Below are 56,620 nucleotides of genomic sequence, written 5' to 3'. Positions count from 1 at the left end.
TGCCGTCGATGCGGATGGTCGTCAACCTCGCCGACCTCGACAAGTCCAAGTGGATCAACCTGGCCGGCGCCTCCGGGCACGCCTTCAGCGCGCACTACACCGACCAGACCGGCAAGTGGGCCAAGGGCGAACTGCTGCCCTGGTCGTTCTCGGCCAAGTCGGTGGACAAGAACACGAGCGACACCCTCGTGCTGAAGCCGTGACCCGTACGGCACCGCACTGAGAACGGCCCTCCACGCGCGCGTGGAGGGCCGTTCTCCTTCCCGGCGGCCGGTCCGCCCTCGCGGGCGCGGCGGCGGGGAAGCCGGTCAGGGGGCGGTGAAGCGGCGCGCACCCGAGGGCGTCACCACCGCGTGCACCGGCTTGTCGTGCGCCTCGGCCGGGACGCGCGCGACGACCTCCGTGTCGTACAGCAGCACCACGAGCCACGGGTGCGCGCCCGCGCGCTCCAGCCGGGCCAGCACCCGGTCGTACGACCCTCCGCCGCGCCCCAGGCGCATCCCGCGCGCGTCCACCGCGAGCCCGGGCAGCAGGACGGCGTCCGCGGCCGTCACGGCGTCCGGGCCGAGCCGCGCGCCGGAGGGTTCGAAAAGAGCCATCTTCCCGCCGTGCCGGACCGGCGTCAGGGAGTCCGGGCCGGCGTACTCGCCCCAGTCCAGGTCGTCGTCGGGCAGCAGCGCCGGCAGCAGCACCCGCACGCCCCGCGCGCGCAGCGCGTCCAGCAGCGGCCGGGTGTCCGGTTCGCCGCCCACCGCGGCATACGCGGCCACCGTCCGCGCCCGGGCCAGCTCGGGCAGTTCCAGCGCGCGCTCGGCCAGCACACGGCCCGTCTCGCGGACGTCGTCCGCCGGCAACCTGTTCCTCACCCGGAGGAATTCCCGCCGCAACATCCGTTTGTCAGGGTGGCCCTTGGGTCCGCCGTCTTCCACTGCTCGTCCTCGTCTCCTTCTTAATGCGGGTCATATGAGGGTCAAGCCGCCGGGAGCCACAGATTCCCAGCAAAGGCACCGGATATTGTGGCGGGCATGACTCAGTCCCCCAGGATCAGCAAAGCTGTCATCCCGGCCGCCGGGCTCGGCACCCGCTTCCTGCCGGCTACCAAGGCCACTCCCAAGGAGATGCTGCCCGTCGTCGACAAGCCTGCGATCCAGTACGTGGTCGAAGAGGCCGTGTCGGCGGGGCTCGACGACGTCCTCATGGTCACCGGACGCAACAAGCGCCCCCTCGAGGACCACTTCGACCGCAACTACGAGCTGGAATCGGCGCTGCAGAAGAAGGGCGACGCCGAACGGCTGGCGAAGGTCCAGGAGTCCAGCGACCTGGCGACCATGCACTACGTGCGCCAGGGCGACCCGAAGGGACTCGGTCACGCCGTGCTGTGCGCGGCCCCGCACGTCGGCCGCGAGCCCTTCGCCGTCCTCCTCGGCGACGACCTGATCGACCCGCGCGACCCGCTGCTGCGGCGCATGATCGACGTCCAGGAGCGGCACGGCGGCAGCGTGGTCGCCCTCATGGAGGTCGCCCCCGAGCAGATCCACCTCTACGGCTGCGCCGCCGTGGAGGCCACCGCCGACGGCGACGTGGTGAAGGTCACGGGACTGGTCGAGAAGCCCGATCCGGCGGACGCCCCGTCGCGGTACGCCATCATCGGCCGCTACGTCCTCGACCCGCACGTCTTCGACATATTGCGCCAGACCGAGCCGGGCCGCGGCGGCGAGATCCAGCTCACCGACGCCCTCCAGCAGCTCGCGCAGGACGAGAAGGTGGGCGGCCCGGTGCACGGCGTCGTCTTCACCGGCCGCCGCTACGACACCGGCGACCGCGGCGACTACCTGCGTGCCATTGTCAGACTCGCGTGCGAACGTGAGGATCTGGGACCGGACTTCCGGACCTGGCTCCGCAGTTACGTAGCCGAGGAGATGCAGCGACCTTGACCAGCCCCGCGACCCGCCCCGCCGGCCCGGACGACCTGTGGTCGGTGGACGAGCACCTGGAGGACATCCTCTCGACCGTCCGGCCGCTCGAACCCATCGAGCTGCAACTGCTCGACGCCCAGGGCTGCGTCCTGGTCGACGAGGTCACGGTGACGGTGTCGCTGCCGCCGTTCGACAACAGCTCCATGGACGGGTACGCGGTGCGGGTGGCGGACGTCGCGGGCGCGAGCGAGGAGTTCCCGGCGGCCCTGGAGGTCGTCGGGGACGTGGCGGCCGGCGCGGGCGACCCGGTGCGGGTCGGCCCCGGGCAGGCCGCGCGGATCATGACCGGGGCGCCGCTGCCGCCCGGCGCCGAGGCCGTCGTCCCGGTCGAGTGGACCGACGGCGGGCTCGGCGAGGGCCCGGCGAGCGGCATGCGGGCGCGCAGCCTGGCCCCGGAGGGCGCCGAGGGCCAGGTGCACGTGTACCGGCCCGTCGAGGCACGCGCGCACGTGCGGGACCGGGGCAGCGACGTACGGGCCGGCGACCGGGCCCTGGCGGCCGGGACGATCCTCGGCCCGCCGCAGATCGCGCTGCTCGCCGCGATCGGCCGCGGCACCGTGCGGGTGCGCCCGCGCCCGCGCGTGGTCGTGCTCTCCACGGGCAGCGAACTCGTCCAGCCCGGCGAGGAACTGGCCACCGGTCAGATCTACGACTCCAACAGCTTCGCCCTCACCGCCGCCGCGCGGGACGCGGGCGCCATCGCCTACCGGGTGGGCGCCGTCGCCGACGACGCCGAGACCCTGCGCACGACCATCGAGGACCAGCTCATCCGCGCGGACCTGCTGGTGACCACCGGCGGGGTGAGCGTGGGCGCGTACGACGTGGTCAAGGAGGCGCTGGCGTACGTCGGCGACGAGGACGAGGCGGGCGCCGGCGTGGAGTTCCGCAAGCTGGCCATGCAGCCCGGCAAGCCCCAGGGCTTCGGGTCCATCGGCCCCGACCACATCCCGCTGCTGGCGCTGCCCGGCAACCCGGTGTCGTCGTACGTCTCCTTCGAGCTGTTCGTCCGCCCCGCCATCCGCGCGCTGATGGGCCTCACCGATCTGCACCGGCCCCGCGTCCGGGCCGTCCTGGCGGCGGACGCGGCGCTGCGCTCGCCCGGGGGACGCCGCCAGTTCCTGCGCGGGACGTACGCCGACGGCAAGGTGACGCCGGTGGGCGGAGCCGGTTCCCACCTGGTCGCGGCGCTCGCCCAGGCGGACGCGCTGATCGTCGTGCCGGAGGACGTGGAGAGCGTCGAGCCCGGCACCGAGGTGGAGGTCGTGCCGCTCGGCTGAGGCAGGCGCGGGTCCCTCCGTCCGCAGGCCGGTCCTGGTCCGCTGTCCGGGCCGGCTTGGCGGTACCGTGTCGCGCACAGCAGGCCCGCGCCGCGCACCGCGCCGGGCCCGGACCGGGAGCGCCGCAGCCATGAGTACGCACGACCGACTGACGCACATCGACGAGGCGGGCGCGGCCCGCATGGTCGACGTATCCGGGAAGGACGTGACCGCGCGCACCGCCCGTGCCAGCGGCCGGGTCCTCGTCTCACCGCGCGTGGTCGAGCTGCTGCGCGGCGAGGGGGTGCCCAAGGGCGACGCCCTCGCGACCGCGCGCATCGCCGGGATCATGGGAGCCAAGCGGACCCCGGAGCTGATCCCCTTGTGCCACCCGCTGTCGGTGTCCGGTGTGAAACTGGATGTGTCGGTCGCGGACGACGCCGTGGAGATCCTGGCCACCGTGAAGACCACGGACCGCACGGGCGTGGAGATGGAGGCCCTCACCGCGGTGACGGTCGCCGCGCTCACCGTGATCGACATGGTCAAGGCGGTCGACAAGGGAGCGGTCATCACGGACGTACGGGTGGAGGAGAAGACGGGCGGCGCGTCGGGCGACTGGAGCCGGGCATGACCCGTCGCGCTCTGGTGGTCACGGCCTCCAACAGGGCCTCGGCGGGCGTGTACGCGGACCGGGGCGGCCCGCTGATCGCCGACGCCCTCGCCGGCCTCGGGTTCGCCGTGGACGGCCCCCGCGTGGTCCCCGACGGCGCTCCCGTGGAGGCGGCCCTGCGCGAGGGCGTGGCGGCCGGCTACGACGTCGTCGTCACCACCGGGGGCACCGGCCTGTCGCCCACCGACCGCACCCCGGAGGCGACCCGCGCGGTGATCGACCACGAGGTGCCGGGCATCGCGGAGGCCATCCGCGCCCACGGGCGGGAGAAGGTGCCGGCCGCGGCACTCTCCCGGGGCCTGGCGGGCGTGGCCGGACGGACGCTGATCGTCAACCTGCCCGGGTCGACCGGCGGGGTGCGGGACGGTCTCGCCGTGCTGGAGCCGCTGCTGGTGCACGCCGTCGACCAGCTCCGCGGCGGCGACCACCCCGGACCGGGCAGCGGGGGTGCGAGCTGAACAGCCCTTCCTGGCCCGTCGAGCTGGTGGACGGCGATGTCGTCCTCCGGCCGATAAAGCTGCGCGACCAGCGGGTCTGGCGCGAGGTGAACCGGCGCAACCGCGACTGGCTGCGCCCGTGGGAGGCGACGATCCCGCCGCCCACGCCGAGCGGACCGGTCGCGCACCGGCCGACCTACCGCCAGATGGTCCGGCACCTGCGCTCCGAGGCCGGCGCGGGCCGGATGCTGCCGTTCGTCATCGAATACCAGGGGCGGCTGGTCGGGCAGCTCACGGTCGCCGGGATCACCTGGGGCTCGATGTGCTCCGGGCACGTCGGCTACTGGGTGGACGAGGCGGTGGCCGGGCGCGGAGTGATGCCGACGGCGGTCGCGCTCGTGGTGGACCACTGTTTCGGCACGGTCGGTCTGCACCGCGTCGAGGTCTGCATTCGCCCCGAGAACCGGCCGAGCCGGCGCGTGGTGGAGAAACTCGGGTTCCGCGAGGAGGGGCTGCGCCCGCGCTATCTGCACATCGACGGCGCCTGGCGCGACCATCTCGTCTACGCGCTCACCGCGGAAGAGGTGCCCGACGGGCTGCTCGCGCGCTGGCGCCGGAACCGCTCCCAGGGCGCCCAGCGCACCGAGAGCCAGTGAATTGAAAATACGTTCGAATTCCTCGGTCGCAAAAATGCTGGAAATATGAGCCGGATCGTGCGACACACCGGCCCAATTGGCGGATGGCCTCACGCAAACCCCTCTACCGTGTGAGGCGTGAGCAGCAGCGGCCTCATCTACGCAGTCATTGTCGGGGCCTGGGCCGCCTACTTGGTGCCGATGTGGCTCCGTAGGCAGGACGAGCTGAACGAGGCCCGTCCGACGGAACGCTTCAGCACCGCCATCCGGCTGCTTTCCGGACGGGCGGGCATGGAGCGCCGGTACGCCAGGGACCTGCGGGCGCGCTCCGCCCAGGAGGGGGAGCCGGACGCCGTCGATCCGGACGCCGTCACCGATTCGGTGGACGTCCGGGCCTTCGCCATGCCTCCGACGCGCCGTCAGCCCTCCCCGGAGGCCGAGCCCGAGCCGTCCGGCAGCCCCGGACCGGCGCCCGAGCAGACCGCCGCGCCGGAACCCCGGGCGGCCGCCGAACCGGAGCCCGCGTCCGTCGCCGTACCCGCGCAGCAGCGGGACCGGGAAGCGGCGGCACGGCAGGCGCTCTCGGCGCAGACGGCCGCGGCCCGCGCCCAGCGCTCGAAGGTGCTCGCACGCCGGCGGCGCACCACCGTGATGCTCTTCCTCGCCTTCACGTTCGGCACGGTCATCGCCGCCGTCGGCGGACTCGCTTTCCTGTGGGCGCCCGCCGCCCCGGCCGTGCTGCTCAGCACCTACATCGCCTACCTGCGCGCGCAGGAACGCCGCCGCTTCGCCTACCAGATGGACCGCCGGCGCGCCGAGGCCGCCGCCCAGCGCCTGCGGGAACGCCAGCCGCGCCGGCGCCCGCCGCTGGAGGAGGGCATGGACGGGCAGGCGCCGCAGGAGAGCCAGGACACCGGCACCGAGACCGGGCTGTCCGCGCTCGCCGCCGACCGGCGTGCCCTCGTCGAGCAGACCGACCACGCCGAGTGGGTCGACCAGCAGCGCGAGCGGCAGCGCCGGCCCGGGCAAGGCGAGAGCTGGGACCCGGTGCCGGTGCCGCTGCCGACGTACGTCACCGCGCCCGTCGCCCCGCGCGCCGCCTCCGGCGTGGACCTCGGGGCGCCCGACACCTGGAGTTCGGCCCGGTCCAGCACGGTCGTGCCGGAGCAGGACGCGGCCCGGGCGCCGGACGGCGCGCCGGGCGGGCGGCCCGGGCAGGAGCCGGCGGACGGCCGGGCCGACGGCGTCCCGCACGCCCGCTCCCGCTCGCGCGGCGGCCCCGGCGCGGCCTCGGCACGCCGGACGCGCGAGCGCGGACGCACGCCGCTGTTCGACCAGTACGAGGACGGCGAGCGGCCCCGCGCGGCCAACGAGTGACCCTGGTCACTCCCCGGGCATCGGGGCCCTGACCAGTCAGGGAGCGGATTTCCGAGCACCCGGATCGGGATGCTAGAGTTTCACTCGTTGCAAGGGCCTGTGGCGCAGTCCGGTAGCGCACCTCGTTCGCATCGAGGGGGCCAGGGGTTCGAATCCCCTCAGGTCCACTGCACGATGAGATCCCGTCGGTCGTCAGACCGGCGGGATCTTCGTCGTTTCCGGGGCGGCTCAGAGCCGCTTGGCGTAGCAGAGGCTCTCCTCGTGGTGGCGGTAGTAGCCGAACTTCGCGCACGGCTCGTAGCCGCTGGAGGTGTACAGGGCGACGGCCTCCGGCTGCTTGGTGCCCGTCTCCAGGACCATGCGGACGCGGCCGGCCGCGCGGGCGTCCTCCTCCAGCGCCGCGAGCATCCGGCGGGCCAGGCCCAGGCCGCGCATCTCCGCGATGACGAACATGCGCTTGAGTTCCGCGTCGCCGTCCTCGTTGCCCTCCGGGTTGCGGTCCTGGCTGCGCCAGCCGCCGGTCGCCACCGGGCGGCCCAGCTCGTCGTAGGCGATCAGGTACACGCCCCGGGGCGGGTCGAAGTCGGCGGGCTCCAGGACCGTGGCGTCGCCCCCGTCGCCGTAGCGCTGGTGGTATTCGGCCTGGACCTCGTCGTTGAGCTTCACGGCGTCGGGGTGGTCGAAGGGGACACGGCGAATATTCATACTGAGTATCGTACTTCTATGCAGTCGGCGGTGGTCCCGGGTTTTTCGGACCTGGTCCAGTGTGCCGGTATCGTGCCCGCGTGCTGACTGTGACCTCGGTGAACGTGAACGGGCTGCGAGCCGCCGCGAAGAAGGGCTTCGTGGAGTGGCTGGCCGGGACGGACGCGGACGTCGTCTGCCTCCAGGAGGTGCGCGCCGAGCCGCACCAGCTTCCCGAGGAGGTCCGCCGGCCCGAGGGCTGGCACGTGCTGCACGCCCCGGCCGCCGCCAAGGGCCGCGCGGGCGTCTCCCTCTACACCCGGCGCGAGCCCGACCGGGTCCGGACCGGCTTCGGCTCGGCCGAGTTCGACGGCAGCGGCCGGTACGCCGAGGCCGAACTGCCCGGCCTGACCGTCGCCTCGCTCTATCTGCCCTCCGGTGAGGTCGGCACGGAGCGCCAGGACGAGAAGGTCCGCTTCATGGACGCGTTCCTCGCCCACCTGAAGGAGCTGCGCGCACGCGCCGCCGCCGACGGGCGCGAGGTCCTCGTCTGCGGCGACTGGAACATCGCCCACCGCGAGGCCGACCTGAAGAACTGGCGCGGCAACGCGAAGAAGGCCGGTTTCCTGCCGGAGGAGCGCGACTGGCTCGGCCGGGTCCTCGCCGCGGAGGAGGGCGGGTACGTCGACGTCGTGCGCGCCCTGCACCCGGACGCCGAAGGGCCCTACACCTGGTGGTCGTACCGCGGGCGGGCGTTCGACAACGACTCCGGCTGGCGCATCGACTACCACATGGCCACGCCCGGGCTCGCCGGCCGGGCGGTCAAGGGCTTCGTGGAGCGCGCGGCCACCCACGCCGAGCGCTGGTCGGACCACGCGCCGGTGACCGTCGTCTACGACCTCTGAGCGCTCAGTCCCGCTTGTCCAGGACGCGGTCCAGCGCCAGCGACAGCTCCGCCTCCACGACGCTGCGGGCCAGTGGACGCAGGCGCCGCAGGTCCTCCTCGGGCCCGTGCCGCAGGATCACGTCGGCGAACAGGCCGGCCAGGGCCTCGGCGTGCGCGCGCACCCGGGCGGCGGCCGTCAGCACCTCCGCGAGCGGGATGCCCTCGCGCACCAGCGCCGAGGAGACGTCCAGCAGGCGCCGGCTGATGTGGACGATCTCGTCGCCGTCGGTGCCGAGGTAGCCCAGCTCCATGGCGGCGGCCAGGTTCTCCGGGGTCACCTCGCCCTCGAAGCGGGCGGCGAGTTCCTCGGGCGTGAGGCGGACCGGCTCCTCCTCGGTGGGCGTGCCGACGCCGAGCAGGTCGGCGACGTCGCGGCCCTGGTCGAGCGCCTCGGCCAGTTCGGCTATGCCGTTCAGGGTGTGGCCGCGTTCCAGCAGGGCCGCGATGGTGCGCAGCCGGGCCAGGTGGTGGTCGTCGTACCAGGCGATGCGGCCCTCCCGGCGGGGTGCCGGCAGCAGCCCCCGCTCGCGGTAGAAGCGCAGGGTGCGCACGGTGATGCCGGCCAGCCGGGCCAGTTCCTCCATGCGGTACTCGCGCGTGCCGTCGCTGTGCTCTGCGTCCTGTGCCACGCCCGCAGCCTATGGTGTACCGCCGGTAACTTCCTTCTCCCGACCCCTACCGCTCGGTAGGTAGCTGCTCTACAGTCCCATTGCGCCAGTGTTCACTGGCAGAGTTCCTAGGTGATGCGTGGAGGCTTCGGGATGGCCGAGCACGAGCATGTACGGGTGGCGGTGATCGGGTCCGGGTTCGGCGGGCTGGGGGCCGCCGTGCGGCTGCGCCGCGAGGGAGTCACCGACTTCGTCGTCCTGGAGCGGGCGGGCAGCGTCGGCGGCACCTGGCGGGACAACAGTTACCCCGGGTGCGCCTGCGACGTGCCCTCGCACCTGTACTCCTTCTCCTTCGCGCCCAACCCGGACTGGCCGCGCACCTTCTCCGGGCAGCGGCACATCCGTGCCTACCTGGAGCACGTCACCGACCTGTTCGGACTGCGCCCGCACCTCCGCCTCGACTCCGAGGTCACGCTGATGACCTGGGACACCGACAACCTGTGGTGGACCATCGAGACCACCCGCGGCACCCTGCGCGCCGACGTCGTCGTCTCCGCCACCGGACCGCTGTCCGACCCGAAGATCCCCGGCATCCCGGGCCTGGAGTCCTTCCCGGGCAAGGTGTTCCACTCCGCCCGCTGGGACCACGACTACGACCTGCGCGGCAAGCGGGTCGCCATGGTCGGCACCGGCGCCTCCGCGATCCAGATCGTGCCCGCCATCCAGCCCCAGGCCGGCCGGCTCACCCTCTTCCAGCGCACCCCGCCGTGGGTGATGCCCCGCGTGGACCGCGCCATCAGCGGCGCCGAGCGCTGGCTGCACCGGCGGCTGCCCGTCACCGCCCAGGCCCGGCGCGGACTGCTGTGGGGCCTGCGGGAACTCCAGGTGCAGGCGTTCACCAAGCACCCGGAGGAACTCGGCCTCGTCGAACAGCTCGCCCGGCGGAACATGGCCCGCGCCGTCAAGGACCCGGCGCTGCGCGCCAAACTGACCCCGGACTACCGCATCGGCTGCAAGCGGATCCTGCTGTCCAACGCGTACTACCCGGCGCTGGCCCGGCCCAACGTGGACGTCGTCGCGAGCGGCCTCGGCGAGGTCCGCGGCTCGACGCTGGTGGCGGCCGACGGCACCGAGGCCGAGGCCGACGTGATCGTCTTCGGCACCGGCTTCCACGTCACGGACATGCCGATCGCCGAGCGCGTGGTCGGCGCGGAGGGCGTCACGCTCGCGGAGTCCTGGAAGGACGGCATGCGGGCGCTGCGCGGCGCCTCGGCGGCCGGCTTCCCGAACTTCCTGACCATCATCGGGCCCAACACCGGCCTCGGGAACTCCTCCATGATCCTCATGATCGAGTCCCAGCTGAACTACCTGGCCGACTATCTGCGCCAGCTCCGCGTCCTCGGCGGCCGGGCCGCCCTCGACGCCCGGCCCGGCGCCGTGGACTCCTGGAACGACCGGGTCCAGGAGCGGATGAAGCGCACCGTGTGGAACACCGGCGGCTGCACCAGCTGGTACCTGGACCCGAGCGGCCGCAACACCACCATCTGGCCCGGTACGACGACCGAGTTCCGGCGCGCCACCCGGCGGGTGGACCTCGCGGAGTACGAGGTCGTCCGCGGGCCGGCGGCACGGCGGACCGCGGCGGCCGGCGAGCCGGGGCGGGCCACCGCATGAGCCGGTCCCGCTCCGTCCGCACCGGCGCCTGGACCCCGCCCGTTCCCGACCGCACCCTCACCGCCGTCTCCGCCGACGGCGCCCGGCTGCACGTCGAGGTGCACGGCCCCGAGGGCGCGCCCGCCGTCGTCCTCTCCCACGGCTGGACCTGCTCCACGGCGTTCTGGGCGGCCCAGATACGGGACCTGGCGGCCGACCACCGGGTGATCGCCTACGACCAGAGGGGGCACGGGCGCAGTCCCGCGAGCCCCGCGTGCACGACCCGGGCGCTGGCGGACGATCTCGAAGCGGTGCTCGCCGAGACGCTCGCACCCGGCGAGAAGGCGCTGATAGCCGGCCACTCCATGGGCGGCATGACGGTCATGGCCGCCGCCGGGCGCCCCCGCTTCCGGGAGCACGCCGCCGCCGTCCTGCTGTGCAGCACGGGCAGTTCACGGCTGGTCGCCGAGGCACGCGTGGTGCCGCTGCGCGCCGGGCGCGTGCGCAACTGGATCACCGCTCGCGTGCTCGGCTCGCGCGCCCCGCTCGGGCCCGTCACACCGGTGGCCAAGAGCATCCTCAAGTACGCCACCATGGGCGCCGGTTCCGCCCCGCACCGGGTGGAGGCGTGCGCGCGGATCGTGCACGCCTGTCCGCGCGCGGTGCGCCACGCCTGGTCGGTCGTCCTGGACACGCTCGATCTCGACGACGGCGTACGGCGGTTGGGCGTGCCCACCGCGGTGCTGCACGGCGCGTCCGACCGGCTCACGCCACCCGTGCACGCCCGCGCGCTGGCCGCCGCGCTGCCGCACTGCGCCGGCGTCACCGAACTGCCCGGCATCGGCCACATGACCCCCATCGAGGCGCCGGAGCCGGTGACCGGCCGCATCCGTGAACTCGTCGGCACGTACGTCACGGGGGCCGGCCCCGTGCGGATGAAGGAGAGCGCATGAGCAGGGTCAGCCTCGAAGGGCAGGTCGCGGTCGTCACGGGAGCGGCGCGCGGCGTCGGCGAACTGCTGGCGCGCAAGCTGTCCGTACGCGGGGCCAAGGTCGCGCTGGTCGGACTGGAGGAGGAGGCGCTCAAGGAGGTCTCCGGGCGGCTGCACAGCGACAGCGCCCACTGGTACGCCGACGTCACCGACCACGAGACCATGAGCCGGGTCGCGCGGGAGGTGAAGGAACGCTTCGGGAAGGTCGACATCGTGGTCGCCAACGCCGGGGTGGCGACGGGCGGTCCGTTCGCGGACTCCGACCCGGTGGCCTGGCGGCGCGTGATCGAGGTCAACCTGATCGGCTCGGCGGTGACCGCGCGCGCGTTCCTGCCGGTGCTCGTGGAGAGCCGGGGCTATCTGCTCCAGGTCGCCTCGCTCGCCGCGCTCACGCCCGCGCCGATGATGACGGCGTACTGCGCCTCCAAGTCGGGCGTGGAGGCGTACGCGCACAGCCTGCGGGCCGAGGTCGGCTACCAGGGCGTGCGCGTCGGCGTCGCCTATCTGTCCTGGACCGACACCGACATGGTGCGCGGCGCCGACCAGGACGACGTGATGCGGGAGTTGCGGCAGCGGCTGCCCTGGCCGTCGAACAAGACCTACCCGCTGGGTCCCGCGGCGGACCGGATCGTCGCCGGGATCGAGCGGCGCTCGGCGCACGTCTACGGGCAGTGGTGGCTGCGCGGCATGCAGGGCGTGCGCGGCTCGCTGCCGGCGCTCATCGGGACGGTCGGCCAGCGCGAGATGCGGCGGTTCGCGCCCCGGCTGCAGGGGATGCGCTCCGGGCTCGTCGGCGCGGGCGGGGCGGCCGACGAGGCGGCCCGCGCCACGCAGCGTAACTGATCGACATGCGCAGCGTGTTGGCCCGTGTGAATCTGGTCGAGGCCCCAGCGAGGGGCCGCTTCCCCCCCCACTACGGGAGTGAACCCACATGGGTATGAAGGACCAGTTCCAGGACAAGTCCCGCCAGGCCAAGGAGAAGGTGGACCAGGCCCGTGACAAGGCCGGCCAGGGCGGTCGGCAGGGCCGTCCGGGCCAGCCGCAGCGCGAGCGCGGCGGCCAGAACCACCGTGACATCGAGGACACGGAGCAGCAGGTGCGGGACCGCTTCGACCAGGACTACGAGGGTTGACGCGCGCTGACGAGGGCTGAGGCGGGCTGACGCGCCCGCTCACGGCCGAAGCGGTCCGGGGTGCCCTCCCGCGTGGAGGGCACCCTGCGGCACGACCGCCGCCGGGCCGCTCATCCGGTCGCCCGCGGCGGCAGCTTCGGCCGGGTCCGGTCGGGTACGTCGCTGTGGTCCGGCGGGACGGCCGCGGGACGGGACTCCAGCAGTTCCAGGGCCCGCCGGACCGCCTCGCCCAGCACGGGGTAGCGGCCCTCGGCCCAGTCCAGCGGGGTGCGCAGGACCTCCACGTCGGGGGTGACGCCGTGGTTCTCCACGGACCAGCCGTAGGCGTCGAACCAGGCCGCGTTCATCGGGACCGTGATGACCGTGCCGTCGCCGAGCCGGTGCCGCCCGGTCATGCCGACGACTCCGCCCCAGGTGCGCTGGCCGACCACCGGGCCGAGGCACAGCAGCTTGAAAGCGGCGGTGATCATGTCGCCGTCGGAGGAGGTCGCCTCGTCGGCCACGGCCACCACCGGTCCGCGCGGCGCGTTCGAGGCGTACGACACCGGCTGCGCGTCCCGGGTCAGGTCCCAGCCGAGGATCGTCCGCGTCAGCTTCTCGATCACGAGCTCGCTGATGTGGCCGCCCGCGTTGCCGCGCACGTCCACGATGAGCGCGGGCCGGGACACCTCCATGCGCAGGTCGCGGTTGAACTGGGCCCAGCCGGACCCGCCCATGTCGGGGATGTGCAGATAGCCGCATGTGCCGTCGCTCAACTCCCGGACCACCTGCCGGCGTTTGGCCACCCAGTCCTGGTAGCGCAGCGGCCGTTCGTCGACGAGCGGGACGACGGCGACCCGCCGGGGCCGCCCGGCGCCGCCCGCCGCGGAGACGAAGGTCAGCTCCACGGTGGTGCCGCCCGAGCCGGCCAGCAGCGGGTACGGCCCGGCGACCGGGTCGACCGGGCGGCCGTCGACGTGGGTGAGGACGGCGCCCTCCCGGATGCCCGTGCCGGCCAGCGGCGACCGGGCCCGGGAGTCGGAGGAGTCGCCGGACAGGATGCGCCTGACTTCCCAGCGGCCGTCCCGGCGCACGAAGTTGGCGCCGAGCAGGCCCTGCGGGCGCTGGTAGTGCGGCGGGCCCTCGTTGCGGCGGGCGGCGCTGACGTAGGCGTGGGAGGTGCCGAGTTCGCCGAGCACCTCGCGCAGCAGATCGGCGAACTCGTCGGGCGAGGAGACCCGTTCGACCAGCGGGCGGTACTGGGCGAGGACCGCCTCCCAGTCGATGCCGCACATGCCCGGGTCCCAGAAGTAGGCGCGGATCAGGCGCCCCGCCTCGTCGTACGCCTGCCGCCACTCGGCGGGCGGGTCGGCCTCGTGCAGGATGCGGCGTACGTCGATCCAGACGGTGGTGTCGCCGTCGCCCGGCTCGGTCGACGGCACCGCCCGCAGGTCGCCCTCGTCCACCACGACCAGCCGGGTGCCGTCGCCGCTCACCGTGAACCAGTCCAGGTGGTCGACCAGTTCGGACTTCTTCGCCTTGCTGATGTGGAAGTACTCCAGCGTCGGGCGGCCGCTGACGTCGGCCGGGTTGACGAAGGTCTCGCCGAGCGCGCCGGAGATCGGCCAGCGCAGCCAGACCAGGCCGCCGCCCGCGACCGGGTGCAGCGCGGAGTACTTGGAGGCGATGACCGGGAACGGCGTGACCCGGTCCGCCAGCCCTTCCACCTCGACCGTCACCGTGCCGGCCTCGCCGCTCTCCTCGTCCTCCAGCGGATCGAGACCGCCGGCGGCCGGACGGCCCTCCGGGCTGAGGGCGAAGGGCGACGGGGTCGCCGAGGAGAGCGGGACGAGGTACGGGCGGCAGCCGAGCGGGAAGGACAGGTCGCCGGTGTGCACGTCGTAGACCGGGTCGAAGCCGCGCCAGGAGAGGAAGGCGAGGTAGCGGCCGTCGCGGGTGAACACCGGGTTCTCGTCCTCGAAGCGGCCGTTGGTCACGTCCACGGTCAGCCCGTCCGTGATGCGGGCCAGCTTGATCTGGCGCAGGGAGCGGCCGATGCCGGGATGCGACCAGGTGAGCCAGCAGCCGTCGGGGGAGAAGGCGAGGTCGCGGACGGGACCGTTCACGGAACGGACCAGCTCGGTCACACCGCTCGGCCCGGCGGACTCCCGCGGCCCGGCACCGGCACCGGCCGCGGTGTCCTCCGGTCCGTCCTGCGCGTCGCCCGTGGTCGCGGTGGCGTCCGGTCCGTCCTGTGCGTCGTCGCCCGCGCTCGCGGTGGTGTCCGGTCCGTCCTGCGCCGCCGTCTCCTGTCCCACGTCGATCAGCAGCAGGCGGCCGTCGTGCGAGGCGACCGCCAGCCGTTCGCCCAGCGGGTCGGCGGCCAGCTCCAGGACCCGGCCCAGGGCGCCGCAGGCCAGCCGGCGCGGCGCGCGGTCGCCGCTGGCGCGCGGGAGGTGGGCGATCTCGATCGCGTCCGCGCCCGGCGCGTCGGTGACGTAGGCGACCTGACCGGTGGAGCCCAGCATCTCCGGGAGCCGCACCCGTACGCCGGGCGGGTCGGTGATCGTCCGGGCCGGGCCGTCCCGGTGGGTCAGCCAGTACAGGCTGCCGCGCACGACGACCGCGCTGGCCCGGCCGGTCTCGTCCACGGAGACGCCGTCGATGTTCTGCGCGGCCGGCACCTGGTAGCGGCGGCGGCCGGTGCGCGGCCCGGCGAGCCGGATGTCCAGCCGGCGCGGTTCGCCGTCCGGGGAGAAGTCGTCCACCAGCCACAGGTCGCCCCCGCACTGGTACACCACCCGGCTGCCGTCGCCGGCCGCGTGCCGGGCGTAGAAGGCGTCGTGGTCGGTGTGGCGGCGCAGGTCGGTGCCGTCGCGGGCGCAGGAGTAGAGGTTGCCGACGCCTTCGTGGTCGGAGAGGAAGGCGATCCGGCCGGCGACGAACACCGGGCAGGCCAGATGGCCGCCGAGGTCCGGCAGGAGGCGCTGCCCGTGCAGCCACAGCCGGCCCGTGGCGCCGCCGCGGTACCGCTTCCAGGAGGCCGGTTCGTGCGGCGGGGTGCCGGTGAGCAGCAGGGTCTTGTGCTCGCCGGCGAGATCGGCCACCTGGATGTCGGCGACCGGGCCCCAGGGCAGCCGGCCGCCCGGGTCGCCGTCGGGCGGGACCTTGTAGGCCCAGGTGAAGTAGGAGAAGGGCTGGCCGTGGGAGGCCACCGCCAGGATGTCGGTGTGGCCCTGCTCGTCGGGCGGGGTCCAGCCGCACACCTGGGTGTCGACGCTGCCCCAGTACGTCAGCCGGCGGGCCGGGCCGCCGCCCGCGACGTCGACGAGGTGGATCTCGGGGACGAGGCTGCGCCAGGACGTGTAGGCGATCCGGCGGCCGTCCGGCGAGAAGCGGGGATGGCCCGCCTTGGTGCGGTCCGCGGTGAGCCGCCAGGCGCGGTCCGGGGCGTCGAGGCGGGCCAGCCACAGGTCGTCCTCGGCCACGAAGCACAACAGGTCGCCGCTGAGGTGGGGGAAGCGCAGATAGCTCACCCTCCCCATGCTTTTCCGGTCGACCGGCGCCAGCAACTCGTGGCCGGGCGGCCGCGCCGCTTTATGGCGTCTTCACCTTCGTGACCCAACACACGTACGAAACCGTTTCGTTTCGAAAAGGGGGCGGGGTATCTTCTCAGGTGTACGAGGAAGAAGCCTCCGGAGGGGGAAGGTGACGGGCATGACCGACGCCGTCGCGGCCGCGCGCCGCAGCCGGATCACGCCCGAGCGCGAGGCCGAGCTGTACGAGGCCGTGCTCGACCTGCTCCGGGAGGTCGGCTACGACGCCCTGACCATGGACGCCGTCGCCGCCCGCACCCGGTCCAGCAAGGCCACGCTCTACCGCCAGTGGGGCGGCAAGGCCGAGCTGGTGGCGAAAGCCGTCCGGCACACCAAGCCCGGCCGGACCGCGGAGATCGACACCGGGTCGCTCAAGGGTGACCTGCACGCCCTCACCCTGCGCGCGGACGACTGCGAGATGGAGCAGAACTCCGCGCTGATGCGGGCCCTGGCCATGGCGGTGCACGGCAACCCGGACCTGCTCCAGGCGTTCCGGGAGCATCTCGTCGAGCCGGAGCTGGGCGAGTTCCGCCGGGTGCTGCGGCGGGCGGTCGAGCGGGGCGAGGTCCGTGCGGACAACCCGGCGACCGGGTTCGTGATGCACATGCTGATCGGCGCCTTCGCCGCCCGCACCCTGATCGACGAACAGCCGCCGACGCAGGCGTTCCTCCTGTCGTACATCGACGCCGTGGTCCTCCCCGCCCTCGGCGCCCCCACCGACTGACAGCCCTTCCCCGGCAAGCCCACCACCTGACGTCACCGCTCACGTCGTCGGGCTGATCACCCCTGCCCAGCTGAACCCACGACTGACCGGGAGTACGCCTCCGTGGCCACGTTCCTCTACAAACTCGGCCGGCTCGCCTTCCGGCGACGGCACTTCGTCGCCCTGATATGGGTCGCGCTGCTCACCCTCGCCGGGGTGGGCGCCGCCTCCGCGCCCGCCGCCGGCAACACCTCCTTCTCCATCCCCGGCACCGAGGCCCAGAAGGCCTTCGACCTGCTGGAGGCGCGCTTCCCCGGGATGAGCGCCGACGGCGCCACCGCCCGGGTCGTCTTCAAGGCCCCCGGCGGCGGGAAGATGACCGACGCCGGCCACAAGCGGGCCGTCGAGAAGACCGTCGAGGAGCTGGCCGACGGCTCCGAGGTCGCCTCCGTCGCCGACCCCTACACCGGGCACGCCGTCAGCAAGGACGGCACCGTCGCCTACGCCTCGGTGAAGTACAAGGTCTCCGGCATGGAGCTTCAGGACTCCACCCGGGACGCCCTGAAGGAGGCCGCGCAGCACGCGCGGGACGCCGGGCTGACCGTCGAGGTCGGCGGTGACGCGCTGAACGCGACGCCCGAGACCGGCTCCAGCGAGATCATCGGCATCGCGATCGCCGCCGTCGTCCTCGTCATCACCTTCGGCTCCCTGCTGGCCGCCGGGCTGCCGCTGCTCACCGCGATCATCGGCGTCGGCATCGGCGTCTCCTCGATCACCGCGCTGGCCAGCGCCCTGGACCTGGGCTCCACCACCTCCACCCTGGCCACGATGATCGGCCTCGCCGTCGGCATCGACTACGCCCTGTTCATCGTCTCCCGCTACCGCGCCGAACTCGCCGAGGGCCGCGAGCGCGAGGAGGCCGCGGGACGCGCCGTCGGCACGGCGGGCTCGGCGGTGGTCTTCGCCGGCCTCACCGTCGTCATCGCCCTGGTCGGCCTGTCCGTGGTCAACATCCCGATGCTGACCAAGATGGGCGTCGCCGCGGCGGGCACCGTCGCCATCGCCGTCCTCATCGCCCTGACGATGATCCCGGCGCTGCTCGGCTACGCCGGCCGCAAGGTCAAGCCGGCGGGCCAGAAGAGCAGGCTGCTCGGCGGCGGCCGGACGCCCAAGCGGCCCGGCCGGCCGAACATGGGCACCCGCTGGGCCAGCTTCGTCGTCCGCCGCCCGGTCGCCGTCCTGCTGCTCGGCGTGGTCGGCCTCGGCGCGGCGGCGGTCCCGGCCGCCTCTCTGGAGCTGGGCCTGCCCGACGACGGCTCGCAGCCCGTCTCCACCACCCAGCGCCGCGCCTACGACCTGCTCTCCGAGGGCTTCGGACCCGGGTTCAACGGCCCGCTGATGGTCGTCGTCGACGCCAAGGACAGCTCCGCGCCCAAGGCCGCCTTCGCCGAGGTCCGCGCCCGGATCAAGGGCTTGGACGACGTCGTCACGGTCACCCCGGCCGCGCCCAACAAGGCCGGCGACACCGCGACCATCACGGTCGTACCGCGGTCCAAGCCGTCCTCGGCGACCACCGAGGACCTGGTGCACGCCATCCGCGACAAGGGCGCGGACATCGCCCGGGAGACCGACGCCACCGTGCTGGTCACCGGCTCCACGGCGATGAACATCGACGTCTCGCAGAAGCTGAACGACGCCCTGCTGCCGTATCTGGCGCTCGTGGTCGGCCTGGCGTTCCTGCTGCTGATCGTGGTCTTCCGCTCGGTGCTGGTGCCGCTGAAGGCGGCCCTCGGCTTCCTGCTGTCGGTGCTCGCCGCGCTCGGCGCCGTCGTCGCGGTCTTCCAGTGGGGCTGGCTGTCGGGCCTGATGAACGTCGAGCAGACCGGCCCGGTGATGTCGATGATGCCGATCTTCATGGTGGGTGTCGTCTTCGGTCTCGCGATGGACTACGAGGTGTTCCTCGTGACCCGGATGCGCGAGGCGTACGTCCACGGCGAGACGCCCGGCCAGGCCGTGGTGACCGGCTTCCGGCACGGCGCGCGGGTCGTGACCGCCGCCGCCGTCATCATGATCGCCGTCTTCTCCGGCTTCATCGGCTCCAGCGAGTCCATGGTCAAGATGATCGGCTTCGGCCTCGCCATCGCCGTCTTCTTCGACGCGTTCCTGGTCCGCATGGCCATCGTCCCGGCGGTCCTCGCGCTGCTCGGCAAGCGGGCCTGGTGGCTGCCGCGGTGGCTGGACCGGGCGCTGCCCAACGTGGACGTCGAGGGTGAGGGCCTGCGCACCGCCGCCGGCCACGGCAACACCGACCCCGACGGTGAGAAGGAACTGGTACGCGCCTGACGTACCGCGTCCGGCACTCCCGCGTCCTGCGGGACACGGCCGGTGAGGGCGGGACCCGGGGGCGGGACCGCGCCCTCACCGGCCTTCCGCGTGCCGGTCGAGGTAAATCGCTCCGGCGGCCACGGGGGAAAAAACCGCGTGAGCGCGGTCCGGGCCGTGCCGTACCGTGCCCCCATGACGACGACCACCCCCACCGATGCCGAAGGGTCCGGGGCCCATCCCCGGTTCGCCGAAGCGCTGCGGACGCTCGGTCTGGAGGAGGTGCTCGCGCGTACCCGGCGCTTCCCGGAGGGGACCCGGACCGCCGCCGAGGCCGCCGCCGCGATCGGGTGCGAGCTGAGCCAGATCTGCAAGTCCCTGGTCTTCGCCGCCGACGACGAGCCGGTGCTGGTGCTCATGGACGGGGCCGGGCGCGTGGATGTGGAGCGGGTGCGGGCGGAGCTGGGAGCCGGGGAGGTCGGCAGGGCCGACGCCCGGGTGGTCCGGGAGGCCACGGGGTACGCCATCGGCGGCGTACCGCCCTTCGGGCACCGCACGCGCACCCGTGTCCTCGCCGACCGCTCGCTGCTCGCGCACGACGTGGTGTGGGCGGCGGCCGGCACCCCGCACGCCGTCTTCCCGATCGGGCCGCAGGACCTCCTCGTCCACGCGGGCGCGACAGCGGTGCACGTGCGCGAGCGGACCGCCTGACCCCGCTCGCCGCGGCGGCGCCGGTGACGGCCGGGACCCGGACGGTGCACGCGCGGAACGCGGCCCGCCGACATGACGGTCCGGGTGCCGTGGCGCACCCTGGAAGCACGGATTCTCGGAGGTGGTCGTCATGATGCACACCGCTGTCGGATGGCACGTCGAGCTGGAGTTCAGGGAGGAGGACGACCAGCACACGCGCGCGGCGGCCCTGGTGCGCCTGCCCGACGGTACCGAGGTGCGGGCGCACGGCCGGGCCAGCAGGCACCAGGTCGACGCGAACCAGCCCCGGGTCGGCGAGGAGATCGCCGGCGCCCGCGCCCTGAACGAACTGGCCATGCGGCTGCTGACCAAGGCCCACGAGGAGATCGACGCGGAGTCCGGACGGACCTCGCACCCGATCCACGTGTGAGCCCCGCCGGCGCCCGCGGTGTCGCCCGGGGTCAGGCGAGCGCCGCGCGGACGGCCCGTACCAGCGCCTGCGCCCTCGGGTCGGCGGTCACGCCCGGCCGGAAGCCGTTGGTCACATAGCCGAAGGCGATGCCGTGCTCCGGGTCGGCGAAACCGAGGGCGCCGCCGCGGCCGGGATGGCCGAAGGAGCCGGGCGCGAGCAGCGGCGACGCGGTGCCGTGCAGCATGTAGCCGAGGCCGAAGCGGGTGCCGGTCACGAGCACCCGGTCCGGCCCGGCGGACTGCTCGGCGCGCGCCAGCTCCATGGTCTCGGGCGTGAACAGCCGGGTGCCGCCGTCCACCTCGCCGATCAGCGCGGCGTAGAAGCGGGCCAGCCCGTCGGCCGTGGCGATGCCGTTGGAGGCGGGCAGGACGGCGGCGCGGTAGCCGGGGTCGTTCTCGTCGGCCACCGGGGTGATCGCGGCGAACGCGCGGCGGGTGAGGGAGTCCGGGTCGGCGTAGGCCTCGGCCACCGCGCGCTTGGGCCGTATCCGCAGACCGCCCGCGGACTCGGGCACGTCCGCCGGGCCGACCCGGCCGGCCCGCCCGCGCTCCGCCTCCGGCAGACCGAGCCACAGCTCCGCGCCGGCCGGCCCGGCGATCTCCTCCGCCACCCACTCGCCCACCGGGCGGCCGGTGACCCGGCGGAGCAGCTCGCCGGTGAGCCAGCCGTAGGTGTGGGCGTGGTAGCCGTGGTCGGTGCCCGGCTCCCACACCGGTGCCTGGGCGGCGACCGCGGCGGCGCCGAGTTCGGGGTCGGCGGCCTCGGCCGGGGTGAGCGGGCGGTCCAGCACGGGCACGCCCGCGCGGTGCGCGAGGAGGTGCCGTACCCGCGTGCGCTCCTTGCCGGCCGCCTTGAACTCGGGCCAGTAGACGCCGGCCGGGGCGTCCAGGTCGAGGGCGCCGCGCTGGTGCAGGAGCAGCAGCGCGGCGGCGGCGATCCCCTTGGTCGCCGAGCGCACGATCTGCGCGGTGCCGCGCTCCCAGGGCGCCGCCCCGGCCGCCCCGTCGATGTCCCGGACGCCGGCCCACAGGTCCACGACCCGGTGCCCGTCGCGGTAGACGGCGACGGCCGCGCCGCGCTCGCCGAGCAGCGTGAAGTTCGCTGCGAACGCCTCCCTGACCGGCTCGAAGCCCTCGGCCACAGTGCCGTTCACGTCCACGGTCCGCCGTCCCCTCGTTCCCTTGCCTGCGACAGCGGGTGCAACAGCGGACGTACGCCTGCGATTCCTCGGCGGGAGCGGCCTGGCGGAATCGTTATGCCGTCGTGCCGCGCGCGCCCGTGGGCACGGACTTCGGGTCGAAGCCGAACGGCAGCTCCAGCCGGTGCGCCCGCATCAGCTCCTCGTCGGAGAGCAGCGTGCCGGTCGGGCCGTCCGCCACGATCACGCCGTCGCTGAGGACGAGCGCGCGCGGGCACAGCTCCAGGGCGTACGGCAGGTCGTGCGTGACCATGAGGACGGTGACGTCCAGCGAGCGCAGGATATCGGCGAGTTCGCGGCGGGAGGCCGGGTCGAGGTTGGACGACGGCTCGTCCAGGACCAGGATCTCCGGCTCCATGGCGAGCACGGTGGCCACCGCGACGCGCCGGCGCTGCCCGAAGGACAGGTGGTGCGGCGGCCGGTCGGCGAAGTCCCGCATGCCGACCCGCTCCAGCGCGCCGCGCACCCGCTCCTCCAGCTCCGCGCCCCTGACCCCGGCGGCGGCCGGCCCGAACGCCACGTCCTCCCGCACGGTCGGCATGAACAACTGGTCGTCCGGGTCCTGGAAGACGATGCCGACCTTCTGCCGGATCGCGGCCATGTGCCGCTTGCCGACCGGCAGCCCGGCCACGGTCACCGTGCCGGTGCCGCCGCTCAGGATGCCGTTCAGGTGCAGCACCAGGGTCGTCTTGCCGGCGCCGTTCGGGCCGAGCAGGGCGACCCGTTCACCGCGGGCGAGGGAGAAGTCCACACCGAACAGGGCCTGGTGCCCGTCGGGGTAGGCGAAGGCGAGGCCGGAGACCTCCAGAGAAGCTGTCACAGCGTCCATCACAGCACCCATCCCAGCAGACAGACGACGAGGGCGGCACCGGGGAGGGCGAGGGCGTGCCGCCACTGGGCGCCGGAGGCGGTCACCTCGTCGATGACCGGCATGGCACCGGCGTAGCCCCGGCTCACCATGGCCAGGTGCACCCGCTCCCCGCGTTCGTAGGAGCGGATGAACAGCGCGCCGGCGGACTTGGCGAGCACGCCCCAGTGCCGCACGCCCCGCGCCTCGAAGCCGCGCGACTCACGGGCGATCCGCATCCGCCGCATCTCGTCGGTGATGACGTCGCCGTAGCGGATCATGAAGGACGCGATCTGCACGAGCAGCGGCGGCAGCTTCAGCCGCTGGAGCCCGAGCAGCAGCTCCCGCAGCTCGGTGGTGGCGGCCAGCAGCACCGACGCGGCGACGCCGAGCGTGCCCTTGGCGAGCACGTTCCAGGCGCCCCACAGGCCGTTCACGCTGAGCGAGAGCCCCAGCACGTGCACCCGCTCGCCCTCCGCCACGAACGGCATGAGCACGGCGAACGCGACGAACGGCACCTCGATCAGCAGCCGCCGCAGCAGGAAACCGGCGGGCACGCGCGCGTGCCGGGCGACGGCCGCGAGCAGCACGGCGTACACCGCGAACGCCCCCATGGCCTCGCGCGGTGTCGACACGACGACCACCACGAACAGGAACGCCGCGGCCAGCTTGGTGTGCGGGGGCAGACCGTGCACGGGCGAGTGCCCGTGCCGGTAGAGCCTGTGCGCGTGTCCGGCGCCCACCTCACAGACCCGTGTTCGCGGGGGACACGTCGTCGGCGCGCCGCCTGCGCAGCGTCCAGAACACGGCACTGCCCGCGACGACGGTGACGCCGACGCCGATCACGCCCGCGAGCCCGCCGGACAGCCGCGCGTCGGAGATGTCCCGGACGCCGTAGTCGGCCAGCGGCGAGTCGGCGGCCGCGTGCTGCTCCGCCTTCTTGTCGATCCCCTTGTCGTGCGCGACCTTCTCCAGGCCGTCCGGGTCGGCGGAGGCGTAGAAGCTGACGAAGCCGGCGAGGACGAGGGAGGTGACGAGGCCGGTCACCCACAGGGTCCGGCGCGAGGTGCGCGCCACCGCGGGCGCCGCGGGCGCCGCGGCCGGGGCGTCGACCAGCTCGCCGTTCACCCGCAGCCTCAGCCGCTGCCGCAGCCCGCGCGCGCCGTGCACCAGGTCCGGGCGGACGGCGATGACGGCGCCGACCGTCAGCGCGGTGATGACGGCCTCGCCGATGCCGATGAGCACGTGCACGCCGATCATCGCGGTGGCGACCTTGCCGAGGGAGACATCGGTGGTGCCGCCGACGGCGTAGATCAGCGTGAAGGCGACGGCGGCGGCGGGCACGGACACCAGCGCGGCGACGAACGAGGCGACCGTCACCGAGCGCCGCTTGCGGGGCAGCACGGCGAGCAGGCCGCGGAAGAGGGCGTAGGACACCACGGTGGTGACGATCGCCATGTCGGTGATGTTCACGCCCAGCGCGGTCAGCCCGCCGTCGGCGAACAGCACGCCCTGCATGAGCAGCACCACCGACACGCACAGCACCGCCGTGTACGGGCCGACGAGGATCGCGGCGAGCGCTCCGCCCAGCAGATGTCCGCTGGTCCCGGCGGCCACCGGGAAGTTCAGCATCTGCACGGCGAAGATGAACGCCGCGACCAGACCGGCCAGCGGCGCGGTGCGTTCGTCCAGCTCACGGCGGGCACCGCGCAGGCTCACCGCCACGGCGCCGGCGGCGAGCACTCCGGTGACCGCGGAGGTCGGGGCGTCTATGAATCCGTCAGGTACATGCACCCGACGATTTTAGGCCCTTGTTGCGAAGCACTTGCAAGAGAGACGCCGTCTCGTCTCCCGCCGGGGCAGACGGGGTGAAGTGTGCGACTCTTGAGGGAAAGCGGAGGAATGGCTTTCACTCGGGTCACGGTGCGTGAGAGGGCGGTCCGATGTCTGTGGTCGAACAGTACGCGCGCGCTCATATCGTCACGGACGAGGACGACCCGGGGGCCGTACCCGTCCTGCTCCGGTACGACCCCGACAGCGACCCCCGGTCGGTCCGGGTCGGCCTGCCCGGCCCGCACGAGTGGACCTTCTCCCGCGCGCTGCTCGAACGGGGACTGCGGGCGCCGGCCGGGAGCGGCGCCGTCCGGGTGTGGCCCTGCGGCCGGGTCCAGGCCGTCGTGGAGTTCCACACCGACCAGGGCGTGGAAGTGGTGCAGTTCGAGTCCAAGACCCTGCTGCGGTTCCTGCGGCGGACGTACACCGCCGAGCCGGTGCGCGGCTGATCAGCTCCCGCGCTTCAGCAGTGCCGCCACGATCGGCCCGGCCGTGTCGCCGCCGTGCCCGCCCGCCTGGACGACACCCGCGGCGGCGAGGTCGCCGCGGTAGGCGGTGAACCAGCCGTTCGGCTTCTTCTGGCCGTCGACCTCCGCCGAGCCGGTCTTCGCGCCGTAGTCCGGGCCGAGCCCCGACATCGCCTCGGCCGCCGTGCCGGACGCGGCGGTGTACCGCATCAGCTCGCGCAGTTGGGACAGCGTCCTGGCCGGCAGGGTCCGCGAGGCGGTGGCCAGCGTCCGGTGGTCCACCGAGGGCGGGACCAGGTACGGCTGGTGGAAGGAGCCCGACTGCACGGTGGCCGCGACCGAGGCCATGTTCAGCGGGTTCATCCGCACCCCGCCCTGCCCGATCAGCTCGGCCGCCATCTGCGCCGCCGACTGCACCGGCACCGAGCCGTCGAAGCTGGGCACGCCGATCGCCCAGTCGTTCCTCGACAGCCCGAAGACCTGCTGGGCCTGCCGGCTCAGGTCGTCGTCGGCCAGCTTCTTCGCCTGGCTGATGAAGGCCGTGTTGCAGGACCGGGCGAAGCTGGCCTTGAAGGTGCCGCCCTTGATCTCGAAGTCGTCGTCGTTGTGGAACTTCCAGCCGCCGAAGGTGACCGTCTTCGGGCACGGGTGCGGCTTGTCCGCCGCGGCCAGACCCTTGTCGAGCAGCAGCGACGAGGTGATGATCTTCATGGTGGAGCCGGGCGCGAGGGCGCCCTGGAACGCGGTGTTGAAGCCGTGCCCGCTGTTGGCGGCCGCCAGGATCTCCCCGGTCGAGGGCCGCAGGACCACCACGGAGGCCCGCGCCCGCTTGTCCACCTGCTGCTCGGCCGCCGCCTGGAACTCCGGGCTGAGCGTCGTGCGCACCGTGCCCGGCGTGCCCCGGCTCAGCTCCGCCAGCGTCTTGTCGGACAGCTTGGCGTCCCTGGCCGCCTTGCCGCGCACCACGCGCAGCTCGATGCCCGCCGTGCCGCCGGCCGTCTTGCCGTACTTCTCCCGCAGCCCGTCCAGCACCGTGCCCAGGGACGGGTAGCGGGCGGCCGTGATCTCGCCGCCCTCGCGGTCCAGCGCCTTGACCGGCGGGGTGCCGGAGGCGCCGGTCACCAGCCGGTCGCCGTCCGTCAGGTCCGGGTGGACGACGGCCGGGCGCCAGTCGACCAGCGGCCGGCCGTCGCTCGCGCGGCGCACCACGGTGAGCGAGCTGTCGTAGGCCAGCGGCTTGCTCAGGCCGCGGTAGGCGATCGTCGCCCGCACGGCGAACGGCACCCGGGCGCCCTTGGGCGGCCGGGCGGTGACCGTGACGTCCGTCAGATGCGCGTCCTTGGTGTAACCGGTCAGCAGCCGGTCCGCGGCGGCCGGATCGTCGGTGGCGGCCGCCGCCGCGGAGACCTTGCCGTGCTGCCAGGCGGTGAGGAAGCGGGCCGCGGTCGTGCGGATCTCGGCCGCGGTGGGCGGCCCGGTCCGCACGGTCTTGTGGCCGGCCGCGGCGCGCTCGTCGGCCGCGGCTCCGCCGTACAGCGCGTACAGCCCGGCCCCGGCGCCTACGGCCACGGCGAGCGCCCCGCCGAGCAGGGCCGGCCGGGTCCTGCGCCGCTCGGCGACGCGCCTTCTCTTGCCCACAGCCCTCAGTTCCTCCGCGCCTCGCCCAGGCTCTCCACAGCCCTCACACTCCCAACGACGGCACTCACCTTAAGGTCCCCGTCTCCACGGGTGATCTCAACCCGCGTTCCGTAGCACGCTTGCGACAATCGGACCGGCCGCGTCGACGCCGTGCCCACCGTCCTGGACCATGGCCGCCGCCGCCACATCGCCCCGGTACCCGGTGAACCAGCTATCCGACCTGGCCTCCCCGTCGGCCTCCGCCGAACCGGTCTTGGCGCCGACGTCCCCGCCGAGCCCCGCCATCACAGTGGCCGCGGTGCCGCTGCGCGCGGTGCGGTTCATCATCGCGCGCAACTGCGCCACCGTGCCCGGCGCCAGCCCCCGCGCGCGGGCCGGTTCCCGGCCGTCCAGGCGCAGCGGCACGATCACCGGCTGACGGAAGGCGCCGGTCGTGGCGGTCGCCGTCACCGAGGCCATGTTCAGCGGGCTCAGCTGGACCTGGCCCTGGCCGATCAGCGCGGCCGCGGTGTCCGGGCCGCCGGCGGCGGGCACCCGCCCGTCGAAGGAGGGCACCCCGATCCGCCAGTCGTCCCGCCCGAGCCCGAACCGGTCCTCGGCCTCCCGGGTGAGGGAGTCGGTCTTCACCTCGTCGGCGAACTTCACGAACGCCGTGTTGCAGGAGCGGGCGAAGCTGTCGGCGAGGGTGGCGTGCTCGTCCGGTGCCAGGCCCTGGAGGTTGTGGAAGGTCTGGCTCTGCCAGACGGCCGACGGCGGGCAGGGCGCCGGGCCGCCCGCCGTGGCCAGGCCGTTGTCGATGAGGGTCGCCGCGCTGATGATCTTCATGGTGGAGCCGGGCGCGCGTTCGCCGAGGAGGGCCGCGTCGAAGCCGTCCCGGCGGTTGTTGGCGACGGCGAGGATCTCACCGGTGCTCGGCTTGACCACCGCCACGGAGGACTCGGGGTACTTCAGCACGGCCGTCTCGGCCGCCGCCTGGACGCTCGCGCTGAGCGTCGTCGGGAGTCTGCCGGGCCGGCCCTCGGCCAGGGTGAGCAGCGGGGTGTCCGCGGCCTGGCCGCCGTCCGCCGCGGCCTGGTGCCGGATGACCAGTTCCACCCCGGGCCGGCCGCCGGCCTTGGCGCCGTACCGCCGGCGCAGCTCGTCCAGGAGCGGACCGAGCGAGGGGTACCGCCGTCGGGTCAGCACCTTGCCGTCGCGGTCCACGGGCTCGATCTCCGGGGCGGCGGAGGCGCCGGTGGCCAGGGTGTCGCCCGTGCGCAGCCGCGGGTGGACGACGGAGGGCCGCCAGTCGACCAGCGCCCGGTGCGAGGTCTCGCCGCGGACGACGGTGAGGCTGCCGCGGTAGGACAGCGGCTTGGCCGCGCCCTCGTAGGACACCGTCGCCCGTACCGTGAAGGGCACCGTGGCGCCGGTGGCCTCGCCGGGGGTGATCCGCACCTTGCCGATGTGCGCGTCCGTGCCGTAGGCCGCCAGCAGTTCCCGGGCGGCCTGCGGGTAGTTCGTGTACGCCGCCGCGGTGGCCGCGTCGCCCTTCTCCCAAGCGGCGAGGAACGCGCGGGACGCCTGCCGCACCTCGGCGCCGTCGGGCGGACCGGTCCGCGCGGGCGCCGGGCCCGCCGTGGTGCCGTCGCCGTTCAGCGCGGACGCGATGTTGTAGACCCCGTAGCCGGCCCCGCCCAGCAGTGTGACGCACACGCCGCCGATGACGGCCGCTTTGACCCCGTTGCGCATCGCGGGTATCCCCTCCCGTTCGGCCTGTTGAACGTGTTCAACAGTTGTGCCGGGGAGCACTGTAAGCGGTTGCGGTGCCCGCCACAGGGGAGTTGTGGAACCGTGATCAGACCCAGGTGTCCAGCCACATCCGCGACCGCCAGGAGTCGATCGGGATCGCGGTGCCCGTGTAGATGGGCCAGAAGTAGATGAAGTTCCAGGCGATCAGCAGCACCAGGACGCCCGCCCCCGTCGCGCCGATCACCCGGCGGGTGTCCCCGGAGCCCGGCGGGCCGACGATCGCGCCGATCATCATGGCCACCGCCAGGCACAGGAACGGCAGGAAGACGACCGCGTAGAAGAGGAAGATGGTCCGCTCCTGGTACAGGAACCACGGCAGATAGCCCGCCGCGATCCCGCAGGCGATGGCGCCGGCCCGCCAGTCGCGGCGCAGCGCCCAGCGCCACAGCACGTAGACGAGCGCGAAGCAGGCCGCCCACCACAGCAGCGGCGTGCCGATCGCCAGCACCTCCCGGGCGCACTTCTGGCCCGCGTCCGCCGGGCAGCCGTCGGTGCCCGGGGCCGGCGACTCGTAGAAGTACGACACCGGGCGGCCCAGCACCAGCCAGCTCCACGGGTTGGACTGGTAGGTGTGCGGCTGGTCGAGGTGGACGTGGAACTTGTAGACCTCGTGCTCGTAGTGCCACAGGCTGCGCAGCCAGTCCGGCAGGAACGCCCAGGTGCCGCCCTTGCCGTCGGTGGCCGCCCAGTTGCGGTAGTAGCCGCCCGTGCCGTCGGCCGCGGAGAGGATCCAGCCGGTCCAGGAGGCCACGTACACCACCAGCGCCACCGGCACCGTCGCGACGAAGGCGAGACCGGTGTCGTACTTCAGGGCGGCGGTGTACGGGCGGGACGCGCCGGCCACCTTGCGGGTGCCGACGTCCCACAGGACCGTCATGACGCAGAACGCCGCCAGCACGTACAGCCCGTTCCACTTCGTGCCGGCGGCCAGGCCCAGCAGCACCCCGGCCGTCCAGCGCCACGGCCGCCACCCGAACCGGAAGGCGTCCGCGACGGACGCGTCCGGCCGGGCCCGGCCGTCCGGGCCCACCGGCAGCGCGGCGGCCAGCCTCTCCCGCGCCCGGTCCCGGTCGACCACCAGGGCGCCGAACGCGGCCACCACGAAGAACATCAGCACGCCGTCCAGCAGCGACGTGCGGCTCATCACGAAGTGCAGCCCGTCCACCGCCATCAGCGCGCCCGCCAGACAGCCCAGGAACGTCGAGCGGAACAGCCGGCGCCCGATCCGGCACAGCAGCAGCACGCTCAGCGTCCCGAGCAGCGCCGTCATGAACCGCCAGCCGAACGGGTCGAACCCGAAGACCAGCTCGCCCAGCCCGATCACGTACTTGCCGACCGGCGGGTGCACCACGTACGCCGGGTCCGTCGGCACCGCGAGGTGGCCGTGCTGCCGCAGCACCAGGTCGTTGGCGTTCTTCCCGTACTGGTCCCAGCTCACCTCGAAGCCGCGGTGGACCAGCGCCCAGGCGTCCTTCGCGTAGTACGTCTCGTCGAATATCACCGCGTGCGGGCTGCCCAGGTGCCAGAACCGCATCAGGCCCGCCAGCAGCGTCACCAGCAGCGGCCCGCCCCAGCCCGACCAGCGCGTGATCCGCTCGGCGAGGACCGGCGAGGCGCCGAGCACCCGCCACAGCCGGTCGCCCGGCCGCGCGTACGGCGGCACCAGCCGGTCGCGCACGTCGGCCGCGGGCGCGTCCCGGTCCGGCGCGTACCCGAATCGGCGCAGCCGCTGCTGCCACGACGGCTGCCGGTCGTGCGGCGGCCGGTCCTGCCGGAGGTCCATGGAGGACGCGGTATCGGTCACCGCGCCATCGTAGGGAACCGTGCTGTGCGAGTCCCGCGCACGGACCGCTCGGGCCGCACGGGTCGCCGGGGCGCGGGCGTCTTCCCGGGCCGCGGGCGGTCCCTGCGAGGATGGGGGCGTGACTGGAACCCTTGTCCTCGCAGGAACCCCCATCGGCGACGTCGCGGACGCGCCGCCCCGGCTGGCCGAGGAGCTGGCCGGCGCCGACGTGGTCGCCGCGGAGGACACCCGGCGGCTGCGCCGGCTCACCCAGGCGCTCGGTGTCACCCCCAAGGGCCGCGTGGTCTCCTACTTCGAGGGCAACGAGGCCGCCCGCACCCCCGAACTCGTCGCGGAGCTGCTCGGCGGCGCGCGCGTGCTGCTGGTGACCGACGCCGGCATGCCGTCCGTCTCCGACCCCGGCTACCGGCTGGTCGCCGCCGCCGTGGAGCAGGACGTCCGGGTCACCGCCGTACCCGGGCCGTCCGCCGTGCTCACCGCGCTCGCCCTGTCCGGGCTGCCCGTCGACCGGTTCTGCTTCGAGGGCTTCCTGCCGCGCAAGGCCGGCGAGCGGCTGTCCCGGCTGCGCGAGGTCGCGGCCGAACGGCGCACGCTCGTCTACTTCGAGGCCCCGCACCGGCTCGACGACACCCTCGCCGCCATGGCCGAGGTCTTCGGCGCGGACCGGCGGGCCGCCGTCTGCCGCGAGCTGACCAAGACCTACGAGGAGGTACGGCGCGGTCCGCTGGCCGAGCTGGCGCGGTGGGCCGCGGACGGTGTGCGCGGCGAGATCACCGTCGTGGTCGAGGGCGCGCCCGAGGCCGGACCGGAGGACCTGGACGCCGGGGAACTGGTGCGCAGGGTCCAGGTGCGCGAGGAGGCCGGCGAGCGCCGCAAGGAGGCGATCGCGGCGGTGGCGGCGGAGGCGGGCCTGCCCAAGCGGGTCGTGTTCGACGCCGTCGTCGCGGCCAAGCGCTCGGCCGGCTGAGGCGGTCGCCGCCGGCCCGGTAAGCAGCTCCGGCCGGGCGGCCGGGCGGCCGGCCGGCCACCCGGCGCCGGTCGCGCGGGGCCCTTCCCCGCGCCCCCGTGAGGCGCCCCCGCGCGCCCCATGGACGGGCAAAAGGCTGTCACCGATGGCAAAGCCCAACTGTCTCATTCGCGCCCCCGGGGCAAGCGATGACCAAATCGGCTCCAACACTCGACAGGACGGATGCGTTCCCGCCGGGCGGGGCGTCCACTGGGTGACGGGACGCACCCGCCCCGACCGGGACGCAACCGTCCAACAGGGAGCTGGCATGAGTGACATAGCAGGGCAGACCGGTCTCCGTCGTACGGCCGCGGCCGTCGTTCACGAGTCGTACGCGTTCGCCTGCATGCGCTGCGGGCACGGCTGGGAACAGTCGTACGCGATAGAGCACCACACGGACGCCCAGGGGGAGGAGTTCGTGCTCTACGTGGCGGACGGCCGGATCGTGCCGTCGCCGCTGAGCCGGCCGCGCTGCCAGAACTGCGAGGGCCGCGTGCTGCGGATCATGCGCGCCGGCCAGGTCTCCTCGGCGCGCGCCGGGACCGGCCGGCACCAGGTGCCGCAGACGGGCCCGGCCGAGGCGCCGGTGCCGGGGCAGGCGGCCGGGGAGCCGCACCACTGGCACCTGTCCGATCTGCTGCACCCCTTCCACCGCAAGGCGGGCTGACCCGGCCGGCCGCGTCACCGGGGGCCACCGGTCTGCAGAGACCGGTCCCCGGGCCACCGGCCGGCGGCGTTCGACGGCGGGTCTCTTTCGTAGGATCGGGGCATGCCTTCGAACGCCGGCCAGAGCCCCAAGGGCGACGACAAGAACGCGGCGCCGCCGCTCCCGGCACCCCTGCGGGTGCCCGTCGCCGACTCCCACACCCACCTCGACATGCAGTCCGGCACGGTCGAAGAGGGCCTGGCGAAGGCGGCCGCGGTGGGCGTCACCACGGTCGTCCAGGTCGGCTGCGACCTCCAGGGCTCGCGGTGGGCCGCCGAGACGGCCGCCGCGCACGCCGCCGTCCACGCCGCCGTCGCCCTCCACCCCAACGAGGCCCCGCGCATCGTGCACGGCGATCCCGACAACTGGTCCCGGCAGGGCGCCCGGACGGCGGGCGGCGACGCGGCCCTGGACGAGGCGCTGGCCGAGATCGACCGGCTGGCCGCGCTGGAGCAGGTCAAGGGCGTCGGCGAGACGGGCCTGGACTACTTCCGCACCGGCCCCGAGGGCAAGGACGCCCAGGAACGCTCCTTCCGCGCCCACATCGAGATCGCCAAACGGCACGGCAAGGCGCTCGTCATCCACGACCGCGACGCCCACGCCGACGTGCTGCGGGTACTGAAGGAGGAGGGCGCCCCGGAGCGCACCGTCTTCCACTGCTACTCCGGTGACGCGGAGATGGCCCGGGTCTGCGCCCGCGAGGGCTACTTCCTGTCCTTCGCCGGCAACGTCACCTTCAAGAACGCCCAGCACCTGCGGGACGCCCTCGCCGTCGCCCCGCTGGAGCTGGTGCTGGTGGAGACGGACGCGCCGTTCCTGACCCCGGCGCCGTACCGCGGACGGCCGAACGCCCCGTATCTCGTTCCGGTGACGGTCCGTGCGATGGCCGCGGTGCGCGGCATCGACGAGGACGCGCTGGCGACGGCCCTGGCCGCCAACACGGCCCGCGCCTTCGCCTACTGAGCGTGCACGGAAAGTAACCATCGCCTGACGCCGATCGTCCGTCCGACACGCTGCGTAGCCGCGCCGCTTTGGCGGGTGCCCGGCGCTCCGCTAGGTTCTGGGGCCCGATCCGGACCCCCTGGCCCTCTGGAGCGTATCGGCGTGAGCGAGTCGCAGTACGAGACGTGGGAGGCGTACGGCCCCGGCGCCGCGCCACCCGGCGGCCCCGGGCCCGGCGGCCCGCGCGACGGGCGGACGGTGGCTTACGGCACCCCGGCCGACGCGCCGTACGCCGGCATCCCGTACGCCGAGGCCCCGTACGCCGACACGCCGTACGCCGACACTCCGTACCGGCCCCGGCACGGGAGGAGCACGCGGCCGGAGATCCCGGCGCCCGCACCCGCCCCCGCGCCGGTGCCCGCCCCCGCGCCGGTGCTGCCGCGCCAGGCCGGGGACGGCCCCGAGGCGATGAGCGGGCGGTCCGCGCGCCGGCGCAGGGCCCGCCACCCCGAGCGCCCGGAGTCCGCCGTGCGCCGGCTGCTGCCGCAGGCGCTGGTCGTGGCCTTCCTCGCCGGCGGCACCACCGCCTTCGTCGCCGAGGACAAGGCGGTCGAGCTGAGCGTCGACGGCCGGCCCCGCACGCTGCACACCTTCGCCGACGACGTGCGCGAGCTGCTCGCCGAGGAAGGCGTACGCGTCGGGGCGCACGACATGGTCGCGCCCGCCCCCGGCGCGGCGCTCACCAGCGGCGACGAGGTCGCGGTGCGCTACGGCCGCCCGGTGCGGCTCACCCTGGACGGCCGGCGCCAGGAGGTGTGGACGACGGCGCACACCGTGGCGGGCGCGCTGGAACAGCTGGGCGTCCGCGCCGAGGGCGCCCGGCTGTCCGCCTCGCGCTCCCAGCGCATCGGACGCGCCGGGCTCGCGCTCGACGTGCGCACCGAACGCGCGGTCACGGTCATGGCGGACGGCCGGGCCCGCACCGTCCGCACCAACGCGGCCACCGTCCGGGAGGTGGTCGCGGAGGCCGGGATCACCCTGCGCGGCGAGGACACCCTCTCCGTCCCGGCGGACAGCTTCCCGCGCGACGGACAGACGGTGACCGTGCTGCGGGTGAGCGGCCGGCGGGAGGTGTACGACGAGCCCATCCCGTACGCCGTCGAGCGGACCGCCGATCCCACGCTCCTGCGGGGCATCGAGGTCGTCGCCCGGCCCGGCCGGCCCGGAGTGCGCCGCACCGTCTCCTACGTGCGCATCGTCAACGGGGTCCGGCAGCGGCCGCGCCCGGTGGGCACCGAGGTGGTGCAGGCGCCGCTCAGCCAGGTGGTGCGGGTGGGCACGAAGCCGCGGCCCGCGTCCGTGCACGGCGCCGACGACCTGGACTGGCACGCCCTCGCGCTGTGCGAGTCCGGCGGCCGGCCCGACGCGGTCGACCCGTCCGGGACGTACGGCGGGCTCTACCAGTTCGACACCCGCACCTGGCACAGCCTCGGCGGCACGGGCCGGCCCCAGGACGCCTCCGCGCAGGAGCAGACCTACCGCGCGAAGAAGCTGTACGTACGGCGCGGGGCGAGCCCCTGGCCGCACTGCGGGGCACGACTGCGCGGTTAGGGCTTCTCGTCCGGATCGTGCCGGGCCGATCCGGATGAAAGACCGTAGGGGTGCCGTCCCGGGCCCCCGGGTGCCGCCCGGCGGCGGCTTCCGGTGCGCCGCGGGGACGGCGGGAACCGGGGCCGTCGCCTCCCCGTACCCTTGTCCCGTGAGCAGCCCCACCCCCGACGCCCTCCTCGGCCCCGCCGACATCCGTGAGCTGGCAGCAGCGCTCGGTGTCCGTCCGACCAAGCAGCGCGGCCAGAACTTCGTGATCGACGCCAACACGGTCCGCCGTATCGTCCGTACCGCCGGGGTCCGCCCCGACGACGTGGTGGTGGAGGTGGGCCCGGGGCTCGGCTCGCTCACCCTGGCGCTGCTGGAGGCCGCCGACCGGGTCACCGCCGTGGAGATCGACGACGTGCTGGCCGCCGCGCTGCCCGCGACCATCGGCGCGCGCATGCCGGAGCGCGCCGACCGGTTCGCGCTGGTCCACTCCGACGCGATGCACGTCGCCGGGCTGCCCGGCCCCGCGCCGACGGCCCTGGTGGCGAACCTGCCGTACAACGTCGCCGTGCCCGTGCTGCTGCACATGCTCGACACCTTCCCGAGCATCGAACGGACGCTGGTGATGGTGCAGTCCGAGGTCGCCGACCGGCTCGCCGCCCCGCCCGGCTCGAAGGTGTACGGCGTGCCGTCCGTGAAGGCCAACTGGTACGCGGAGGTGAAGCGGGCCGGGGCCATCGGCCGCAACGTCTTCTGGCCCGCGCCGAACGTGGACAGCGGGCTCGTCTCCCTGGTCCGGCGCACCGAGCCGGTGAAGACGACCGCGTCCAAGCGCGAGGTCTTCGCGGTGGTCGACGCGGCCTTCGCGCAGCGCCGCAAGACGCTGCGGGCCGCGCTCGCCGGCTGGGCCGGATCGGCCGCCGCCGCGGAGGCGGCCCTGGTCGCGGCCGGGGTCTCGCCGCAGGCGCGCGGGGAGTCGCTGACGGTCGGGGAGTTCGCGCGGATCGCGGAACACAAGGGGAGCGGCGAGTGAGCGTCACGGTCCGGGTGCCGGCGAAGGTCAACGTCCAGCTCGCGGTGGGCGCCGCCCGCCCCGACGGGTTCCACGACCTGGCCAACGTCTTCCTCGCGGTCGGCCTGTACGACGAGGTGACCGTGACCCCCGCGGATGAGCTGCGGATCACCTGCGCCGGCCCGGACGCCGGCCAGGTCCCGCTGGACCGCAGCAACCTCGCCGCCCGTGCGGCCCTCGCGCTGGCCGGCCGGGCGGGCGTCGAGCCGAACGTGCACATCCACATCGCCAAGGACATCCCGGTCGCCGGCGGCATGGCGGGCGGCAGCGCGGACGGCGCGGGCGCGCTGCTGGCGTGCGACGCGCTGTGGGGGACCGGCGCCTCCCGCGCGGACCTCCTCGCCCTCTGCGCCGAGCTGGGCAGCGACGTGCCGTTCAGCCTGGTCGGCGGGGCGGCGCTCGGAGTCGGCCGCGGTGAGCGGCTGACGGCCCTGGAGACCGGCGGCACCTTCCACTGGGTGTTCGCGATGGCCGGGCGGGGCCTGTCCACGCCGGCCGTGTTCCGCGAGTTCGACCGGCTGGCCCAGGGACGGCGGATCCCGGAGCCGGTGGCCTCGGCTGAGCTGCTGGAGGCGCTCGCGAAGGGGGACGCGGACGCGCTGGCGGCGGCCGTCTCCAACGACCTCCAGCCGGCGGCGCTGTCCCTGTTCCCGGAACTGGCGGACACCCTGGCGGCGGGCCGCGCGGCCGGCGCGCTCGCCGCGCTGGTCAGCGGCTCCGGCCCGACGACGGCGTTCCTCGCCCGCGACGCCGAGTCCGCGCGGAAGACCGCCGAGGCGCTGCGAACGTCGGGAACCTGCCGGACGGTACGCACGGCGGCGGGCCCGGTACCGGGAGCGACGGTCCTCTGAGCGGTCGGAGCCCGTCGGTGGTAGATGCCGGCCGGTTCCCGGTCACTCATCACATGGAGTGACCGGGGCCTCACCTCCGCGTGTCCTCTGCGAAGCCCTACGCTAGAAGGCTGAGCCACGCGGCGGAGCCGCATGTCGATTCAGCCCCGTGCACAGGAGTGAAATGGCCGTCAATCTGGTCAATGTCGAGAACGTCAGCAAGGTGTACGGCACCCGGGCCCTGCTGGACGGTGTCTCGCTCGGCGTGTCGGAAGGGGACCGGATCGGGGTCGTCGGACGCAACGGCGACGGCAAGACCACCCTCATCCGGATGCTCGCCAAGGTCGAGGACTCCGACACCGGGCGGGTCACGCACTCCGGGGGCCTGCGGCTCGGCGTGCTCACCCAGCACGACTCGCTCGACCCCGGGGCCACCGTCCGCCACGAGGTCATCGGTGACATGGCCGACCACGAGTGGGCCGGCAACGCCAAGGTCAGGGACGTACTGACCGGGCTGTTCGGTGGGCTGGACCTGCCGGGCTTCCCCAAGGGCCTGGACACCGTCATCGGACCGCTCTCCGGTGGCGAGCGGCGCCGGATCGCGCTCGCCAAGCTGCTCATCGAGGAGCAGGACCTCATCGTCCTGGACGAGCCCACCAACCACCTCGACGTGGAGGGCATCGCCTGGCTCGCCGAGCACCTGCGCACCCGGCGGTCGGCGCTGGTGTGCGTGACGCACGACCGGTGGTTCCTTGACCAGGTGTGCACGCGCATGTGGGACGTGCAGCGGGGCACGGTGTACGAGTACGAGGGCGGCTACTCGGACTACGTCTTCGCGCGCGCCGAGCGCGAGCGGATCGCGGCCACCGAGGAGGTCAAGCGGCAGAACCTGGTCCGCAAGGAGCTGGCCTGGCTGCGGCGCGGCGCGCCCGCGCGCACGTCCAAGCCGCGCTTCCGCGTGGAGGCCGCCAACGAGCTGATCGCGGACGTGCCGCCGCCCCGGGACAGCAGCGAGCTGATGAAGTTCGCCTCCTCGCGGCTCGGCCGGACGGTCTTCGACCTGGAGGACGTCACCGTGCAGGCCGGGCCGAAGGTGCTGCTCAAGCACCTCACCTGGCAGCTCGGACCGGGCGACCGGATCGGTCTGGTCGGCGTCAACGGAGCCGGCAAGACCTCGCTGCTGCGGGCCATGGCCGCCGCGGCCCGCACCGAGGGCGAGGAGCAGCCGGCCGGCGGCCGGATCGCGGTCGGCCGGACCGTCAAGCTGGCCTACCTCTCCCAGGAGGTCGCCGAACTCGACCCCACCTGGCGGGTGCTGGAGGCCGTGCAGCAGGTCCGGGAGCGCGTCGACCTGGGCAAGGGGCGCGAGATGACGGCCGGGCAGCTCTGCGAGACGTTCGGCTTCGGCAAGGAGAAGCAGTGGACGCCGGTCGGCGACCTCTCCGGCGGTGAGCGGCGCCGGCTCCAGTTGCTGCGCCTCCTCATGGACGAGCCCAACGTCCTCTTCCTGGACGAGCCCACCAACGACCTCGACATCGAGACCCTGACCCAGCTGGAGGACGTGCTCGACGGCTGGCCCGGCTCGATGATCGTCATCTCCCACGACCGGTTCTTCGTGGAGCGGACGACGGACCGGGTCTTCGCCCTGCTCGGCGACGGCGCGCTGCGGATGCTGCCGCGCGGCATCGACGAGTACCTGGAGCGGCGCCGGCGCATGGAGGAGGCGGCCGCCGCGCAGACCGCCGCCGCGGCGCCCCGGCCGGACACGCAGGAGAAGAGCGCCGCCGACCAGCGTGCCGCGAAGAAGGAACTCCAGAAGATCGAGCGCCAGTTGGACAAGATCTCCGAGAAGGAGTCCGCGCTGCACGCCCGGATCGCCGACGACGCCACCGACTTCGCGAAGGTGGCCGAGCTGGACGCCCGGCTGCGGGACCTCGCCGGGGAGCGCGAGGAACTGGAGCTGCGCTGGCTGGAACTGGCGGAGGACGCCTGATCCCGCGCGCCGCGTGAAGGGGGCGTGAAGGCGCGTAACGACGGCATCACGGGCCGGTTCTCCCTTGGGAACAGGGGAGAGCGCGGCCCCGTGTGCTGTCTGTGCCGGGTGATAGAAAGAGCCGTCCGAGAAACGACCTTGGGTCCGTCGCGTACCTCGGGGCGTGGCTAAAAGTCAGTGAACGAGGGGGAAGAGCGCTGATGACTCAGCCGCCCGGCCGGCCGCCGCACGGTGGGTTCGGCCCACCGCAGGACCAGCCTCCGCAGCCGGCGGGCTCCGGCGGATCCGGGGCCCCGCACCAGCCGCCGGCCCAGGGCGCGTTCGGCGCGCCCGAGGCTCCGCAGAACCCGCCGGGACAGGGCGGCTTCGGCGCGCCGCAGCCGCCCGCCGGGCCCCCGCAGCAGCCCTCGCCGGGCTACGGCTACCCCCAGCAGCCCGCACCGGGCCCGTACGGCGCCGCTCCCGGCCCCTACGGCCACCCGCAGCAGCCGGGCCCCTACGGCGCTCAGCCGCAGCCGGGCCCGTACGGCGCACCCCAGCAGCCGGGCCCCTACGGCGCTCAGCCGCAGCCGGGTCCTTACGGCGCACCGCAGCAGCCCGGCCCGTACGGCGGCGGCCCGCAGCCCGGTTACGGCCACCCGCCGCAGCCGCCGTACCCGGGCATGCCCGGCGCCGCGCCCGGCGGTCCCGCCGGCGCACCGCGTGCGCGGAAGAAGACGGCGCTCGTCATCGGCGCCGCGGTGGCCGCGCTGCTCGTCGTCGGCGGCACGGTGTTCGCGCTGGGCGGCGGCGATGGTGGCAGTGACGGCGGCGACGACGGGAAGAAGCCCGTCGCCGGGCGGAGCGACGGTCCCACGCACTCCGCCACCGCCTCGCCGACCACCTCCGGCGGCGAGGACCCGGACCACCTCAACGAGGGCCGCGGAGCCGGCGAGGCCAAGGCGCTCTGGTACAAGCCGGCCCCCGACGCCCCGGCGTCCGGCGCCGACGCGCCCGGCATGTGGTTCAGCGGCGATACGGTGGTGAAGGCGGCGTACAAGCAGGTCTTCGCCTTCACCGCCGCCGACGGCGGCACCGCCTGGGGACCGGTCGGCTTCCCGCAGAAGATATGCGCGGTGACCACCCGGAAGTCCGCCGACGACAAGATCGTCGTGGCGTACATGAGCGGCGGCGGCGACCGCGCCAAGTGCAACCAGCTCCAGCAGATCGACCTGCGCACCGGCGCGAAGGGCTGGCGGGGCGAGGTCGCCGACGGCGGCCTGTTCGACAGCGCCCTCACCATCGAACTGTCCGTGAGCGGCAGGACCCTGATGGTGGGCCGCTCCCAGTCGGGCACGGCCTACGACATCGACACCGGCAAGAAGCTGTACGACAAGAAGCGCTACGGCGCGGCCTGCTTCCCGGAGGCGTACGCGGGCGGCACCGGCAAGTTCGTCCAGGTGGCCTCCTGCGGCGTCGGCACCGGCACCGAGCACGAGGAGATCCAGGAGCTGGACCCGGCCACCGGCAAGGTCCGCTGGACCCGGCAGGTGAAGAAGGGCTGGGAGGTCAGCCGGACGTACTCGGTCGACCCGCTCGTCGTCTACCTGGTCAACCGGGACAAGAAGACCTGGAACATCTCCACCTTCACCAAGGACGGCACGTTCCGCTCCGAGGTCAAGGTGGACGGGAAGTTCGCCCCCCGCTGCGGCTGGGCGGTCCTCGAACGCGACCTCCAGGGCTGCCAGGGCGTCGTGGCCGACGCCGACACGCTCTACCTGCCCACCGACGCCTCCGTCAGCGCCAACGAGATCGTCGCGATCAGCCTCTCCGACGGCAAGGAGAAGTGGCGGGTCAAGTCCCCGGGGGACCGGCCGATGACGCCGGTGAAGCTGGAGGACGGCAAGCTGGTCGCGTATGTGCAGCCGTCGTACGACACGGGCGGCCAGGTGGTGGCGGTGCCGGTCACCGGCTCCTCCCACACCGCGGCCGCCCTGCTGCGCAACCCGCGCGGTGCCGCCGGCGCCGAGAACACCTTCTACGACGGTGTCGTCGACTGGACCGGCGGGCGGCTCTTCATCTCCTCGGGCCGGCTGTCCGGCGACGACGACTCCAAGGAGAAGCTGATCATGGCCTTCGGCAACTGAGCCGGGCGCCCGGCCCCAGCCCGTCCCCCGCGTCCCGTCCGCCGTCCGGCCCGCCCGGCGCCACCGAGGAAACCGCCCCATGACCCAGCCGCCCCCGCCGCCCCCGAACCAGCCCCCGCAGCCGCCGTCCCCGCAGCCGGGCTACGGCTACCCGCCGCCCCCGCCCCCGGGACCCGGCTACGGCTATCCGGGCGCCCAGCACAACCCGTACGCCCAGCAGCCGCCGGCCTACGGCGCCCAGCAGCCCGCCGGCTACGGCGCCCCGCCGCCCCACCCCTACGCCCAGCCCACGCAGCCCCTGCCGGGCGGGCAGCCGGGATACGGCTATCCGGGCCAGGGCCAGCCGCCGACCGTGCCGATGCAGCCGCAGCCGGGACCGGGCGGCGGCCGGAACAGGGCCGCGCTGTTCATCGTCGTGGCGGCGGTCGCCGCCATCGCGCTGATCGTCGGCGGCGGCGTCTGGTACGCCAGGTCCTCCGGAGACGACGGCAAGACCCACGGCCCCGTCTCCAGCGCCAGCCGGACCGGCGGCACCGGCGGCTCCGGGGGCACGGGCGGCGGTGGCGGCAAGGAGAAGGCCCCGGACGACCCGGCCGCCAGGATGCTCTTCGACGTCCCGCTGCCCAGGACGGACGACACGGTCGTCGCCTCCGGCTCCTGGCTGACGGACACGGTCTACGCCAAGAGCGGCATCGCGGAGATCGTCGGCTACGACCCGGCCGAGGGCACCGAGCGGTGGACCGTCAAGCTGCCCGGCCCGGTCTGCTCGGCCGCCGCCCACGTCAACAAGGACGGTCTGACGGCCGTCGTCTTCCAGCCGAGGATGCCGGCGAAGAACTCCACGGCCGGCTGCAGCCAGGTCGCCGCGATCGACCTCGGCGCGGGCAAGAAGCTGTGGACGAAGTCGATCAACTCCGGTGACTTCCCGATCACCTTCCAGAACGTGACGGTCGCCCAGAACACCGTCGCGGTCGGCAGCACCGACGGCGGCGCCGCGTTCGACATCGGCTCCGGCAAGGTGCTGTGGCAGCCGAAGCCGGACGACACCTGCTACGACGCCGGTTACGGCGGCGGCGACCGCCTGGTCGCGGTGCGCAAGTGCGGCTCCTACGACAACCGCAAGCTGCAGATCCAGACCATCGACCCGAAGAGCGGCAAGGTGATCTCCGACTACGCGATGCCCGACGGCGTCGAGTACGCGGCCGTCGTCTCCACCGATCCGCTGGTGGTCGCCGCCGACGTCGGCGACGCCGCGGGCGACGGCAGCGGGGTCTCGGACTACTTCTCCCTCGACGCCGGGACCGGAAAGCTGCTCGCCCGCATCCCCGCGCCCGGCGACACCTACGGGGGCCGCTGCGACGGGATCTCGCGCATCGAGGGCTGCAAGCAGGTCGTCGCCGGGGGCGGCCGGCTCTACCTGCCGACCGAGGAGCACGACGGCAAGGGTGAGTACACCAAGACCAACGAGATCGTCGCGTTCGACCTGCGGACCGGCAAGCCGGCCGGCGGGCGCGCCGAGGCCGGCGACGGCTACACGCTCTCCCCGCTGCGCATGGACGGCGGCAGCCTGCTGGCCTACAACGCACCGCCGTACAACAAGGGCGGGCAGGTCGTCGCCGTCGACGGCGGCACCCTGAAGGTGACCAAGCTGCTGGAGAACCCGGCCACCCGCGAGGTGCACGAGGCGGAGACCGGCCTGCTGCCCGAGTACGCGGAGATCCTGTTCGGCAAGGGCCGGCTGTACATGTCGGCCGTGTTCGCCCACAAGCCCAGCTCGGTGGGGACCAAGGAGTACCTGGTGATGGCGTTCGGCACGGACGGCTGACCGGCCGCCGGCGCCGCCGCCGGTCCCACCCGGACGAGTGATGTGCAAAGAAGTGCCCCGGATTTCATCGATCCGGGGCACTTCTCATCGGAGGGGCAGCGCGACGTCGAACAAGCGTGTAGCTTCCGGGGGCATGACAGGGCGGGGAGGCCGCGGGGACTGGGGGGTTGCTCTATGGGAGTGCGGCTGATGGTCGTCGACGACCATCGCCTGCTCGCGGAGGCGCTGGCGTCGGCGCTGAAGCTGCGCGGGCACCGGGTGCTCGCCGCCGCGGCACCGGCCGCGGGCGCGGCGGACCTGGTGATCGCGCGGGCGCCCGAGGTGTGCCTGCTGGGCACGGCGGCACCGGCCGCGCCCGGGACCTTCGACCCGGTGATGAAGATCAAGCGGGAGCGCCCGCAGGTGGCGGTGGTGGTGCTGGGCCCGGTGCCGTCGCCGCGCGGGATCGCGGCGGCCTTCGCCGCGGGCGCGTCCGGGTACGTCCGGCACGACGAGCGGATCGAAGGCGTCGAGCGGGCCCTGGTGAAGGCCCGCGCCGGGGAGGCCGCGGTGGCTCCGCAACTGCTCCAGGGCGCGTTCGGCGAGCTGCTGAACCCGGCCGCGCAGCCCGACGACGAGGCGCAGCGGCTGCTGGCGGTGCTCACGCCCCGGGAGGTGGAGGTGCTGGTCCGGGTGGCCGACGGGGAGGACACCCGGCGGATCGCGGCGGGCATGGGGATCGCGCCCAGTACGGCGCGTACGCATGTGCAGCGGGTGCTGATGAAGCTGGGCGTGGGCTCCCGCCTGGAGGCGGCGGCACTGGCCGCGCGCACCGGGCTGCTGGACCGCGCGGGCTCCCTCAGGAACACCGGCCTCGGGTAGGGCGCCCCGGAAGGGGCGCGGGGAACCGTAGGACGGGTCCCCGCGCGCCCGCACTGCTACTTCTCCTCCTCCGGCAGCCCCTCCGGGGGCAGCGGCGGCGGGGTGGGCCGCAGCTTCAGCCAGGCCAGGAAGAAGACGCCCAGCAGCAGCATGCCGATGCCGGTCCACAGGTTGATGTTGACGCCCTCGGCCTTGTCGATCGCGGCCTGGGAGTCGGTGATCCCGGTGACCGTGACGATGACGCCGTAGACCACGAACAGTCCGCCGATGATGCGGCGCAGGTCGAAGATGCGTGCCGCCGTCGCGGACTCGCTCTCCAGCCGGGAGACCTCCTGCTGGACGTCGTGCTCGGTGGTGTGCGGCGGACGGTGCTCAGGGTGCTCGCTCATGGTTCCTCGATCCTCCCGCGTCAGAACGAGAACGGGATGTAGCAGGCGGCGGCCAGGACGACCGCGCCCCAGCCCAGCAGGGCCGGCTTGCGGTACCAGGCGTCGTCGCCGGCGGCGGGCGGCTCGGTCATGCCGGGGGACGTGGTCCCGTAGACCAGGCCCCGCAGCTCCTCCGCCGGCTTCGGCTTGGTGAACAGGGAGACCGCGACCATCACGACCGCGCCGGCGACGAAGCCCGCGATCGCGGAGACGAAGTTGGCGCCCTGGTCGGTGGGGATGGAGATGATCCCCTTCTTGTAGAACACGAAGTAGTTGACCATCGCGGTCACGGTGCCGGCGAGCAGGCCCCAGAAACCGGACTTGGCGGAGGCGCGCTTCCAGAACATGCCGACGATGAAGACGACGAACATCGGCACGTTGAAGAAGGAGAAGAGCGTCTGGAGGTAGCTCATGATGTTCGAGAACGACGACGCCAGGAAGGCCGTGCCGACGGAGGCGCAGACACCGATCGCGGTGATCAGACGGCCGAACCGCACGTAGTACGCGTCCTCGCGGTCCCGGACCACGTACTTCGCCCAGATGTCGTTGGTGAACACGGTGTTGAAGGACGACACGTTCGCCGCCATGCCCGCCATGAAGGCCGCCAGCAGACCGGTGACGGCGATGCCGAGGACGCCGTTGGGCAGCAGTTCCTGCATCAGGTAGGGGATGGCGTCGTTGTACTGGAGGCCGGAGCCGGGGGTGCCGATCTTGGGCACCAGTGCGGCGGCGACCAGGCCCGGGATCATCACCAGGAAGACGATGAAGATCTTCGGGTAGGCGGCGATCAGCGGGGTGCGCTGGCCGGCGGAGAGGTTCTTCGCGGACAGGGCGCGCTGCACCTCGGCGAAGTTGGTGGTCCAGTAGCCGAAGGAGAGCACGAAGCCGAGGCCGAGGACGATGGTGAGCCAGTTGGCGCCGAGCGGGTTGCCGTGGCCGATGCCGGTGCCGCCCCAGGCCGTGGTGAAGTCGGCGCCGTGCTGCGCGGTGAGCTTGTCGGTCAGCCCGTTCCAGCCGCCGGCCTTCTTCAGGCCGAGCACGGTGATCGGGATGAGCGCGGCGAGGATGACGAAGAACTGGAGCACCTCGTTGTAGATCGCCGAGGACAGGCCGCCCAGGGTGATGTAGCCGAGCACCAGGGCGCCGGCGACGAGGATGGCGACCCACTTCGGCCAGCCGAGCAGGGCTTCCACGACGATGGAGAGGGCGTAGAGGTTGACGCCGGCGATGAGGACGGCGGCGAACGCGAACAGGGCCGAGCTGAGCAGGTGGGCGGCCCGGTCGAAGCGCAGCAGCAGGAACTCGGGGACCGAGCGGACCTTGCTGCCGTAGTAGAAGGGCATCATCACCAGGCCGAGGAAGACCATGGCGGGGATGGCGCCGACCCAGTACCAGTGGACGGTGTAGGCGCCGTACTGGGCGCTGTTGGCGGCCATGCCGAGGATCTCGGTGGCCGCCAGGTTCGCCGAGATGAAGGCGAGGCCGGTGATCCAGGCGGGCAGCGAGCGTCCGGAGAGGAAGAAGTCGAGGCTGGTCTTCACCGAGCGGCGGGCGGCGAATCCGATGCCGAGGACGACGATGAAGTAGATCGCCAGGATCGTGTAGTCCAGCCAGTTGGTGGGGAGCCGTAGCTCCGCCGCCAGATAGGTGGGGGCGTATGGGGGGGTTTGCATGAGAACTCGCTTCGTCGCGCGAACTGATCCAAGCGGAACCTACGCCGCCGTGTTCGGTATTTGAACACGTTGACTGGTGTTCTTTGTTTGATTGTGATCGAGCAGTGAGCTGTCGGGTTGTGATCTGTTATGTTTGATTGTGTTGAGTACATGGGTGCGGGACACACCCTCCGCGGGGTGCTTGAACAAGGAGTCCGGCGTGAAGAAGACCTCGACCCGGCTGGCCGACGGTCGTGAACTGATCTACTACGACCTCCGGGACGACACCGTGCGGGACGCGGCCGACCGCCGCCCGCTGGACCGCACGGTCACCAGCTCCGAGATCCGCCGCGATCCGCTGCTCGGCGACGGCGTCGCCATCGCCTCCCACCGCCAGGGCCGCACCTACCACCCGCCGGCCGACGAGTGCCCGCTGTGCCCCACGCACGGCGACCGGCTCAGCGAGATCCCGGACTCCTCGTACGACGTCGTCGTCTTCGAGAACCGGTTCCCCTCCCTGGCCGGCGACTCCGGCCGCTGCGAGGTCGTCTGCTTCACCTCCGACCACGACGCCTCCTTCGCCGGCCTGGATCCCGAGCAGGCGCGTCTGGTGCTCGACGCCTGGACGGACCGCACCGCGGAGCTGTCCCGGTTGCCCGCGGTGGAGCAGGTGTTCTGCTTCGAGAACCGCGGCGCCGAGATCGGTGTGACCCTGGGCCACCCGCACGGGCAGATCTACGGCTACCCGTTCACCACCCCGCGCACCGCGCAGATGCTGCGCTCGCTCGCCGCCCACTCGGAGGCGACCGGCGGGGAGAACCTGTTCGACGCGGTCCTGGAGCGGGAACTGGCCGGGGAGCGGGTCGTCCTTGAGGGTGAACACTGGGCGGCCTTCGTGCCGTACGCGGCGCACTGGCCGTACGAGGTCCACCTGTACCCCAAGCGCCGCGTGCCCGATCTGCTCGCCCTCGACGAGCCGGCCCGCACAGAATTCCCCCAGGTCTATCTGGAACTCTTGAGGCGCTTCGACCGGATCTTCGGCGAGGGGGAGCCCCCGACGCCGTACATCGCGGCCTGGCACCAGGCCCCGTTCGGCACCCTGGAGGAGTTCGACGGTGTCACGCGCGACGACTTCGCGCTCCACCTAGAGCTTTTCACCATCCGCCGTACTTCCGGCAAGCTGAAGTTTCTCGCGGGTTCCGAGTCCGGCATGAACGTGTTCATCAACGACGTGCCGCCGGAACGCGCGGCCGAGCGACTGCGAGAGGTAGCGAGTTCATGAAGTACCTGGTGACGGGCGGCGCGGGATACGTCGGCGGGGTCGTGGCCCAGCACCTGCTGGAGGCCGGCCACGAGGTCACGGTCCTGGACAACCTCTCCACCGGCTTCCGCGCGGGCGTGCCCGCCGGCGCGGCCTTCGTCGAGGGCGATGTCCGGGACGCCGCCAAGTGGCTCGACTCCTCCTACGACGGCGTGCTGCACTTCGCGGCCTTCTCGCAGGTCGGCGAGTCGGTGGTGAAGCCGGAGAAGTACTGGGACAACAACGTCGGCGGCAGCATGGCGCTGCTCGCCGCGATGCGCGAGGCCGGCGTGCGCAAGCTGGTCTTCTCCTCCACGGCGGCCACCTACGGCGAGCCCGAGCAGACCCCGATCCGGGAGACCGCCCCGACCCGGCCCACCAGCCCCTACGGCGCCTCCAAGCTGGCCGTCGACCACATGATCACCGGTGAGGCCGCCGCGCACGGGCTGGCCGCGGTGTCGCTGCGCTACTTCAACGTGGCCGGCGCCTACGGCGCGTACGGCGAGCGGCACGACCCCGAGTCGCACCTCATCCCGCTCGTCCTCCAGGTCGCCCAGGGCCGCCGCGAGGCGATCTCCGTCTACGGCGAGGACTACCCGACGCCCGACGGCACCTGCATCCGCGACTACATCCACGTGGCCGACCTGGCCGACGCCCATCTGCTGGCCCTGGCCGCCGCCGCCCCGGGCGAGCACCTGATCTGCAACCTCGGCAACGGCAACGGCTTCTCCGTCCGCGAGGTCATCGAGACCGTCCGCGAGGTCACCGGCCACCCGGTCCCCGAGGTGTCCGCCCCGCGCCGGGGCGGCGACCCGGCGGTCCTGGTCGCCGCCGCGGACACCGCCCGGGAGAAACTGGGCTGGAACCCGACCCGCGCGGACCTCGCGGGCATCGTCGCGGACGCCTGGGAGTTCGCGCAGAGCATCACAAGGGAGCACTAGTGGGGGCACAGCAGGTCGCGGAGCGCTTCACCGAGCTGTACGGCGCCGGGCCCGAGGGCGTCTGGGCGGCACCGGGGCGGGTCAACCTCATCGGTGAGCACACCGACTACAACGACGGCTTCGTCATGCCGTTCGCGCTGCCGCACCAGGCGCTCGCCGCGGTCTCCCGCCGCGCCGACGGCCTGCTGCGGCTGCACTCGGCGGACGTCGAGGACGAGGTCGTGGAACTCCGGCTCGACGACCTCGCCCCGGGCGGCGACCCGCGGTGGACGGCGTACCCGGCGGGCGTCGTCTGGGCGCTGCGCGAGGCGGGCCACGCGGTCACCGGCGCCGACGTCCACCTGTCCTCCACGGTCCCCACCGGCGCCGGCCTGTCCTCGTCCGCGGCGCTGGAGGTCGTGATCGCGCTCGCGCTGAGCGACCTGTACGGCCTCGGCCTGCCGCGCTGGAAGCTGGCCCGGCTGTGCCAGCGCGCCGAGAACGTCTACGTCGGCGCGCCCACCGGCATCATGGACCAGACGGCCTCGGCCTGCTGCGAGCCCGGTCACGCGCTCTTCCTGGACACCCGCGACCTGTCCCAGCGGCAGATCCCCTTCGACCTCGCGGCCGGGGGACTGCGGCTGCTGGTGGTGGACACCCAGGTCAAGCACGCCCACAGCGGCGGCGAGTACGGCAAGCGGCGGGCCGGCTGCGAGAAGGGCGCGGCCCTGCTCGGCGTCGACGCCCTGCGGGACATCCCGTACGCCGGGCTGGACGCGGCGCTGGCCCGGCTCGGCGACGAGGAGGAGATCGTCCGGCTGGTCCGCCATGTGGTGACCGAGGACGAGCGGGTCGAACGCACGGTCGCCCTGCTGAGCGCCGGCGACCCCCGCGCCATCGGCCCGGTCCTCACCGAGGGCCACGCCTCCCTGCGCGACGACTTCCGCATCTCCTGCCCGGAGCTTGACCTGGTCGTGGACACCGCCCTGGCGAACGGCGCCCTCGGCGCCCGCATGACCGGCGGCGGCTTCGGCGGCTCGGCGATCGTCCTCGCCGAGACGGCGGACGTGGACACCCTCACCAAGGCCGTCGGGGAGGCCTTCAAGGCAGCGGGCTTCCAGAGCCCCCGCGTCTTCGAGGCGGTCCCTTCGGCGGGGGCCCGGCGGCTCGTCTGACGCCGTCTCAGGCCAGCCGTTCGGTCAGGATGTACTCCGTGATCCCCGGCGGGCAGCCGGGGATCACGCCCGCCACCCCGTAGCCCTGTCCGCGGTAGAAGTCCGGGGCCTGGAAGTCCCAGGTCTCCAGCCGGGACGCCCGTCTTTCGTTCGGATCAGGCCGGATCAGGGAGCGGTGCCAGGGTCCGCGAGCCCGGCGTGATCCACACGAGAGGCCCCGACGGCCCGGGATCACGCCCCGGACGGCCAGTTCTGCAAATCTCCTTCCGCTGCGTGCTCCCATGCGTACTCTGTGGAACTAGCACCGGTGGGGGCCGGTGCCGCTCAGGGGGCGAGACAGGCGGGTACGGCACCCGCGGTGGGGCAGCAGTCTCCGCTACGGCGGCGGCCGGGCGGCGCGCTTTCCCCATCCGCGGGTGTCGTACCCGCGCCGGTCTTCGTTCTCCGGACCTTTTCCGGGTATTTCCAAGCCGGCCTATCCGGAGCTTTCCGGACCTGTATCCCCTGCTCCGCGCGGAGCCCGGGGAAGGGGGTTTCGTGGTTCGTATCCGAGTCCTGGTCGTCGACGACCACCGCATCTTCGCCGAGTCGCTGGCCGCCGCGCTGGCCGCGGAGCCCGACGTCGACGTGCTCGCCGCCGGCAGCGGCCCGGCCGCGCTGCGCTGTCTGGAGCGGGCGGCCGGCGAGGGCCGGCGCTACGACGTCCTGCTGGTCGACGCCGACCTGGGCGGCGCCCCGCCCGCCGCGTGGCCCGCCGTGGCGGTGCGGGAGGGCGACGAGGAGGGCCTGGTCGACGGCATCTCCCTGGTCGCCGGCGTCCGGGTCGCCCAGCCCGCCGTACGGACCGTCGTCCTCGCCGAGAAGGACGACCCGCGCCGCGCGGCCCTCGCCCTCCAGGCCGGCGCCTCCGGCTGGGTCGCCAAGGACTGTTCGCTGTCCCGGCTGCTGTCGGTGATACGGGGCGTGCTGCGCGACGAGACGCATCTGCCGCCCGCGCTGCTCACCGGGGTGCTGAGGGAGCTGACGGCGGCCCGCCGGCACCGCACCGAGAGCGAGCGGCTGGTGGAGTCCCTGACCCCGAGGGAGCGGGAGGTGCTGCGCTGTATGGTCGCCGGACTCGGCCGCAAGGCCGTCGCCGAACGGCTGTTCCTCTCCCCGCACACCGTCCGCACCCATATGCAGAACGTCCTCGGCAAGCTGGGCGTCCACTCCACCCTGGCCGCGGTGGCGCTCGCCCGGCGCGCGGGCGTGGGACCGGCCGACCTCGGGACTCTCGCCCAGGTCGGACCGGGCTCGCGGGGCGTGGTCTGAACGCGGCCCGGACCGCTCGCTCGCGGACCCCGGCACCGCTCCCCGGTCCGGCCTGGTCCGGCCTGGTTCCGGCCTGGTCCGGACCGAACGCCTCAGCCGGGGATGTTGTCGAACGGCGCGGTCAGCTGGCGCAGCAGCCCGGCCAGCTCCGCCCGCTGGGCCCGGGACAGCTCGGCGAGGATGGCCCGCTCCTGCTCCAGCAGGCCCGCCAGCGCCTGGTCCGCGCGGTCCCGGCCCTCGTCGGTCAGCCGGACCAGCACGCCCCGCCGGTCGCTCGGGTCGGGCAGCCGCTCCACCAGGCCCTTCTTGGCCAGCCGGTCGATGCGGTTGGTCATCGTGCCCGAGGTGACCAGGGTCTGCGTCAGCAACTGGCCGGGGGAGAGCTGGTAGGGCGTGCCCGCGCGCCGCAGCGCGGTCAGCACGTCGAACTCCCAGGGCTCCAACTGGTGCTCGGCGAAGGCGAGCCGGCGGGCGCGGTCCAGGTGCCGGGCGAGTCGGCTCACCCGGCTGAGTACTTCCAGCGGCTCCACGTCGAGGTCCGGGCGCTCCCGGCGCCACGCTGCGACCAGCCGATCGACCTCGTCCTCCATGGAGATCAGTGTAGTGGTTGTGTCGACGTGAAGTCTCTTGATGTCGAGTCTCTTGACGTCGAGAGGAATTCTCGGGAAGGGTGAGGAGCATGACGACTCCCGCCTGGGACCCCGGTCAGTACCTCCGCCACGCCGGCCACCGGGTCCGCCCCTTCACCGACCTGCTCGCCCGCCTCCCCGACCCGCCCCGGGACCGGCCCCGCATCGCCGACCTCGGCTGCGGCCCCGGCAACGCCACCGCCCTGCTCGCCGGCCGCTGGCCCGCCGCCCGCGTCACCGGCTACGACAACTCGCCCGCGATGCTCGACCGGGCGCGCACCGGCCACGCGGGACCCACGGCGGGCGGCGGTCACCTCGCCTTCGCCCACGCCGACGTGCGCACCTGGACGCCCGGCGAGCCGTACGACCTGATCGTCTCCAACGCCACCCTCCAGTGGGTGCCGGGCCACGCCGACCGGTTCGGCGACTGGATCGCCGCCCTGGAACCCGGCGGCGCCCTCGCCTTCCAGGTCCCCGACAACCTCGACGCCCCGCTGCACGCCCTGCTGCGCGAGCTCGCCGCCGCACCCCGCTGGCGGTCCCGGCTCGCCGGCCTGCCGCGCCGCACGGACTCGGTGCACCCGCCCGGCTTCTACCTGGACCGCCTCAGCCGCCTCGGCTGCGCGGCCGACGTGTGGCAGACCACGTACCAGCACGTCCTGCACGGCGAGGACCCGGTGCTCGACTGGGCGAAGGGCACCGCCCTGCGGCCCGTCCTCACCGCGCTCGCCGGTGATCCCGGCGCGCGCGAGGCGTTCCTCGCCGCCTACCGGGACCTGCTGCGCACGGCCTACCCGAGCGCTCCGTACGGCACGGTGTTGCCGTTCCGCCGGCTGTTCGCCGTGGCCGTGAAGACGGGGAAGCGGGAGCCGTAGGGAAAGGCGCGGCTCACGCCTTGCGGTGGCCTATCAGGCGCGGCTTCTGCTCCAGCCCGTCCAGGCCGTGCCACGCCAGGTTCACCAGGTGCGCCGCCACCTCCGCCTTCTTCGGCCGGCGCACGTCCAGCCACCACTGCCCGGTCAGCGCCACCATGCCGACCAGCGCCTGGGCGTAGAGCGGGGCCAGCTTGGGGTCGAAGCCCCGCGACTTGAACTCCCGGCCCAGGATGTCCTCCACCTGCGTGGCGATGTCGGAGATCAGCGAGGCGAAGGAGCCCGTGGACTGCGGGATGGGGGAGTCGCGGACCAGGATGCGGAAGCCGTCCGTGTACTCCTCGATGTAGTCCAGCAGCGCGAACGCCGCCTGCTCGCACAGCTCCCGCGGGTGGCCGGCCGTCAGCGAGCCGGTGACCATGTCGAGCAGGCGCCGCATCTCCCGGTCCACCACCACCGCATACAGCCCCTCCTTGCCGCCGAAGTGCTCGTACACCACCGGCTTGGACACCCCGGCCTTGGCCGCGATCTCCTCCACCGAGGTGCCTTCGAAGCCCTTCGCCGCGAACAGGGTGCGACCGATCTCCAGCAACTGCTGGCGGCGCTCGGCGCCGGTCATGCGGGTCCGGCGGGTCCGCCGCTGCTTGTCGGGGCCTGGAGTGCTGCTGGAGTCGGTCGCCACGGCGTCAATCATGCCGCCTCGGCCGTCTCCTCCCGGCGCCGGGAGCCGCCGTCCCCGGTGTGGCGGCGGGAATCGATACGCGAGCGTGACGGCCAGCGCACGTCATAGGCCCAGCCCAACTGCTCGAACCAGCGGATGAACCGCGCCGAGGAGTCGAGCTGGCCGCGCATCACACCGTGCCGCGCCGACGTGGGGTCGGCGTGGTGCAGGTTGTGCCAGGACTCGCCGCAGGACAGGATCGCCAGCCACCACACGTTGCCCGAACGGTCCCGCGACCTGAACGGCCGCTTGCCCACCGCGTGGCAGATCGAGTTGATGGACCACGTCACATGGTGCAGCAGTGCCACCCGGACGAGTGAACCCCAGAAGAACGCGGTCCACGCGCCCCACCAGGACATCGTCACCAGCCCGCCGATCAGCGGCGGCAGCAGCAGCGACAGCAGCGTCCACAGGACGAACTGCCGGGAGATCACCCGCATCGCCTTGTCGTTGATCAGGTCGGGCGCGTACTTCTCCTGCGGGGTCTGCTCCTCGTCGAACATCCAGCCGATGTGCGCCCACCACAGGCCCTTCATCAGCGCCGGAACGGTCTCGCCGAACCGCCACGGAGAGTGCGGGTCGCCTTCGGCGTCGGAGAACCTGTGGTGCTTGCGGTGATCGGCCACCCAGCGCACCAGGGGGCCTTCCACCGCCATCGAGCCCATGATCGCCAGCGCGATGCGCAGCGGCCGCTTGGCCTTGAACGACCCATGGGTGAAGTACCGGTGGAAACCGATCGTGATGCCGTGGCACCCGAGGAAGTAGAAGAACACCAGCAGACCGAGGTCGAGCCAGCTCACCCCCCGGCCCCAGGCCAGCGGCACGGCCGCCACCAGCGCCAGGAACGGGACGATGATGAAGAGCAGCAGTGTGAGCTGTTCCACCGATCCCTTCCGCTCACCGCCCAGTGTGGCGGGGGAAAGGGATGTGTCGCTGGTCCCGCGGGCTTCGTCGATCACATCGGAACTTGAGGTCATACGCGTCCCCTGTGGGGTCGAGGGTCGAGAGGGATACCGGGCCGCCGGAACCGGAGGGGCCTCGACGGCGCTTCCCTACGGTTCCGTAACCTACGGCGTCGTAAGTATGGCAGCGTGTCACGCCTCGGCAAGAGCCCCAGACCGTGTGCGTCCACATCGCCACCTATCCTTGGAACCGGTCGGACAGCGCGGTCCGCTGAAGTTTCCTTCCCGGACGCTCCGGCCCGTATGCGGCACCCGCCGCGCGGCAGGCCGGCCGGGTTCCCCTCCAGCCGAGCTTCAACACTGCAAGGAGCCGCACCTGTGAGCAGTGCCGACGACCAGACCACCACGACCAGCAGCGAGCTGCGCGCCGACATCCGCCGGCTGGGTGATCTCCTGGGGGAGACCCTCGTCCGGCAGGAAGGTCCCGAACTCCTCGACCTCGTGGAGAAGGTCCGCCGTCTCACCCGCGAGGACGGTGACGCCGCCGCCGAGCTGCTGCGCGGCACGGAACTGGAGACCGCGGCCAAGCTGGTCCGCGCCTTCTCCACGTACTTCCACCTCGCCAACATCACCGAGCAGGTGCACCGCGGCCGCGAGCTGCGTGCCCGGCGCGCCGCCGAGGGCAGCCTGCTGGCCCGCACCGCCGACCGGCTGAAGGACGCCGACCCGGAGCACCTGCGGCAGACCGTCCAGAACCTCAACGTCCGGCCGGTCTTCACCGCCCACCCCACCGAGGCCGCCCGCCGTTCGGTCCTCAACAAGCTCCGGCGCATCGCCGCGCTCCTGGACACCCCCGTCCTCGACGCCGACCGCCGCCGCCACGACACCCGTCTGGCCGAGAACATCGACCTCGTCTGGCAGACCGACGAGCTGCGCGTCGTACGCCCCGAGCCCGCCGACGAGGCCCGCAACGCCATCTACTACCTGGACGAACTGCACGCCGAAGCCGTCGGCGACGTCCTGGAGGACCTGACCGCCGAGCTGGAACGCGTCGGCGTCAAGCTGCCCGACGACACCCGTCCGCTCACCTTCGGCACCTGGATCGGCGGCGACCGCGACGGCAACCCCAACGTGACCCCCCAGGTCACCTGGGACGTCCTCATCCTCCAGCACGAACACGGCATCAACGACGCCCTGCAGACCATCGACGAGCTGCGCGGCCTGCTCTCCAACTCCATCCGCTACACCGGAGCCACCGAAGAGCTGCTGGACTCCCTCAAGGCCGACCTGGACCTGCTGCCCGAGATCAGCCCCCGCTACAAGCGGCTCAACGCCGAGGAGCCCTACCGGCTCAAGGCCACCTGCATCCGGCAGAAGCTGGTCAACACCAAGCAGCGCCTCGCCAAGGGCACCCCGCACGAGGAAGGCCGCGACTACCTCGGCACCGGCGAGCTGCTGAACGACCTCAGGATCATCCAGACCTCGCTGCGCGCCCACCGCGGCGGCCTGTTCGCCGACGGCCGCCTGGCCCGCACCATCCGCACCCTGGCCGCCTTCGGCCTCCAGCTCGCCACCATGGACGTCCGCGAGCACGCCGACGCCCACCACCACGCCCTCGGCCAGCTCTTCGACCGGCTCGGCGAGGAGTCCTGGCGCTACGCCGACATGCCCCGCGAGTACCGCGCCAAGCTGCTCGCCAAGGAACTCAGGTCCCGGAGGCCGCTGGCCCCCACCCCGGCGCCCGTCGACGCCGCCGGGCAGAAGACCCTCGGTGTCTTCGAGACCGTCAAGAAGGCCCTGAGGGTCTTCGGCCCCGAGGTCGTCGAGTCCTACATCATCTCCATGTGCCAGGGCGCCGACGACGTGTTCGCCGCCGCCGTCCTCGCCCGCGAGGCCGGCCTCGTCGACCTGCACGCCGGCTGGGCGAAGATCGGCATCGTCCCGCTGCTGGAGACCACCGACGAGCTGCGGGCCGCCGACACCATCCTGGAGGACATGCTCTCCGACCCGTCCTACCGGCGCCTGGTCGCGCTGCGCGGCGACGTCCAGGAGGTCATGCTCGGCTACTCCGACTCCTCCAAGTTCGGCGGCATCACCACCAGCCAGTGGGAGATCCACCGCGCCCAGCGCCGGCTGCGCGACGTGGCCCACCGCTACGGCGTCCGGCTGCGCCTCTTCCACGGCCGCGGCGGCACCGTCGGCCGCGGCGGCGGCCCCTCCCACGACGCCATCCTGGCCCAGCCCTGGGGCACCCTGGAGGGCGAGATCAAGGTGACCGAGCAGGGCGAGGTCATCTCCGACAAGTACCTCATCCCCTCCCTCGCCCGGGAGAACCTGGAACTGACCGTCGCGGCCACCCTCCAGGCCTCCGCCCTGCACACCGCGCCCCGCCAGTCCCACGAGGCCCTCGCCCGCTGGGACGCGGCCATGGACGTCGCCTCGGACGCCGCCCACGCCGCCTACCGGCGCCTGGTCGAGGACCCGGACCTGCCGTCCTACTTCTTCGCCTCCACCCCCGTCGACCAGCTCGCCGACCTGCACCTCGGCTCCCGGCCCTCCCGCCGGCCCGACTCCGGCGCCGGCCTGGACGGGCTGCGCGCCATCCCGTGGGTGTTCGGCTGGACCCAGTCCCGGCAGATCGTCCCGGGCTGGTTCGGCGTCGGCTCCGGTCTGAAGGCGCTGCGCGAGGCCGGCCTGGACTCCGTGCTCGACGAGATGCACCAGCAGTGGCACTTCTTCCGCAACTTCGTCTCCAACGTTGAGATGACCCTCGCCAAGACGGACCTGCGGATCGCCCAGCACTACGTCGACACCCTCGTCCCCGACGAGCTCAAGCACGTGTTCGACACCATCAAGGCCGAGCACGAGCTGACCGTCCGCGAGGTCCTGCGGATCACCGGCGAGGACGAACTGCTGGCCGCCCAGCCCGTCCTGAAGCAGACGTTCGCCATCCGCGACGCCTACCTCGACCCGATCTCCTACCTCCAGGTCGCCCTGCTCAAGCGGCAGCGCGACGCCGCCGCGGCGGGCGTCAACCCCGACCCGCTGCTCGCCCGCGCCCTGCTCCTCACCGTCAACGGCGTGGCCGCCGGCCTGCGCAACACCGGCTGACCCGCCGGAAAAAGGGTGCCCCCGGGGCCGTACGACCCCGGGGGCACGCCCTTTTCTCCTCCGCTCACGTCACTGCACGGCCACGAACACCGCCGTCAGCAGCGCCGCCCCGGCCAGCCCCAGCACCCACGCCGGACGCCTCAGCCGCATCCCGCCCGCGACCACCACCGAGGCCAGCAGCAGCGCCCCGCCCAGCGGCACCCAGGCCAGCAGGACGCCCGCCGCACCGGACCGCACCGCCTCTGCCGTGCCGGGCTTCAGCACCACGTCGTAGGTGGCGCCCGCCCGCACCGCGACGGACTTCTCGATCTCCACGCGCGCGCGGGGCCGCGCCCCCGCCGACGCCGGGGTGAACGGCCCGGCGCACACCTCCCGCACGCACCGCGTCACCCGGACCGTGCCCCGCTCACGCCCCTGGGACAGCATCACGTGCTGTGCGGTCCCCCAGGAACCCCACACCCCGGCGAACAGGATCAGCGCGGCGAGCGCGCCCGTCGCCGCGACCCGCCCGAACCGCAGCGCGGACCCGGACGCCTGGCGAGCGGTACTGGCTGTGGCAGGCATGGCCGGGATCATTGGCCATATCCCCACGGTCGGTCAACTCCGCGGGGCGTGCCCGGTCATCCCGGGCGGACAAAGCCGTCCGATGTACGACACGCTCGCCCGCTCAGGAGTCGCGCCCGCTCAAGGAGCGCCCGCTCAGGAGTTGTACGCGCTCTGCGCCCGCTCCAGCCCCTCGGTCACCAGACACTCCACCGCGTCCGCCGCGCGGTCCACGAGGTAGTCCAGCTCCTTGCGCTCCGCGGAGGAGAAGTCCTTCAGCACGAAGTCGGCCACCTGCATCCGCCCCGGCGGCCGGCCGATCCCGAACCGCACCCGGTGGTAGTCCGGCCCCATCGCCTTCGTCATCGACTTCAGGCCGTTGTGCCCGTTGTCG

Annotated in this window: 51 protein-coding genes and 1 tRNA gene (2 of these 52 only partly in view); 34 read left to right on the top strand and 18 right to left on the bottom strand. The window is 73.3% G+C overall.

Annotation, left to right across the window (positions count from 1 at the left end; translation table 11 throughout):
- Positions 1–203 carry the 3' portion of a penicillin acylase family protein gene (locus tag ACZ4SV_RS33395; RefSeq protein ID WP_468009604.1) on the top strand. Its footprint begins 2,644 nt before the window's first position, so 203 of the gene's 2,847 nt are visible here — the last part of the coding sequence; its start codon lies off the left edge, out of view; its stop codon occupies positions 201–203.
- A 105-nt stretch (positions 204–308) separates the two neighbouring features.
- On the opposite strand, the gene ACZ4SV_RS33390 is transcribed toward ACZ4SV_RS33395, so the two are convergent.
- A complete protein-coding gene (locus ACZ4SV_RS33390; RefSeq protein ID WP_468009601.1) occupies positions 309–890 on the bottom strand; it encodes a 5-formyltetrahydrofolate cyclo-ligase in 582 nt (193 codons plus the stop codon).
- 135 nt (positions 891–1,025) lie between these two features.
- Between ACZ4SV_RS33390 and galU the strand changes: the two genes are divergently transcribed.
- The 7 genes from galU to ACZ4SV_RS33355 all read left to right on the top strand — a co-directional run bounded on the left by galU (position 1,026) and on the right by ACZ4SV_RS33355 (position 6,518).
- Positions 1,026–1,934 carry a UTP--glucose-1-phosphate uridylyltransferase GalU gene (gene galU, locus ACZ4SV_RS33385; RefSeq protein WP_365941993.1) on the top strand — a complete coding sequence of 303 codons (909 nt, stop codon included), beginning with the start codon at positions 1,026–1,028 and terminating at the stop codon, positions 1,932–1,934.
- Positions 1,931–3,253: a molybdotransferase-like divisome protein Glp gene (gene glp / locus ACZ4SV_RS33380; protein WP_468009592.1), complete on the top strand. Its 1,323-nt coding sequence runs from the start codon at positions 1,931–1,933 to the stop codon at positions 3,251–3,253. Before galU ends, glp begins: the two co-directional genes overlap by 4 nt.
- Positions 3,254–3,383: 130 nt before the next feature.
- On the top strand, positions 3,384–3,863 hold the full coding sequence (moaC, locus tag ACZ4SV_RS33375) for a cyclic pyranopterin monophosphate synthase MoaC (RefSeq protein WP_365875127.1): 480 nt from the start codon (positions 3,384–3,386) through the stop codon (positions 3,861–3,863).
- The gene (locus ACZ4SV_RS33370) at positions 3,860–4,360 is read left to right on the top strand and encodes a MogA/MoaB family molybdenum cofactor biosynthesis protein (RefSeq protein WP_468009586.1); all 501 of its coding nucleotides are present in this window, start codon (positions 3,860–3,862) and stop codon (positions 4,358–4,360) included. Before moaC ends, ACZ4SV_RS33370 begins: the two co-directional genes overlap by 4 nt.
- Positions 4,361–4,386: 26 nt before the next feature.
- The gene (locus tag ACZ4SV_RS33365) at positions 4,387–4,995 is read left to right on the top strand and encodes a GNAT family N-acetyltransferase (protein WP_468009582.1); all 609 of its coding nucleotides are present in this window, start codon (positions 4,387–4,389) and stop codon (positions 4,993–4,995) included.
- A gap of 117 nt (positions 4,996–5,112) precedes the next feature.
- The gene (gene sepX / locus ACZ4SV_RS33360) at positions 5,113–6,351 is read left to right on the top strand and encodes a divisome protein SepX/GlpR (RefSeq protein ID WP_468009578.1); all 1,239 of its coding nucleotides are present in this window, start codon (positions 5,113–5,115) and stop codon (positions 6,349–6,351) included.
- 93 nt (positions 6,352–6,444) lie between these two features.
- A tRNA-Ala gene (locus ACZ4SV_RS33355) sits at positions 6,445–6,518 on the top strand.
- Positions 6,519–6,579: 61 nt separating this feature from the next.
- Here the strand turns inward: ACZ4SV_RS33355 and ACZ4SV_RS33350 are convergent.
- A complete protein-coding gene (locus tag ACZ4SV_RS33350) occupies positions 6,580–7,056 on the bottom strand; it encodes a GNAT family N-acetyltransferase (RefSeq protein WP_468009574.1) in 477 nt (158 codons plus the stop codon).
- Positions 7,057–7,136: 80 nt separating this feature from the next.
- Here ACZ4SV_RS33350 and ACZ4SV_RS33345 point away from each other — a divergent pair, with 80 nt between their 5' ends.
- Positions 7,137–7,940, top strand: coding sequence for an exodeoxyribonuclease III (locus tag ACZ4SV_RS33345; RefSeq protein ID WP_397937893.1), 804 nt, complete (start codon positions 7,137–7,139; stop codon positions 7,938–7,940).
- Positions 7,941–7,944: 4 nt separating this feature from the next.
- On the opposite strand, the gene ACZ4SV_RS33340 is transcribed toward ACZ4SV_RS33345, so the two are convergent.
- Positions 7,945–8,565 carry a MerR family transcriptional regulator gene (locus ACZ4SV_RS33340; RefSeq protein ID WP_468009669.1) on the bottom strand — a complete coding sequence of 207 codons (621 nt, stop codon included), beginning with the start codon at positions 8,563–8,565 and terminating at the stop codon, positions 7,945–7,947.
- Between the two features lie 177 nt (positions 8,566–8,742).
- Here ACZ4SV_RS33340 and ACZ4SV_RS33335 point away from each other — a divergent pair, with 177 nt between their 5' ends.
- The 4 genes from ACZ4SV_RS33335 to ACZ4SV_RS33320 all read left to right on the top strand — a co-directional run bounded on the left by ACZ4SV_RS33335 (position 8,743) and on the right by ACZ4SV_RS33320 (position 12,365).
- Positions 8,743–10,263, top strand: a complete 1,521-nt coding sequence (locus ACZ4SV_RS33335; protein WP_468009567.1) for a flavin-containing monooxygenase — start codon at positions 8,743–8,745, stop codon at positions 10,261–10,263.
- The gene (locus ACZ4SV_RS33330) at positions 10,260–11,195 is read left to right on the top strand and encodes an alpha/beta fold hydrolase (protein ID WP_468009563.1); all 936 of its coding nucleotides are present in this window, start codon (positions 10,260–10,262) and stop codon (positions 11,193–11,195) included. The genes ACZ4SV_RS33335 and ACZ4SV_RS33330 overlap by 4 nt, the downstream gene beginning before the upstream one ends.
- Positions 11,192–12,076: an SDR family oxidoreductase gene (locus ACZ4SV_RS33325; RefSeq protein ID WP_468009561.1), complete on the top strand. Its 885-nt coding sequence runs from the start codon at positions 11,192–11,194 to the stop codon at positions 12,074–12,076. The genes ACZ4SV_RS33330 and ACZ4SV_RS33325 overlap by 4 nt, the downstream gene beginning before the upstream one ends.
- A gap of 88 nt (positions 12,077–12,164) precedes the next feature.
- The gene (locus tag ACZ4SV_RS33320) at positions 12,165–12,365 is read left to right on the top strand and encodes a hypothetical protein (protein WP_365875109.1); all 201 of its coding nucleotides are present in this window, start codon (positions 12,165–12,167) and stop codon (positions 12,363–12,365) included.
- 110 nt (positions 12,366–12,475) lie between these two features.
- On the opposite strand, the gene ACZ4SV_RS33315 is transcribed toward ACZ4SV_RS33320, so the two are convergent.
- Positions 12,476–15,889, bottom strand: a complete 3,414-nt coding sequence (locus ACZ4SV_RS33315) for a S41 family peptidase (RefSeq protein WP_468009555.1) — start codon at positions 15,887–15,889, stop codon at positions 12,476–12,478.
- A gap of 172 nt (positions 15,890–16,061) precedes the next feature.
- Here ACZ4SV_RS33315 and ACZ4SV_RS33310 point away from each other — a divergent pair, with 172 nt between their 5' ends.
- From ACZ4SV_RS33310 to ACZ4SV_RS33295, 4 genes are all read left to right on the top strand, one after another.
- Positions 16,062–16,664 carry a TetR/AcrR family transcriptional regulator gene (locus ACZ4SV_RS33310; RefSeq protein WP_365875105.1) on the top strand — a complete coding sequence of 201 codons (603 nt, stop codon included), beginning with the start codon at positions 16,062–16,064 and terminating at the stop codon, positions 16,662–16,664.
- A 102-nt stretch (positions 16,665–16,766) separates the two neighbouring features.
- Positions 16,767–18,986, top strand: coding sequence for an MMPL family transporter (locus tag ACZ4SV_RS33305; protein WP_468009547.1), 2,220 nt, complete (start codon positions 16,767–16,769; stop codon positions 18,984–18,986).
- Positions 18,987–19,160: 174 nt separating this feature from the next.
- Entirely contained in the window at positions 19,161–19,676 is a 516-nt protein-coding gene (locus ACZ4SV_RS33300) for a YbaK/EbsC family protein (RefSeq protein WP_468009543.1), read from the top strand.
- 130 nt (positions 19,677–19,806) lie between these two features.
- Complete coding sequence (locus tag ACZ4SV_RS33295) at positions 19,807–20,085, top strand: DUF1876 domain-containing protein (protein ID WP_365875099.1); 279 nt, start codon at positions 19,807–19,809, stop codon at positions 20,083–20,085.
- A 31-nt stretch (positions 20,086–20,116) separates the two neighbouring features.
- Here ACZ4SV_RS33295 and ACZ4SV_RS33290 read toward each other — a convergent pair whose 3' ends face one another.
- The 4 genes from ACZ4SV_RS33290 to ACZ4SV_RS33275 form a co-directional block, all read right to left on the bottom strand.
- On the bottom strand, positions 20,117–21,286 hold the full coding sequence (locus ACZ4SV_RS33290; protein WP_468009537.1) for a serine hydrolase domain-containing protein: 1,170 nt from the start codon (positions 21,284–21,286) through the stop codon (positions 20,117–20,119).
- A 94-nt stretch (positions 21,287–21,380) separates the two neighbouring features.
- Entirely contained in the window at positions 21,381–22,154 is a 774-nt protein-coding gene (locus ACZ4SV_RS33285; RefSeq protein WP_468009534.1) for an energy-coupling factor ABC transporter ATP-binding protein, read from the bottom strand.
- Entirely contained in the window at positions 22,154–22,915 is a 762-nt protein-coding gene (gene cbiQ / locus ACZ4SV_RS33280) for a cobalt ECF transporter T component CbiQ (protein ID WP_365875094.1), read from the bottom strand. Before cbiQ ends, ACZ4SV_RS33285 begins: the two co-directional genes overlap by 1 nt.
- Position 22,916: 1 nt before the next feature.
- Entirely contained in the window at positions 22,917–23,966 is a 1,050-nt protein-coding gene (locus tag ACZ4SV_RS33275) for an energy-coupling factor ABC transporter permease (protein ID WP_468009529.1), read from the bottom strand.
- A 149-nt stretch (positions 23,967–24,115) separates the two neighbouring features.
- Between ACZ4SV_RS33275 and ACZ4SV_RS33270 the strand changes: the two genes are divergently transcribed.
- Positions 24,116–24,454, top strand: coding sequence for an SsgA family sporulation/cell division regulator (locus ACZ4SV_RS33270; protein WP_397946075.1), 339 nt, complete (start codon positions 24,116–24,118; stop codon positions 24,452–24,454).
- Here ACZ4SV_RS33270 and ACZ4SV_RS33265 read toward each other — a convergent pair whose 3' ends face one another.
- The 3 genes from ACZ4SV_RS33265 to ACZ4SV_RS33255 form a co-directional block, all read right to left on the bottom strand.
- Positions 24,455–26,110 carry a penicillin-binding transpeptidase domain-containing protein gene (locus ACZ4SV_RS33265; RefSeq protein ID WP_468009522.1) on the bottom strand — a complete coding sequence of 552 codons (1,656 nt, stop codon included), beginning with the start codon at positions 26,108–26,110 and terminating at the stop codon, positions 24,455–24,457. It abuts the gene before it with no gap.
- Positions 26,111–26,206: 96 nt separating this feature from the next.
- Positions 26,207–27,841 carry a penicillin-binding transpeptidase domain-containing protein gene (locus ACZ4SV_RS33260; protein ID WP_468009518.1) on the bottom strand — a complete coding sequence of 545 codons (1,635 nt, stop codon included), beginning with the start codon at positions 27,839–27,841 and terminating at the stop codon, positions 26,207–26,209.
- 106 nt (positions 27,842–27,947) lie between these two features.
- Complete coding sequence (locus ACZ4SV_RS33255) at positions 27,948–29,705, bottom strand: dolichyl-phosphate-mannose--protein mannosyltransferase (protein WP_468009514.1); 1,758 nt, start codon at positions 29,703–29,705, stop codon at positions 27,948–27,950.
- Between the two features lie 118 nt (positions 29,706–29,823).
- Between ACZ4SV_RS33255 and rsmI the strand changes: the two genes are divergently transcribed.
- The 10 genes from rsmI to ACZ4SV_RS33205 all read left to right on the top strand — a co-directional run bounded on the left by rsmI (position 29,824) and on the right by ACZ4SV_RS33205 (position 42,662).
- Complete coding sequence (gene rsmI, locus ACZ4SV_RS33250; RefSeq protein ID WP_365941994.1) at positions 29,824–30,672, top strand: 16S rRNA (cytidine(1402)-2'-O)-methyltransferase; 849 nt, start codon at positions 29,824–29,826, stop codon at positions 30,670–30,672.
- Positions 30,673–30,979: 307 nt separating this feature from the next.
- Positions 30,980–31,378: a hypothetical protein gene (locus ACZ4SV_RS33245; protein WP_468009509.1), complete on the top strand. Its 399-nt coding sequence runs from the start codon at positions 30,980–30,982 to the stop codon at positions 31,376–31,378.
- 102 nt (positions 31,379–31,480) lie between these two features.
- On the top strand, positions 31,481–32,380 hold the full coding sequence (locus tag ACZ4SV_RS33240) for a TatD family hydrolase (protein ID WP_468009506.1): 900 nt from the start codon (positions 31,481–31,483) through the stop codon (positions 32,378–32,380).
- Between the two features lie 141 nt (positions 32,381–32,521).
- On the top strand, positions 32,522–33,970 hold the full coding sequence (locus ACZ4SV_RS33235) for a ubiquitin-like domain-containing protein (RefSeq protein WP_468009502.1): 1,449 nt from the start codon (positions 32,522–32,524) through the stop codon (positions 33,968–33,970).
- Positions 33,971–34,118: 148 nt separating this feature from the next.
- On the top strand, positions 34,119–34,988 hold the full coding sequence (rsmA, locus tag ACZ4SV_RS33230) for a 16S rRNA (adenine(1518)-N(6)/adenine(1519)-N(6))-dimethyltransferase RsmA (protein WP_468009498.1): 870 nt from the start codon (positions 34,119–34,121) through the stop codon (positions 34,986–34,988).
- Positions 34,985–35,878: a 4-(cytidine 5'-diphospho)-2-C-methyl-D-erythritol kinase gene (locus ACZ4SV_RS33225; protein ID WP_468009494.1), complete on the top strand. Its 894-nt coding sequence runs from the start codon at positions 34,985–34,987 to the stop codon at positions 35,876–35,878. The genes rsmA and ACZ4SV_RS33225 overlap by 4 nt, the downstream gene beginning before the upstream one ends.
- Before the next feature lie 163 nt (positions 35,879–36,041).
- A complete protein-coding gene (locus ACZ4SV_RS33220; protein ID WP_365941545.1) occupies positions 36,042–37,850 on the top strand; it encodes an ABC-F family ATP-binding cassette domain-containing protein in 1,809 nt (602 codons plus the stop codon).
- Positions 37,851–38,050: 200 nt separating this feature from the next.
- The gene (locus ACZ4SV_RS33215; protein ID WP_468009487.1) at positions 38,051–39,976 is read left to right on the top strand and encodes an outer membrane protein assembly factor BamB family protein; all 1,926 of its coding nucleotides are present in this window, start codon (positions 38,051–38,053) and stop codon (positions 39,974–39,976) included.
- A 79-nt stretch (positions 39,977–40,055) separates the two neighbouring features.
- Positions 40,056–41,801, top strand: coding sequence for an outer membrane protein assembly factor BamB family protein (locus ACZ4SV_RS33210; protein ID WP_468009482.1), 1,746 nt, complete (start codon positions 40,056–40,058; stop codon positions 41,799–41,801).
- Between the two features lie 174 nt (positions 41,802–41,975).
- Positions 41,976–42,662 (top strand): helix-turn-helix transcriptional regulator, encoded by a 687-nt coding sequence (locus ACZ4SV_RS33205; protein ID WP_468009478.1) that lies wholly within the window; start codon positions 41,976–41,978, stop codon positions 42,660–42,662.
- A 56-nt stretch (positions 42,663–42,718) separates the two neighbouring features.
- On the opposite strand, the gene ACZ4SV_RS33200 is transcribed toward ACZ4SV_RS33205, so the two are convergent.
- On the bottom strand, positions 42,719–43,051 hold the full coding sequence (locus ACZ4SV_RS33200; RefSeq protein WP_365876345.1) for a hypothetical protein: 333 nt from the start codon (positions 43,049–43,051) through the stop codon (positions 42,719–42,721).
- Positions 43,052–43,071: 20 nt separating this feature from the next.
- Positions 43,072–44,763, bottom strand: coding sequence for a sodium:solute symporter family protein (locus tag ACZ4SV_RS33195; RefSeq protein ID WP_365876343.1), 1,692 nt, complete (start codon positions 44,761–44,763; stop codon positions 43,072–43,074).
- Positions 44,764–44,962: 199 nt separating this feature from the next.
- On the opposite strand from ACZ4SV_RS33195, the gene galT reads away from it, so the two are divergent.
- The 4 genes from galT (at position 44,963) to ACZ4SV_RS33175 (ending at position 49,448) form a co-directional block, all read left to right on the top strand.
- Positions 44,963–46,024, top strand: coding sequence for a galactose-1-phosphate uridylyltransferase (gene galT, locus ACZ4SV_RS33190; RefSeq protein WP_365876341.1), 1,062 nt, complete (start codon positions 44,963–44,965; stop codon positions 46,022–46,024).
- Entirely contained in the window at positions 46,021–46,983 is a 963-nt protein-coding gene (galE, locus tag ACZ4SV_RS33185) for a UDP-glucose 4-epimerase GalE (protein WP_397946069.1), read from the top strand. Before galT ends, galE begins: the two co-directional genes overlap by 4 nt.
- Positions 46,983–48,137, top strand: a complete 1,155-nt coding sequence (galK, locus tag ACZ4SV_RS33180; RefSeq protein WP_468009465.1) for a galactokinase — start codon at positions 46,983–46,985, stop codon at positions 48,135–48,137. Before galE ends, galK begins: the two co-directional genes overlap by 1 nt.
- Before the next feature lie 537 nt (positions 48,138–48,674).
- Positions 48,675–49,448, top strand: coding sequence for a LuxR C-terminal-related transcriptional regulator (locus ACZ4SV_RS33175; protein WP_468009462.1), 774 nt, complete (start codon positions 48,675–48,677; stop codon positions 49,446–49,448).
- 92 nt (positions 49,449–49,540) lie between these two features.
- Here the strand turns inward: ACZ4SV_RS33175 and tamR are convergent, their stop codons facing one another.
- Positions 49,541–50,038 carry a MarR family transcriptional regulator TamR gene (gene tamR / locus ACZ4SV_RS33170; RefSeq protein ID WP_014673201.1) on the bottom strand — a complete coding sequence of 166 codons (498 nt, stop codon included), beginning with the start codon at positions 50,036–50,038 and terminating at the stop codon, positions 49,541–49,543.
- An 89-nt stretch (positions 50,039–50,127) separates the two neighbouring features.
- On the opposite strand from tamR, the gene ACZ4SV_RS33165 reads away from it, so the two are divergent.
- Entirely contained in the window at positions 50,128–50,952 is an 825-nt protein-coding gene (locus ACZ4SV_RS33165) for a trans-aconitate 2-methyltransferase (protein ID WP_468009456.1), read from the top strand.
- A 13-nt stretch (positions 50,953–50,965) separates the two neighbouring features.
- Here ACZ4SV_RS33165 and ACZ4SV_RS33160 read toward each other — a convergent pair whose 3' ends face one another.
- Together ACZ4SV_RS33160 and ACZ4SV_RS33155 are read right to left on the bottom strand one after the other, a co-directional pair.
- A complete protein-coding gene (locus tag ACZ4SV_RS33160; protein ID WP_468009452.1) occupies positions 50,966–51,643 on the bottom strand; it encodes a TetR family transcriptional regulator in 678 nt (225 codons plus the stop codon).
- Complete coding sequence (locus ACZ4SV_RS33155) at positions 51,640–52,647, bottom strand: acyl-CoA desaturase (protein ID WP_468009448.1); 1,008 nt, start codon at positions 52,645–52,647, stop codon at positions 51,640–51,642. Before ACZ4SV_RS33155 ends, ACZ4SV_RS33160 begins: the two co-directional genes overlap by 4 nt.
- 303 nt (positions 52,648–52,950) lie before the next feature.
- Between ACZ4SV_RS33155 and ppc the strand changes: the two genes are divergently transcribed.
- A complete protein-coding gene (ppc, locus tag ACZ4SV_RS33150) occupies positions 52,951–55,683 on the top strand; it encodes a phosphoenolpyruvate carboxylase (protein WP_365876326.1) in 2,733 nt (910 codons plus the stop codon).
- 69 nt (positions 55,684–55,752) lie between these two features.
- Here the strand turns inward: ppc and ACZ4SV_RS33145 are convergent, their stop codons facing one another.
- Positions 55,753–56,259 (bottom strand): hypothetical protein, encoded by a 507-nt coding sequence (locus ACZ4SV_RS33145; RefSeq protein ID WP_397937946.1) that lies wholly within the window; start codon positions 56,257–56,259, stop codon positions 55,753–55,755.
- A 123-nt stretch (positions 56,260–56,382) separates the two neighbouring features.
- Positions 56,383–56,620, bottom strand: partial view of an aminoacyl-tRNA hydrolase gene (gene pth / locus ACZ4SV_RS33140; RefSeq protein WP_365876322.1) — the 3' end only. Its footprint extends 365 nt past the window's final position; 238 of the gene's 603 nt are visible here — the last part of the coding sequence; the start codon falls outside the window, past its right edge — the gene reads right to left on this strand; it ends in the stop codon at positions 56,383–56,385.

This window comes from Streptomyces sp. NPDC027672 (genome assembly GCF_055566335.1).
The sequence above is the reverse complement of the archived record's forward strand: the minus strand, read 5'-3'. Positions and strand labels throughout refer to the sequence as shown.

Excerpts from the sequence above, each read along its gene's own strand:
- ACZ4SV_RS33145 (WP_397937946.1), bottom strand. The coding sequence starts at position 56,259 with ATGATCCCGGCCATGCCTGCCACAGCCAGTACCGCTCGCCAGGCGTCC.
- ACZ4SV_RS33160 (WP_468009452.1), bottom strand. The coding sequence starts at position 51,643 with ATGATTGACGCCGTGGCGACCGACTCCAGCAGCACTCCAGGCCCCGAC.
- ACZ4SV_RS33155 (WP_468009448.1), bottom strand. The coding sequence starts at position 52,647 with ATGACCTCAAGTTCCGATGTGATCGACGAAGCCCGCGGGACCAGCGAC.
- ACZ4SV_RS33325 (WP_468009561.1), top strand. The coding sequence starts at position 11,192 with ATGAGCAGGGTCAGCCTCGAAGGGCAGGTCGCGGTCGTCACGGGAGCG.
- galU (WP_365941993.1), top strand. The coding sequence starts at position 1,026 with ATGACTCAGTCCCCCAGGATCAGCAAAGCTGTCATCCCGGCCGCCGGG.
- ACZ4SV_RS33215 (WP_468009487.1), top strand. The coding sequence starts at position 38,051 with ATGACTCAGCCGCCCGGCCGGCCGCCGCACGGTGGGTTCGGCCCACCG.
- ACZ4SV_RS33300 (WP_468009543.1), top strand. The coding sequence starts at position 19,161 with ATGACGACGACCACCCCCACCGATGCCGAAGGGTCCGGGGCCCATCCC.
- tamR (WP_014673201.1), bottom strand. The coding sequence starts at position 50,038 with ATGGAGGACGAGGTCGATCGGCTGGTCGCAGCGTGGCGCCGGGAGCGC.
- ACZ4SV_RS33310 (WP_365875105.1), top strand. The coding sequence starts at position 16,062 with ATGACCGACGCCGTCGCGGCCGCGCGCCGCAGCCGGATCACGCCCGAG.
- ACZ4SV_RS33205 (WP_468009478.1), top strand. The coding sequence starts at position 41,976 with ATGGGAGTGCGGCTGATGGTCGTCGACGACCATCGCCTGCTCGCGGAG.
- galE (WP_397946069.1), top strand. The coding sequence starts at position 46,021 with ATGAAGTACCTGGTGACGGGCGGCGCGGGATACGTCGGCGGGGTCGTG.
- ACZ4SV_RS33195 (WP_365876343.1), bottom strand. The coding sequence starts at position 44,763 with ATGCAAACCCCCCCATACGCCCCCACCTATCTGGCGGCGGAGCTACGG.
- ACZ4SV_RS33295 (WP_365875099.1), top strand. The coding sequence starts at position 19,807 with ATGATGCACACCGCTGTCGGATGGCACGTCGAGCTGGAGTTCAGGGAG.
- ACZ4SV_RS33165 (WP_468009456.1), top strand. The coding sequence starts at position 50,128 with ATGACGACTCCCGCCTGGGACCCCGGTCAGTACCTCCGCCACGCCGGC.
- ACZ4SV_RS33200 (WP_365876345.1), bottom strand. The coding sequence starts at position 43,051 with ATGAGCGAGCACCCTGAGCACCGTCCGCCGCACACCACCGAGCACGAC.
- ACZ4SV_RS33350 (WP_468009574.1), bottom strand. The coding sequence starts at position 7,056 with ATGAATATTCGCCGTGTCCCCTTCGACCACCCCGACGCCGTGAAGCTC.
- ACZ4SV_RS33240 (WP_468009506.1), top strand. The coding sequence starts at position 31,481 with ATGCCTTCGAACGCCGGCCAGAGCCCCAAGGGCGACGACAAGAACGCG.
- moaC (WP_365875127.1), top strand. The coding sequence starts at position 3,384 with ATGAGTACGCACGACCGACTGACGCACATCGACGAGGCGGGCGCGGCC.
- ACZ4SV_RS33320 (WP_365875109.1), top strand. The coding sequence starts at position 12,165 with ATGGGTATGAAGGACCAGTTCCAGGACAAGTCCCGCCAGGCCAAGGAG.
- ACZ4SV_RS33370 (WP_468009586.1), top strand. The coding sequence starts at position 3,860 with ATGACCCGTCGCGCTCTGGTGGTCACGGCCTCCAACAGGGCCTCGGCG.
- ACZ4SV_RS33260 (WP_468009518.1), bottom strand. The coding sequence starts at position 27,841 with ATGCGCAACGGGGTCAAAGCGGCCGTCATCGGCGGCGTGTGCGTCACA.
- ACZ4SV_RS33330 (WP_468009563.1), top strand. The coding sequence starts at position 10,260 with ATGAGCCGGTCCCGCTCCGTCCGCACCGGCGCCTGGACCCCGCCCGTT.
- ACZ4SV_RS33220 (WP_365941545.1), top strand. The coding sequence starts at position 36,042 with ATGGCCGTCAATCTGGTCAATGTCGAGAACGTCAGCAAGGTGTACGGC.
- ACZ4SV_RS33285 (WP_468009534.1), bottom strand. The coding sequence starts at position 22,154 with ATGGACGCTGTGACAGCTTCTCTGGAGGTCTCCGGCCTCGCCTTCGCC.
- ACZ4SV_RS33340 (WP_468009669.1), bottom strand. The coding sequence starts at position 8,565 with ATGGAGGAACTGGCCCGGCTGGCCGGCATCACCGTGCGCACCCTGCGC.
- ACZ4SV_RS33270 (WP_397946075.1), top strand. The coding sequence starts at position 24,116 with ATGTCTGTGGTCGAACAGTACGCGCGCGCTCATATCGTCACGGACGAG.
- ACZ4SV_RS33335 (WP_468009567.1), top strand. The coding sequence starts at position 8,743 with ATGGCCGAGCACGAGCATGTACGGGTGGCGGTGATCGGGTCCGGGTTC.
- ACZ4SV_RS33210 (WP_468009482.1), top strand. The coding sequence starts at position 40,056 with ATGACCCAGCCGCCCCCGCCGCCCCCGAACCAGCCCCCGCAGCCGCCG.
- ACZ4SV_RS33315 (WP_468009555.1), bottom strand. The coding sequence starts at position 15,889 with ATGGGGAGGGTGAGCTATCTGCGCTTCCCCCACCTCAGCGGCGACCTG.
- ACZ4SV_RS33390 (WP_468009601.1), bottom strand. The coding sequence starts at position 890 with ATGTTGCGGCGGGAATTCCTCCGGGTGAGGAACAGGTTGCCGGCGGAC.
- ACZ4SV_RS33245 (WP_468009509.1), top strand. The coding sequence starts at position 30,980 with ATGAGTGACATAGCAGGGCAGACCGGTCTCCGTCGTACGGCCGCGGCC.